The 57,671-nt window shown below is 59.3% G+C and carries 50 protein-coding genes and 5 tRNA genes (1 of these 55 running past the window's edge); 26 read left to right on the plus strand and 29 right to left on the minus strand.

Translation table 11 applies throughout. The features are described 5' to 3' along the window. Window positions 1-451 precede the first annotated feature (451 nt). From B3I26_RS01670 to B3I26_RS01695, 6 genes are all read right to left on the minus strand, one after another. Window positions 452-2,737 carry an Orn/Lys/Arg decarboxylase N-terminal domain-containing protein gene (locus B3I26_RS01670; protein ID WP_296254487.1) on the minus strand — a complete coding sequence of 762 codons (2,286 nt, stop codon included), beginning with the start codon at window positions 2,735-2,737 and terminating at the stop codon, window positions 452-454. Continuing rightward, window positions 2,734-4,143, minus strand: coding sequence for a putrescine-ornithine antiporter (gene potE, locus B3I26_RS01675; protein WP_296254488.1), 1,410 nt, complete (start codon window positions 4,141-4,143; stop codon window positions 2,734-2,736). Before potE ends, B3I26_RS01670 begins: the two co-directional genes overlap by 4 nt. A gap of 268 nt (window positions 4,144-4,411) precedes the next feature. Continuing rightward, window positions 4,412-5,185, minus strand: a complete 774-nt coding sequence (gene surE, locus B3I26_RS01680; protein ID WP_296254490.1) for a 5'/3'-nucleotidase SurE — start codon at window positions 5,183-5,185, stop codon at window positions 4,412-4,414. A 158-nt stretch (window positions 5,186-5,343) separates the two neighbouring features. Continuing rightward, window positions 5,344-6,180, minus strand: a complete 837-nt coding sequence (gene ampE, locus B3I26_RS01685) for a regulatory signaling modulator protein AmpE (protein ID WP_296254492.1) — start codon at window positions 6,178-6,180, stop codon at window positions 5,344-5,346. A gap of 15 nt (window positions 6,181-6,195) precedes the next feature. Beyond that, window positions 6,196-6,744 (minus strand): 1,6-anhydro-N-acetylmuramyl-L-alanine amidase AmpD, encoded by a 549-nt coding sequence (ampD, locus tag B3I26_RS01690; protein WP_296254493.1) that lies wholly within the window; start codon window positions 6,742-6,744, stop codon window positions 6,196-6,198. A gap of 177 nt (window positions 6,745-6,921) precedes the next feature. Then, entirely contained in the window at window positions 6,922-9,171 is a 2,250-nt protein-coding gene (locus tag B3I26_RS01695; RefSeq protein WP_296254495.1) for a DUF1631 domain-containing protein, read from the minus strand. Window positions 9,172-9,558: 387 nt separating this feature from the next. Between B3I26_RS01695 and nadC the strand changes: the two genes are divergently transcribed. Both nadC and B3I26_RS01705 read left to right on the plus strand, forming a co-directional pair. Next, complete coding sequence (nadC, locus tag B3I26_RS01700) at window positions 9,559-10,407, plus strand: carboxylating nicotinate-nucleotide diphosphorylase (protein WP_296254497.1); 849 nt, start codon at window positions 9,559-9,561, stop codon at window positions 10,405-10,407. A gap of 301 nt (window positions 10,408-10,708) precedes the next feature. Next, the gene (locus B3I26_RS01705; protein ID WP_296254498.1) at window positions 10,709-11,440 is read left to right on the plus strand and encodes an alpha/beta fold hydrolase; all 732 of its coding nucleotides are present in this window, start codon (window positions 10,709-10,711) and stop codon (window positions 11,438-11,440) included. A gap of 155 nt (window positions 11,441-11,595) precedes the next feature. On the opposite strand, the gene B3I26_RS01710 is transcribed toward B3I26_RS01705, so the two are convergent. Next, window positions 11,596-11,671 (minus strand) — tRNA-Thr (locus B3I26_RS01710). Window positions 11,672-11,679: 8 nt separating this feature from the next. Beyond that, complete coding sequence (locus B3I26_RS01715; protein ID WP_296254500.1) at window positions 11,680-12,117, minus strand: pilin; 438 nt, start codon at window positions 12,115-12,117, stop codon at window positions 11,680-11,682. A gap of 220 nt (window positions 12,118-12,337) precedes the next feature. On the opposite strand from B3I26_RS01715, the gene pilB reads away from it, so the two are divergent. Genes pilB through yacG form a run of 5 tightly spaced genes read left to right on the plus strand, consistent with a single transcriptional unit; the run spans window position 12,338 to window position 16,962 of the window. Beyond that, complete coding sequence (gene pilB / locus B3I26_RS01720; protein ID WP_296254502.1) at window positions 12,338-14,032, plus strand: type IV-A pilus assembly ATPase PilB; 1,695 nt, start codon at window positions 12,338-12,340, stop codon at window positions 14,030-14,032. Window positions 14,033-14,034: 2 nt separating this feature from the next. Continuing rightward, window positions 14,035-15,267 (plus strand): type II secretion system F family protein, encoded by a 1,233-nt coding sequence (locus B3I26_RS01725; RefSeq protein WP_296254504.1) that lies wholly within the window; start codon window positions 14,035-14,037, stop codon window positions 15,265-15,267. 2 nt (window positions 15,268-15,269) lie between these two features. Beyond that, window positions 15,270-16,142 (plus strand): prepilin peptidase, encoded by an 873-nt coding sequence (locus B3I26_RS01730; RefSeq protein WP_296254506.1) that lies wholly within the window; start codon window positions 15,270-15,272, stop codon window positions 16,140-16,142. Next, window positions 16,139-16,759, plus strand: coding sequence for a dephospho-CoA kinase (coaE, locus tag B3I26_RS01735; RefSeq protein ID WP_296254507.1), 621 nt, complete (start codon window positions 16,139-16,141; stop codon window positions 16,757-16,759). The genes B3I26_RS01730 and coaE overlap by 4 nt, the downstream gene beginning before the upstream one ends. Continuing rightward, window positions 16,759-16,962 carry a DNA gyrase inhibitor YacG gene (gene yacG / locus B3I26_RS01740; RefSeq protein ID WP_296254509.1) on the plus strand — a complete coding sequence of 68 codons (204 nt, stop codon included), beginning with the start codon at window positions 16,759-16,761 and terminating at the stop codon, window positions 16,960-16,962. Before coaE ends, yacG begins: the two co-directional genes overlap by 1 nt. Before the next feature lie 138 nt (window positions 16,963-17,100). On the opposite strand, the gene B3I26_RS01745 is transcribed toward yacG, so the two are convergent. The 4 genes from B3I26_RS01745 to B3I26_RS01760 all read right to left on the minus strand — a co-directional run bounded on the left by B3I26_RS01745 (window position 17,101) and on the right by B3I26_RS01760 (window position 21,114). Further along, window positions 17,101-18,054 carry a 2-hydroxyacid dehydrogenase gene (locus B3I26_RS01745; RefSeq protein ID WP_296254512.1) on the minus strand — a complete coding sequence of 318 codons (954 nt, stop codon included), beginning with the start codon at window positions 18,052-18,054 and terminating at the stop codon, window positions 17,101-17,103. A gap of 32 nt (window positions 18,055-18,086) precedes the next feature. Next, entirely contained in the window at window positions 18,087-18,851 is a 765-nt protein-coding gene (locus B3I26_RS01750; protein WP_296254514.1) for an SDR family oxidoreductase, read from the minus strand. A 30-nt stretch (window positions 18,852-18,881) separates the two neighbouring features. Next, window positions 18,882-19,598: a fumarylacetoacetate hydrolase family protein gene (locus tag B3I26_RS01755; RefSeq protein WP_296254605.1), complete on the minus strand. Its 717-nt coding sequence runs from the start codon at window positions 19,596-19,598 to the stop codon at window positions 18,882-18,884. Between the two features lie 172 nt (window positions 19,599-19,770). Continuing rightward, window positions 19,771-21,114: an MFS transporter gene (locus B3I26_RS01760; protein WP_409522056.1), complete on the minus strand. Its 1,344-nt coding sequence runs from the start codon at window positions 21,112-21,114 to the stop codon at window positions 19,771-19,773. A gap of 320 nt (window positions 21,115-21,434) precedes the next feature. Here B3I26_RS01760 and B3I26_RS01765 point away from each other — a divergent pair, with 320 nt between their 5' ends. From B3I26_RS01765 to B3I26_RS01775, 3 genes are all read left to right on the plus strand, one after another. Then, window positions 21,435-22,337 (plus strand): helix-turn-helix transcriptional regulator, encoded by a 903-nt coding sequence (locus tag B3I26_RS01765; RefSeq protein WP_296254516.1) that lies wholly within the window; start codon window positions 21,435-21,437, stop codon window positions 22,335-22,337. Between the two features lie 152 nt (window positions 22,338-22,489). After that, the gene (locus B3I26_RS01770; protein ID WP_296254518.1) at window positions 22,490-23,119 is read left to right on the plus strand and encodes a DUF1780 domain-containing protein; all 630 of its coding nucleotides are present in this window, start codon (window positions 22,490-22,492) and stop codon (window positions 23,117-23,119) included. Between the two features lie 394 nt (window positions 23,120-23,513). Next, on the plus strand, window positions 23,514-24,812 hold the full coding sequence (locus B3I26_RS01775) for an NAD(P)/FAD-dependent oxidoreductase (RefSeq protein WP_296254519.1): 1,299 nt from the start codon (window positions 23,514-23,516) through the stop codon (window positions 24,810-24,812). A gap of 52 nt (window positions 24,813-24,864) precedes the next feature. Here B3I26_RS01775 and B3I26_RS01780 read toward each other — a convergent pair whose 3' ends face one another. After that, on the minus strand, window positions 24,865-25,146 hold the full coding sequence (locus B3I26_RS01780; protein ID WP_296254521.1) for a hypothetical protein: 282 nt from the start codon (window positions 25,144-25,146) through the stop codon (window positions 24,865-24,867). A 501-nt stretch (window positions 25,147-25,647) separates the two neighbouring features. Here B3I26_RS01780 and B3I26_RS01785 point away from each other — a divergent pair. Genes B3I26_RS01785 through B3I26_RS01805 form a run of 5 tightly spaced genes read left to right on the plus strand, consistent with a single transcriptional unit; the run spans window position 25,648 to window position 31,960 of the window. Further along, complete coding sequence (locus B3I26_RS01785; protein ID WP_296254523.1) at window positions 25,648-27,063, plus strand: serralysin family metalloprotease; 1,416 nt, start codon at window positions 25,648-25,650, stop codon at window positions 27,061-27,063. 52 nt (window positions 27,064-27,115) lie between these two features. Continuing rightward, window positions 27,116-27,508: an AprI/Inh family metalloprotease inhibitor gene (locus tag B3I26_RS01790; RefSeq protein WP_296254525.1), complete on the plus strand. Its 393-nt coding sequence runs from the start codon at window positions 27,116-27,118 to the stop codon at window positions 27,506-27,508. Window positions 27,509-27,533: 25 nt separating this feature from the next. After that, window positions 27,534-29,303, plus strand: a complete 1,770-nt coding sequence (locus tag B3I26_RS01795; protein ID WP_296254527.1) for a type I secretion system permease/ATPase — start codon at window positions 27,534-27,536, stop codon at window positions 29,301-29,303. Beyond that, window positions 29,296-30,600: an HlyD family type I secretion periplasmic adaptor subunit gene (locus tag B3I26_RS01800; protein ID WP_296254529.1), complete on the plus strand. Its 1,305-nt coding sequence runs from the start codon at window positions 29,296-29,298 to the stop codon at window positions 30,598-30,600. Before B3I26_RS01795 ends, B3I26_RS01800 begins: the two co-directional genes overlap by 8 nt. A 13-nt stretch (window positions 30,601-30,613) precedes the next feature. Continuing rightward, window positions 30,614-31,960: a TolC family outer membrane protein gene (locus B3I26_RS01805; RefSeq protein ID WP_296254531.1), complete on the plus strand. Its 1,347-nt coding sequence runs from the start codon at window positions 30,614-30,616 to the stop codon at window positions 31,958-31,960. Window positions 31,961-32,181: 221 nt separating this feature from the next. On the opposite strand, the gene B3I26_RS01810 is transcribed toward B3I26_RS01805, so the two are convergent. From B3I26_RS01810 to rluD, 7 genes are all read right to left on the minus strand, one after another. Continuing rightward, a tRNA-Pro gene (locus B3I26_RS01810) sits at window positions 32,182-32,258 on the minus strand. 97 nt (window positions 32,259-32,355) lie between these two features. Next, a tRNA-Lys gene (locus B3I26_RS01815) sits at window positions 32,356-32,431 on the minus strand. A 5-nt stretch (window positions 32,432-32,436) separates the two neighbouring features. Continuing rightward, a tRNA-Pro gene (locus B3I26_RS01820) sits at window positions 32,437-32,513 on the minus strand. Window positions 32,514-32,533: 20 nt separating this feature from the next. Beyond that, window positions 32,534-32,609 (minus strand) — tRNA-Asn (locus B3I26_RS01825). 258 nt (window positions 32,610-32,867) lie between these two features. Continuing rightward, window positions 32,868-35,432, minus strand: coding sequence for an ATP-dependent chaperone ClpB (clpB, locus tag B3I26_RS01830; protein WP_296254533.1), 2,565 nt, complete (start codon window positions 35,430-35,432; stop codon window positions 32,868-32,870). 212 nt (window positions 35,433-35,644) lie between these two features. After that, entirely contained in the window at window positions 35,645-36,385 is a 741-nt protein-coding gene (gene pgeF, locus B3I26_RS01835) for a peptidoglycan editing factor PgeF (protein ID WP_409522057.1), read from the minus strand. After that, window positions 36,382-37,344, minus strand: coding sequence for a 23S rRNA pseudouridine(1911/1915/1917) synthase RluD (gene rluD, locus B3I26_RS01840; RefSeq protein ID WP_296254535.1), 963 nt, complete (start codon window positions 37,342-37,344; stop codon window positions 36,382-36,384). The genes pgeF and rluD overlap by 4 nt, the downstream gene beginning before the upstream one ends. Before the next feature lie 151 nt (window positions 37,345-37,495). Here rluD and B3I26_RS01845 point away from each other — a divergent pair, with 151 nt between their 5' ends. The 4 genes from B3I26_RS01845 (at window position 37,496) to B3I26_RS01860 (ending at window position 41,825) form a co-directional block, all read left to right on the plus strand. After that, window positions 37,496-38,518 (plus strand): outer membrane protein assembly factor BamD, encoded by a 1,023-nt coding sequence (locus tag B3I26_RS01845; RefSeq protein WP_296254536.1) that lies wholly within the window; start codon window positions 37,496-37,498, stop codon window positions 38,516-38,518. A 145-nt stretch (window positions 38,519-38,663) separates the two neighbouring features. Beyond that, window positions 38,664-38,903: a PP0621 family protein gene (locus tag B3I26_RS01850; protein ID WP_296254538.1), complete on the plus strand. Its 240-nt coding sequence runs from the start codon at window positions 38,664-38,666 to the stop codon at window positions 38,901-38,903. Further along, window positions 38,893-40,485 carry a sensor histidine kinase gene (locus B3I26_RS01855; protein ID WP_296254539.1) on the plus strand — a complete coding sequence of 531 codons (1,593 nt, stop codon included), beginning with the start codon at window positions 38,893-38,895 and terminating at the stop codon, window positions 40,483-40,485. Before B3I26_RS01850 ends, B3I26_RS01855 begins: the two co-directional genes overlap by 11 nt. Before the next feature lie 2 nt (window positions 40,486-40,487). Then, window positions 40,488-41,825: a sigma-54-dependent transcriptional regulator gene (locus B3I26_RS01860; protein WP_296254541.1), complete on the plus strand. Its 1,338-nt coding sequence runs from the start codon at window positions 40,488-40,490 to the stop codon at window positions 41,823-41,825. A gap of 176 nt (window positions 41,826-42,001) precedes the next feature. Here the strand turns inward: B3I26_RS01860 and thiO are convergent, their stop codons facing one another. Then, window positions 42,002-43,126 carry a glycine oxidase ThiO gene (thiO, locus tag B3I26_RS01865; RefSeq protein WP_296254543.1) on the minus strand — a complete coding sequence of 375 codons (1,125 nt, stop codon included), beginning with the start codon at window positions 43,124-43,126 and terminating at the stop codon, window positions 42,002-42,004. Between thiO and B3I26_RS01870 the strand changes: the two genes are divergently transcribed. The 6 genes from B3I26_RS01870 to B3I26_RS01895 are packed head-to-tail and all read left to right on the plus strand — an operon-like array spanning window position 43,125 to window position 50,619. Then, window positions 43,125-43,850, plus strand: coding sequence for a GspH/FimT family pseudopilin (locus B3I26_RS01870; RefSeq protein ID WP_296254545.1), 726 nt, complete (start codon window positions 43,125-43,127; stop codon window positions 43,848-43,850). The two genes, thiO and B3I26_RS01870, sit on opposite strands and share 2 nt — an antisense overlap. Beyond that, window positions 43,850-44,395: a type IV pilus modification protein PilV gene (gene pilV / locus B3I26_RS01875; protein WP_296254547.1), complete on the plus strand. Its 546-nt coding sequence runs from the start codon at window positions 43,850-43,852 to the stop codon at window positions 44,393-44,395. Before B3I26_RS01870 ends, pilV (B3I26_RS01875) begins: the two co-directional genes overlap by 1 nt. Continuing rightward, complete coding sequence (locus B3I26_RS01880) at window positions 44,392-45,195, plus strand: PilW family protein (protein WP_296254549.1); 804 nt, start codon at window positions 44,392-44,394, stop codon at window positions 45,193-45,195. Before pilV (B3I26_RS01875) ends, B3I26_RS01880 begins: the two co-directional genes overlap by 4 nt. Further along, window positions 45,192-45,755, plus strand: coding sequence for a pilus assembly PilX family protein (locus tag B3I26_RS01885; RefSeq protein ID WP_296254550.1), 564 nt, complete (start codon window positions 45,192-45,194; stop codon window positions 45,753-45,755). The genes B3I26_RS01880 and B3I26_RS01885 overlap by 4 nt, the downstream gene beginning before the upstream one ends. Then, window positions 45,755-50,173 carry a pilus assembly protein gene (locus B3I26_RS01890; RefSeq protein ID WP_296254552.1) on the plus strand — a complete coding sequence of 1,473 codons (4,419 nt, stop codon included), beginning with the start codon at window positions 45,755-45,757 and terminating at the stop codon, window positions 50,171-50,173. The genes B3I26_RS01885 and B3I26_RS01890 overlap by 1 nt, the downstream gene beginning before the upstream one ends. Then, window positions 50,170-50,619 carry a type IV pilin protein gene (locus B3I26_RS01895; RefSeq protein WP_296254554.1) on the plus strand — a complete coding sequence of 150 codons (450 nt, stop codon included), beginning with the start codon at window positions 50,170-50,172 and terminating at the stop codon, window positions 50,617-50,619. Before B3I26_RS01890 ends, B3I26_RS01895 begins: the two co-directional genes overlap by 4 nt. 7 nt (window positions 50,620-50,626) lie before the next feature. Here the strand turns inward: B3I26_RS01895 and B3I26_RS01900 are convergent, their stop codons facing one another. From B3I26_RS01900 to pilV (B3I26_RS01915), 4 genes are read right to left on the minus strand one after another with little or no spacing between them, the layout of a single operon-like run. Further along, entirely contained in the window at window positions 50,627-51,043 is a 417-nt protein-coding gene (locus B3I26_RS01900; RefSeq protein WP_296254556.1) for a type IV pilin protein, read from the minus strand. An 11-nt stretch (window positions 51,044-51,054) separates the two neighbouring features. Beyond that, window positions 51,055-51,543, minus strand: a complete 489-nt coding sequence (locus tag B3I26_RS01905; protein WP_296254557.1) for a pilus assembly PilX family protein — start codon at window positions 51,541-51,543, stop codon at window positions 51,055-51,057. Between the two features lie 10 nt (window positions 51,544-51,553). After that, entirely contained in the window at window positions 51,554-52,255 is a 702-nt protein-coding gene (locus B3I26_RS01910) for a PilW family protein (RefSeq protein ID WP_296254559.1), read from the minus strand. Continuing rightward, on the minus strand, window positions 52,252-52,707 hold the full coding sequence (gene pilV, locus B3I26_RS01915) for a type IV pilus modification protein PilV (protein WP_296254561.1): 456 nt from the start codon (window positions 52,705-52,707) through the stop codon (window positions 52,252-52,254). The genes B3I26_RS01910 and pilV (B3I26_RS01915) overlap by 4 nt, the downstream gene beginning before the upstream one ends. A 170-nt stretch (window positions 52,708-52,877) precedes the next feature. On the opposite strand from pilV (B3I26_RS01915), the gene B3I26_RS01920 reads away from it, so the two are divergent. Beyond that, window positions 52,878-53,381, plus strand: a complete 504-nt coding sequence (locus B3I26_RS01920; protein ID WP_296254563.1) for a GspH/FimT family pseudopilin — start codon at window positions 52,878-52,880, stop codon at window positions 53,379-53,381. 18 nt (window positions 53,382-53,399) lie between these two features. Here B3I26_RS01920 and ispH read toward each other — a convergent pair whose 3' ends face one another. The 4 genes from ispH to ileS all read right to left on the minus strand — a co-directional run. Further along, complete coding sequence (ispH, locus tag B3I26_RS01925; protein ID WP_296254565.1) at window positions 53,400-54,347, minus strand: 4-hydroxy-3-methylbut-2-enyl diphosphate reductase; 948 nt, start codon at window positions 54,345-54,347, stop codon at window positions 53,400-53,402. Between the two features lie 82 nt (window positions 54,348-54,429). Next, window positions 54,430-54,882 carry an FKBP-type peptidyl-prolyl cis-trans isomerase gene (locus tag B3I26_RS01930; RefSeq protein WP_296254567.1) on the minus strand — a complete coding sequence of 151 codons (453 nt, stop codon included), beginning with the start codon at window positions 54,880-54,882 and terminating at the stop codon, window positions 54,430-54,432. Beyond that, window positions 54,875-55,387, minus strand: coding sequence for a signal peptidase II (gene lspA / locus B3I26_RS01935; protein ID WP_296254569.1), 513 nt, complete (start codon window positions 55,385-55,387; stop codon window positions 54,875-54,877). Before lspA ends, B3I26_RS01930 begins: the two co-directional genes overlap by 8 nt. Continuing rightward, window positions 55,380-57,671 carry the 3' portion of an isoleucine--tRNA ligase gene (ileS, locus tag B3I26_RS01940; RefSeq protein ID WP_296254571.1) on the minus strand. 540 nt of this gene lie beyond the right edge of the window, so 2,292 of the gene's 2,832 nt are visible here — the last part of the coding sequence; its start codon lies beyond the right edge, outside the window; it ends in the stop codon at window positions 55,380-55,382. Before ileS ends, lspA begins: the two co-directional genes overlap by 8 nt.

Consider the following 57,671-nt stretch of genomic DNA (forward strand, 5'->3'; position numbering starts at 1 on the left):
CCGGCAGCAAAATCAGACCCCGCGGTGCAACAGGCAGATCGCGATCGCCGGGTTTGCTGCTGCTTCGCAGCAGATCGCTGGCAAGCCGAGCTCCTACGCCCTGCGGGCAGAATCAAACGCATGATCGTGGTAGACGCAAAATGGCGCGGCGGTCAGCGTTAAACGAAATGGCGCGGCGGGTCAGAACCAAACGAAATGGCGCGGCAGTTCGGCATCAAACAAAATGGCCCTCGTAGCTAACACCAGCGCACAGACAACCCCATCTCGCTTCTGGCCGAAAGGCCGTAGGAGCAAGCTTGCTCGCGATCTGCCGGGAACCGGCAGCAAAATCAGCCCCCGCGCTATAGCAGGCAGATCGCGATCGCCGGGTTTGCTGCTGCTGTGCAGCAGATCGCTGGCAAGCCAAGCTTCTACGCTTCGCAGGCCAGAAACCGTCCCCGCCTGATTCGGCTTACTTCAACACCAGTAACCGATAAACCCCTGCCTCGTTTTCGATCCCGTGGGTGTCATGGGTAAACCCCGGGAACGACTTATCGAAGCTCTCTAGCGCCTTGAGATACGCCAGTACGGCCCCATCGGCAGCCCCTACGTTTTCGCCCGGCATCAGCAGCGGGATGCCCGGTGGATACGGCACGATGCCCGTTGCGGCGATGCGTCCGGCGGCTTCCTCCAGGGTCACTTGCTCGACCTCGTTCCTGACCAGCTTCTCGTAGGCCTCCACCGGGCTGTACTCGGCTTCGGGCAGGGTACCGAACGCCTGGGCCATGGTCGCCGTGGTTCGGGTTTTCTTCATGGCCGCGAAGATTTCCTCGGCCAGATCCTTCAACCCCATACCTGCATAACGCTGCTGGTTGGCAGCCAGCAGGTCGGGCAGGCACAGCTCAAGCTCCAGGTTGGTGTCGTAGTCGCGCTTGAAGTCCAGCAGCGCGTTGACCAAGGTGCCCCATTTGCCTTTGGTGATGCCGATGGAGAACAGGAACAGGATGGTGAAATCGGTGGTTTTCTCGACCACGATCCCCTGCCGCCCCAAGTACGCGCTGAGCACGCAGGCCGGGATGCCAAAGTCGAGCAGGTTGCCGTCGTCGCCCATGCCGGGGCTGAGGATCGAGACCTTGATCGGGTCGAGCATGCAATAGCCGTCTTCGATGTCGCCGAAGCCGTGCCAGACCTCATTGGGGTGCAATACCCAGCAAGCTGGATCGGTCTTGAGCGTGAGCGGCTCGACTTCATGGAAAGCCACCCACGTCCCGCCAACGTGCACCGACGGCGGCTGCCAGCACGAGAAGAACCAATCGTCGTTCCTGAGCATGTCGCTCTGCATGCGCGAGATGACCTGACGAAACGCGATAGCCTCCTCGATGGATTCATTGGTCAGGATCTGTCCGCTAGGCGCCTCCATCATCGCCGAACTGACGTCGCACGAGGCCATGATCGCGTAATTGGGTGAGGTCGAGGCATGCATCATGTATGACTCGTTGAAGCGCCCGTGCGGGATCGGATTGCGCCCGTTGCGCACATGAATCATCGAGGCCTGGGACAGCGCCGCCAACAGTTTGTGGGTCGATTGCGTAGCGAACACGGTTGGCTTGGAAGGGTCGTGGTCCTCCGGCTTGCCGTGCATGGCGAAACGGTCCTTGTACAGCGGGTTGAATCGCGCGTAGCCGTACCAGGCCTCGTCGAAATGCAGACGGTCGACGCTTTGTCCCAGCAACTCTTCGACGCGGGTGACGTTATAGGTCAAGCCATCGTAGGTGGAGTTGGTAATGATGGCGTGCACCGGGGTCGGATCGACGTGGCTTTTGACCAGTGGGTTGTTGGCGATGGCCGCTTTAACGCTTTCGGCACTCAAGGTCTGTGGCAGGATCGGGCCGATGATGCCAAAGCGATTGCGCGTCGGTACCAGGTAGGTGGGGATCGCACCGGACAGTGTCATCGCGTGCTCGGCGGACTTGTGGCAATTGCGGTCGCACAGGGCAATCTGATCGCGGGTCACGCTGGCCATGAGGATGACACGGTTGGACATCGACGAGCCGTTGGTCACGTAGTACGTGCGATGAGCGCCGAACACCTTGGCCGCGTAGCGCTCACCCTGCCCTATCGGCCCGCTGTGATCGAGCAACGAACCCAGCTCGCCGACTGAAATCGACAAGTCCGAGCGCAACAGGTTTTCGCCAAAGAACTCGTAGAACGCGCGGCCCGCCGTGCTTTTCAGAAACGCCGTGCCACCTGCATGGCCCGGCGTGTGCCAGGAGTATTCGTAACTGCGGGCGAACTTGAGCAACGCACCGAACATCGGCGGCAACACGGCCTGCCGATAGCGCTCGATGGCGGCCATGATGCGCCCGCTCAAAAAGCGGCTGGTGTCTTCGGGCAGCCAGATGAAGTCATCGGCATGCTGCATGACGATTAACGGGACACTCGACGCCGTACTGCGATCGCTGATCAGGAACACCGGTACGCGGGTATTGCGTTCACGCAAGGTGGTAAGCAGGTCGATGCATTCCTGATGGTCCGGGCTGTCGTCCATTTCCCAACTGAGCAGCACGCACTGAATCGCCGGATCAGTGCTCAGAATCGACTTGGCGTCGCTCAGGCTTTCCGAGGTCAACACGCTGATGGCGCGCTCCTCAACATCGCTGATCAGCTGGATCAAGGCCCGACCGAATACCGTGCGTTTATCGGGCTGCTTGGTCACCAATAGCGCCAGCATGCCGAGTAGATTTTTGTCGTCCTTCATGGTCGGGTCCCCCGTTTGGTAAGATTCAGGTCGTTGACTGGGACCGCCTGACCAACGATGTGTTGCGCCGCTACAGTCTGAGTCGGAACGCTGTTATTGACCGCTTCGAGCCTGATCAGACGCGTATTGACGAAGCCGAACAGCGTGTAGCCAGCGATGGTCGCCACCCCGCCAAGCATCAGCGCCTGCGCACCGGAGCTGTACAACGCCAGGTAACTGTAGGCCGCCGCGATATAGGCGACGATGTTGGTGATCAGGGCCTTTCGTGCCGGCACGTTGGAGACCTTCTGCAGTGTCATCAACGTCGCCATCGACAGGATGTACGGCACCAGGTTGGTCACCACCGCAAGGTTGACCAGGGTGTCGAACTGCTTGGCAAGATCTGGGCTAATGGTCAGCAGTGCCATGGCCGTTTGCAGCGCCAACAGGATCAACATGCTGATGATTGGGACTCCGTGCTTATTGGCCTTTGCGAAGATCGGCAGGAAGTACCCGGTATCGGCCGAACTCTTGAACACCTGGGCCACGGTGAACTGCCAGCCCAGCAACGAGCCGATGCAAGCCAGCACCATGAAGCCCATGACGATATCGCCAATCATGGGGTTGAACATTCGGGCGAACACCAAGCCGAAGGGCGCCGTGGAAGACACCAGATCGGCATTTTCCACAATGCCGGCGATGACGTTGGTGGAGGCAATGTAGATCACCGCTGCACCCAGAGTCCCGCCCAGCACAGCGATGGGCACGTTCTTTTCGGGGTTCTCCACCGCGTCGCCGTTGGCGCACGCTGACTCAAGGCCCAGAAAGGCCCACAGCGTGATCGCCACCGAAGCGCCCGCCGCTTCGTACCATGTCTTGTCATGAGGGTTCCAGCCAGCGGCGTAGACACTGCTGTCGAACCAGAACCAGCCGATGGTCGAAACCAGCACCACTGGCGCGATCACACCCCATACGGTCACAGCGCCGATCTTACCGGTGATTCTCGCCCCGCCGAAGTTGGCGAACGTGGTAATCCACAACAGCGCGATAGTCGCCAGTCCCACCTGCAGGGAACCGAGTTTTATATCGAACAGGGTCTGGATATAACCCACCGCCGTGATGCTGATGGCCACGTTGGCAATCAATAACGACAGGCCGTAGGTGTAATTGGTGATGTAGTTGCCGGACTTGCCGAAAGTGTATTCGGCGTAACCGCCCATGCCCCCGGTCTTGCGGCTGAGCATGCCGCAACGGGCGAATGCATAGGCCAACGCCAGCGAGCCGGTGGCGGTAATCAGCCAGGAAAGAATCGAGATGCCGCCGACTTCGGCGAGTTTGGTAGGCAACAACACAATGCCGGATCCCAACATGTTGACAGCCGTCAACATGGTCAGTTGTCCCACACTCATTTTTTTTGCGACTGACATTCAGTGGCCTCTTTAGGAAGCGAGAAGGGTGTTAGCTATAGCAAAGGATTCTCAGCGGGCAAGAAAAGGATGGCCCTCGAGTGCCTGGCACGACGCCAGGCTTGAGCCATGGCAAGCAGGATTTGCCAGGGGCTGGAGGGGCCCGCATGGAAACCCGCAGCCTGCGAGCGGACGTGTGGATAACGCACGGCGCAAGGACATGACCAAAGGCTCGACCGCTGTAGATACGCGTCCACACAGATAAGAATAATCATGGGCGTGCGCGCGATTATTGACTCATCTGACTTCGCAGCTGGTTCATCACTTGCACATCGGTGCGCTCGAAACGCAGCGGGGTCGCCGACACGCCGCCGTGGGTAACAACGAAGGTTTCGCTGTCTTCGAAGTCGGGGCGCTCATGGCGGTCGATGTTCAGCCAGTAGTAGCCCTGCTCGCGCATGTCGGTACGCTGCGTGATGTTCAGACCATCCATACGACCGACGCCTTGCCGGGTGATCTGCAGCGGACCGGCCTGGTGCGGCGCTACGTCCGGGAAGTTGACGTTCAGGCAGACATCCGCGGCCCATTGCATGCCGAGCAGCCGACGTATTACCTCGGGTGCCAGCGCCCTGGCCGTGTCCCATTTCACCGCATCGCGGCGGCTGAAAAACTGGCTCAGGGCAATGGAAGGTACGCCCAGCAGCAGGCCGGTCATGGCCGCGCCAACTGTGCCGGAAAACAGGGTTTCGACGCCCAGATTAGCGCCCTTGTTGATGCCTGACAGCAGCAACTGCGGCGGCCTGTCCAGCAACTGGCGCAGGCCGATCGCCACGCAATCGGCCGGGGTACCCGACACCGAAAAGCGGCGCTCGCCGCGAGTCTTCACCCGCAATGGGTGGTGGATGCTCAAGGCGTGGGAAATTCCGCTCTGATCCTGTTCCGGCGCGACGACCCAGACTTCGTTCGCCAACTCCCGTGCCACCGCTTCAAGCACTTCAAGTCCCGGGGCGTCGATGCCATCGTCGTTGGTGATCAGGATGCTCTCGATACGCGGGTAAGGCATGTGATTCTCCTTGGCAGGTAACGCGTTTGCAGTGCGCAGTCCCCTGTAGCAGTCCGGCTTGCGACGGCAGCGGTGTCTGGAACATCACCGCTACCAAGCCGCATTGCTACAGAAGAACAAGGTGTACCGGTGGCATTGGCTGTCGGCAGGTTGATGCCTCAGACAAACAGCGTCCACAAGGCAAACCCGGCATACCAGACAATCGCTGCGCGGATCAGCAGTTCCCAGAGCACGTCCAGGCTGTTCACTCCCTCGGCACCCACGACCGGCGCCGGGACTTCACCCGCCACGCAGCCGGCTCGGGTGATCAAGGCCGAGGCACTGATGTTCCAGTTCAGCAATTCACCGAGCATCACCCGGCTGACCGCAACGAAGTTGCCTACCAGGGCGAAACTCGCTGCGAGCAAGCGCACTGGCACCCAATCGAAGGCATGGCGCAATTGCGTGGCGCGCTCGACCAGCGCCGGCGTCTTGCCGTGGTCGGACGCCAGCGCCAGCAGCCGATACGCCAGCGCCGCCACTGGGCCGAGCACGAAATACCAGAAGATCACCGCGAAGAAACTCTGATAGACCTGCCACAACAAATACGTCTGCACGCCGCCGAGCAACTGCTCCTCGTTCTCGGCCTTGACGCCCAGATCACGGTCGGCCACCAGCACCGCTGCCTCCTGGTCGCCACGACGGCAGGCATCGCGGAACGAGCCAAGATTGCCTTTCACGTTGCCGCGCCCAAGGCTGTAGATCAGCACCAGAAGATGAATCGGCAGCGCCAGCCAACCGTAGGCAACCGAGCCGACAATCACCAGAACCAGTGCCAACACCAACAGCGGCAACAACACCGTCAGCGTCAGAATCCACCACGGGCGCTTGGCCGTGCGCGGGTTGGACTCAAGCCGCGCCAGCTGATGCAGCCAAGGCGCATCACGCTGAACACGCTGACGCAGCGCGGAAAATTTCTCGATCCACACCGCCAGCAGCAACACCAGAAAACTCATTACCTACTCCTCAATTCAATCCTGCAAAGCCGAACGAAACCGAGCCCAGTCAAAACAGGGGCCCGGATCGGTCTTGCGTCCCGGGGCTATGTCGCTGTGCCCGCAGATTCGTGACGTGGTGATCGCAGGCCAAGCCAGCTGCAGTTGCCCGGTCAGAGCGATCAACGCCTGGTATTGTGCGTCGGTAAATGGCTGATCATCGGTGCCTTCCAATTCGATGCCAATGGAGAAGTCGTTGCACGTCTCCCGACCCTCGAACAGTGAAATACCAGCATGCCAGGCGCGATCCAGACAGGACACGAACTGCGTTAGCTCGCCATCACGCTCGATCAAGAAATGCGCGGAAACCCGCAATTCAGCGATGCTTTCAAAGTAAGGGTGCTCTGCGGCGTCCAGCCTGTTCTGAAAGAACTGCTGGACCTTGCCCGTCTTGAACTGCGCGGGCGGCAGGCTGATGTTATGGATCACCAGCAGCGAAATCTCCGCCTCGGGGCGGTCATTGAAATTGGGCGATGGGCAACGGTGCGCGCCGTGGCACCAGCCCGTGGCAGGGTCCAATTGCATGGAGGGATCCTTAAAGCGTAAACCGACAGCGCTCAGTATGCCCGCGATGGGAACGGATGTGGATGAATACGACAGATCCGAGCGTGCGAGTCCTTATGGCCCCCCGGCGAGTCGGCGCAGGCAACCGCGCAATCGACATCCCCGGCATGCTGTGCAGCCGCAGCGGTACGCGCAACTTCAGCCCTTGAGCTTGCGCAGGTTCCCCAGTACCGATTCCAGCGCCCGGTCGAACAACAGCGAGTCGTCCAGCACCCGGATCGCACCGCGACGGAACTCGACTGCCAGGCCCATGCGGGTCTTCTCCAGGACCTTCATCCCGGTACGGTTAACGAACACATAACGGCCGCTCGGCTCGACGATCGCCGCCAGTTTGCAGCGCAGCTTGTGCTCTTCGTCTTCCTGAATCTCGACCCAACTGCCCAAGCGCAGCTTGTCGACTTGCATCAGCCCTTCGTCATCCTCGGGCAGGTGCACCGCCGGCTCGCTCAGCACTTGCTCGCCCGGCGCGACCAACACGATCTCTTCCACCACTGCCATCATCGAAGGCCCTTCAGCGAACGCATCGCCAACTGCCTCGGACGCACCCTGCACACCCTCTTCCTGCGTTTGCGCAACATGGTTAAAGGCCTGCACATGCAGGGCTTCCAACTGGCTGAAGAATTCGCTGGTAGCGAACGGATCGAATGCTGCGCTGCTAAGACCGTCACGCAGGGACTTGAGCAGCCCCGGCACCAGCTCCAGCAACCGTTGGCGCGCATCCGGCTCATCATGGGGTTCGACGCTCCAGACCAGGTCGTCCATCGCCTGCAGCCCGGCCTTCCACTCGCTGGATTGCTCGCCATGCTTGAGGCACGTCAGCAGCAATACCTTGCTCCAGGCCTCCTGCAGCAGACGCACCACCACTTCGGGCAGCGTCTTGCCTAGCAGACGATCATTAAGCGCCTGCTGCACGCGCTGACGCGCCAGTTCCGCCAGCGCCCGGCCCTCTTCGGCATCGCGGGTCCGCTGTTCGAGCAACTCACTGCGACGACGCTCGTCGCTGGTGAACGCCAGGAAGTCCACCAGCAACTCGGTGAAGATCGCCGGGTCATCGACGAAATCGTGCAACAACCGCTGCACGATCTGATCGATGCGGGTGTACAGGGAGTCGCGCTGGCTATCGTCACGACCGCCCCAACCCAACGCCGCCGAAGCGATTTCGTTGAGCAGGCGCCGAGCCGGATGGCTGCCGCGACTGAAGAAGCTTTTGTCGATGACTGCGACCTTCAGCATCGGGATCTGCAAACGGCCGATCAACGCGCGCAGCGAACCCGGCAGGTTGCGGTCGTCAAGAATGAATTCGAAAAGCATCGAGATCAGATTGATCACGTCTTCGTCGACGGTCCCGACGGTACGGAATTTGCCGCTACGAGCACTGACGCGAGCGATCAACTGCTCCAGTTGTACGCGCAGATCGAAATCATCCGGCGTCTCGGCCCGTGGCACGTACTGCTGAAGGTGAGACAGCAGGCGCAGCAAATCCTGACTGGAGATTGGCCGGGCTTCGGCAACGCTGTCCGGGCGCGGCGTGATGTTGCCCCGCACGTAGACCAGTAACTCTTGCAGCGCCGAGAACACCTCTTGCACGCTCTGGTCGAGCTTCTCGGTGGCCTGGACCAACGCTACGCCCTCGGCGCGGTGCTTCTCGGAATGCGCGCCCCCAGCCGAGCGGTCGGTTGACCGACGCGACGGCAGCACCTTCAGGTCCGGCAGTACACCGGCCGCGATCAGCAACTGGTTGGCGGCCTCATACAATTGATCGGCGTCGGCCAGGGCGTATTTTTCGAACAGCTTGAGAATGATCAGCTTGACCTTGATCTCCACACCCAGGTTGCGACCGGACTGCAAGAAAAAATCACACAGCAGCGTAGGCCCGAGCGGATTAGTCTCGTCGGTCAAGGATTGCGGGATCAGCTGATTGAGGCGTGTGGTCAACTGGCTCAGGGCTACGCCATCGCGACTGACCACCTTGGTCACCATGGAATCGACGGCCACGGTGCGCTCAAGGTCGTCGTTGTGCACCAGCGCAAGCTTGTCGAAGGAAACAGGTTCGGCGAGGATCGGCTCAGCGATTTCATACTGACCGAGGCGCAGAAACGCGTCGAAAAACTTGTCGAGGAAATTGCGTTCGATACTTTTGCGCTTCAGGCGCAGGTCGCGCATGGCTTCGAAGAAGATGTTCTGCTCGGCGTTGTTGTGCGCGCGATCCGCCATCTCGAACAGCGTGTCATCGGCATTATCGAACAGGGTTTGCAGGCTTTCCTTGAGCTGCTGTGCGGCTCTGTCCCGGACCTGCAGCAGAACGACGGGCAGCCGAGCGACAGGCGAAGACCCGGCTTGATCCGGACCGTTCTTGCTCATAGGCACCACTTTACCGTCGTTTTGCATCAACCACCCCTCGTCACGCATCATTCAAACCAGCCACGGCAACAGCCACACAACAATCGCCAAGGGTGCATCAACTCCACTCGGACGGACGTCGAAACTTTTATTCACTGGGGTAAAAAGGCAGCACGTCAACGCGATGACGTCAAATACCGGGCGAGTATCTTTCAAAATCCGTCCGCCCGCCAGCAGACTCTACGCCCTGATTAGAATAATAGAAGCGAGCAGGGTGAAATGTGCTGGGATAGACACTGAAAACTCGATTCCATCGCATTAGCGGCGGAAAATCCGACCAAGTGCAGGTGAAGCCATCCGTTAAGGGATGGCAGAGTGATGGGTTGGTCCCGTCGGCTGCCTTATACTCCGATCAATTAGAAAGTGGAGTGCCATATGCCGAATCTACATCTCGCCTCACTGACCGCCGAAATCGAAGCCAATGTGCGTCGCGCATTGCTTGAAGACGTGGGCACCGGCGACATCACCGCGCAGCTGATCCCCGCCGAGCGCCTGGCCAAAGCGACCGTGATCTCCCGCGACGAGGCGGTAATCGCCGGAACGGCTTGGGTAGATGGCGTTTTCCGTCAATTGGACCCGCGCGTTGCGGTGCATTGGCAAGTTGCCGACGGCGAGCGGGTCAAACCCAATCAACCCCTGTTTCACCTCGAAGGCCCGGCGCGTTCACTGCTAACGGGTGAGCGCAGCGCACTCAACTTCCTGCAACTGCTCTCAGGCGTTGCTACCCGCTCCCAGCACTACGCCGACAGGGTCGCTGACACCCAGGTCAAACTGCTCGACACGCGTAAAACCCTGCCCGGCCTGCGGCTGGCTCAGAAATACGCCGTCACCTGCGGCGGCTGCCACAACCACCGCATCGGCCTGTTCGACGCCTTCTTGATCAAGGAAAACCACATCGCTGCTTGTGGCGGCATCGTCGAAGCCATTACCGCCGCCCACAAGATCGCCCCCGGCAAACCCGTGGAAATCGAAGTCGAAAACCTCGCCGAACTCAAACAGGCGCTCGGCGGCGGCGCCGACATCATCATGCTCGACGAACTCAGCCTCGACGACATGCGCCACGCCGTGCACCTCACCGCGGGCCGCGCCAAACTTGAGGCCAGCGGCGGCGTGACGGATGCAACCTTGCGCAGCATTGCCGAGACAGGGGTGGACTACATTTCGATTGGTACGCTGACCAAGGACGTGAAGGCGGTGGATTTGTCGATGCGGTTGAGTGTTTGACCCCACCTTCGGCCGGTAAGAAGTCGCCCGCCCGCCACCGTTAGCCATTTCACGCCAGCGGCTGCGCAGCACAGAAAGGGCCGCAGCCCTCACGGTGCAGCCAGGCCAGCCATTGCCGATTGCCGGTGCGCTCTGCAGTCGCACAGCGTGCTGACGGCGCTTGTTTGCACAGACGGGTCGCCAGTCGCAACGGGCTAAATCGAACAATCCGGGCCGTGCTGTCTGGTTTCCGCTTCCTACCCGGCGGCGGCGCTCATCTAAGCTGGTCGTTCACCACAATGCGCGCATGGGAGAAAACGAGATGGCAGACCTGATTTTGCTCCACGGCGGCAACCACGGCTCCTGGTGCTGGGCGCCGCTGCTGGACGAACTGGCCATGGACAAGGCGCGGTTTGAGCGCATCATCACCCTCGACATGCCAGGCTGCGGCAATAAACGTGGTCGCGACAATTCGCAACTAAACCTGGCGGCAGTGGCAAAAGAACTCAACGACGACCTGCGCAATGCAGGCGTCACGCAGAGCATTCTGCTGGGTCACTCGATTGCTGGCGTCCTCTTGCCAATGATGGCGGTCGAAGATCCGTCGCTCTATTCGCAACTGATCTATCTGGCGACCTCGCTACCCGCTGAGGGGCAGACCATCATGGAGATGCTGGGCACCGGCCTGCACGGCGAAGACCCCGAGCATGTTGGTTATCCCATTGACCCTGTTACGAACTCGCCGGAAGCACTCAGCACTGCTATGTTCGGCCAAGACCTGAACGAAACCCAATTGACCTGGTTGCTGAGCGAAGTGGCCCAAGACAGCACGCCGCCGGCAGTCGCACTGGAACCCGCCACTCGCACTGGTTACCAAGGCTTGGTGCCCGCAACCTACATCCTCACTCAGCGCGACAACATCCTCCCGCCGCTCTGGCAACGACGCTTTGCCGAACGGGCCGGGGCTGAACGCATTATTGAAATCGATACGCCACACGAGCCTTTCGTTTCGCATCCGGTGCTACTGGCCGAGGTGTTGCGGGGGTTGAGCTAGGGGCTGTTGCCCTCTGTCTTGCGGGTACGGTGCGAGCGTGTGTTGGGAGGAGGCCGGATGTCGGCTGCCGCGACAGGTTTGCGCCACCGCCCATGCTCACCCCAATCCTTCGAAACGAAAAAGCCCGGTCTTAAAGACCGGGCTTTTTGGTTTGCTGGTGCCGAAAATAGGAATCGAACCTACGACCTTCGCGTTACGAGTGCGCTGCTCTACCGACTGAGCTATTTCGGCGATATCACTTACGAGCCGGTGTTACCACTAGTAGTGCCTGCGGTACAGCCTTTGGGCAGATAGTCAGCCCCAACCGTGGAGGAACAGCTCCAACCACCTTCGGCCGCCCGCGTGAGAGTGATAGTGGTCCCCGATAGGGCTGGCGGTACGTTTTGCAAGGTGCAAACTATTGTGCCGGTGCCTGCGGTAGCTGTTCCACTGACAGCCAGCTTACAGTTGGCGGTCGTATCATTTGTGATGCCGGAAAGAGCAAGCGTCGGAGTGGTACCTTGGTTGATGGCATCTTCATAGCCTGGCTTAAGCGCCGTTACCTCAGCAAGCCCAGCGGTTACTTTTGCCTTCGCTTGATATTTCGAATATGCCGGGATGGCGACTGCTGCCAAGATACCGATAATCGCAACAACGATCATCAGTTCAATCAGTGTGAAACCCTTTTGTGCTTTCATTGTTCGCTCCAAAATCACGAATATAGTGTGAGGCCGTGCCGCCTGATGCATCCTCTATGCCAACTCCTTCATCACATTTGCCTACTCGCCAGAGCTTTCTTGACGCGGTCCCTTCCATAGCCAAGCAGAAAGTGACATTTAATGTCACCTCCGGCTCCTCCGATTGGCAGCACAGCCCGACTACGCTATAAACCACACACTGTGTGCGTCTGGTGGTTTTATGACTGATGTTGTCCTCTCCGGTTTGGCCAAACAACTTGTTGTGGCCAACCTGCTTGATCAAAAAGTAGCCAAACATGCCTACCAGCAGGCTAGACGTGACAAAGTTTCTTTGGTCAGCTACCTCGTACAAAACAAGCTGGTTAACAGCCTGGCGCTAGCCGAATTAGCGTCCGACCAGTTTGGTCTGGCCTTTCTTGACCTGAGCACTTTAGACAAGGACAGCCAACCAAAAGGGTTAGTGAGTGAAAAACTGGTCCGTCAGCACGCTGCACTGCCGTTGTGGCGTCGCGGCAATAAACTGTTCGTAGGTATCTCGGACCCGACCAATCATCAGGCAATTACGGATATACAGTTCAGCACTGGCTTGAATACCGAGGCCATTTTGGTCGAAGACGACAAGCTGAGTGTGGCCATTGACAGAATGTTCGATACCCACGGCGGGCTCAGCGAGATGGCTGATGTCGACCTCAGTCTTGAGATCGAAGCCGTAACCGCAAATCACGAAGCGACACTGGATGAGGTCGATTCCGAAGACGCTCCGGTGGTCCGCTTTGTTAACAAAATGCTGATGGATGCCATTCGCCTTGGCTCCTCCGACCTGCACTTCGAACCCTATGAAAAAACCTTTCGGGTTCGCCTGCGTACGGACGGCATTCTCCACGAAGTTGCCAAACCGCCTACTCAACTGGCGGGGCGTATCGCTGCGCGGCTCAAGGTCATGGCAGGGCTGGATATCTCTGAACGACGCAAACCTCAGGACGGCCGGATCAAGCTGCGTATTTCCAAGACGCGCGCGATTGATTTCCGCGTCAATACGCTCCCTACGTTATGGGGCGAAAAAATTGTCATGCGGATCCTTGATCCCGCCAGTGCACAGATGGGTATTGATGCTTTGGGTTATGAGCCTGAACAGAAAGAACTTTACCTGCAGGCGCTGCGTCAGCCGCAAGGCATGATTCTGGTTACAGGTCCTACCGGCTCCGGGAAAACGGTCTCCCTCTACACCGGTTTGAACATCCTGAATACCGTAGATATCAACATCTCAACCGCCGAAGATCCGGTGGAAATCAACCTCGAAGGCATTAACCAAGTTAACGTTAACCCGCGTCAAGGTATGGATTTCTCTCAGGCACTGAGGGCATTCCTGCGCCAAGACCCGGATGTCATTATGGTGGGTGAGATTCGCGACCTGGAGACGGCTGAGATCGCTATCAAGGCTTCTCAGACCGGGCACATGGTTTTGTCGACGTTGCACACCAACAGTGCGGCCGAAACACTGACCCGGCTGCACCACATGGGCGTAGCGGCTTTCAACATTGCGACAGCAATCAACCTGATCATTGCCCAGCGTCTGGCACGTAAACTTTGCTCCAATTGCAAGAAGGAAATTGACATTCCTCGCGAAACTCTAATTGCAGAAGGGTTCCCGGCGGAGAAAATCGGCACCTTCAGACTGTACTCACCGGTAGGTTGTGATCAGTGCAATGCTGGCTATAAAGGCAGAACCGGAATTTACGAAGTTGTGAAGACCACGCCTGAACTTGAACGCATCATCATGGAAGAAGGCAACTCCATTGAGATTTCTGCGCAGATGCGCAAAGACGGCTTTAATGACCTGCGCACTTCAGGGCTCATGAAAGCCATGCAAGGCGTGACCAGTCTTGAGGAAGTCAACCGGGTGACCAAGGACTAGGCATGGCAACCAAAGCAAAAAAAACCAAGGTGGCCAAACCTGTTGTATACGCTTGGGAAGGTGTAGACAAAAAAGGCGCCAAAGTGACCGGCGAGTTACCCGGACACAATCCTGCCTTGATCAAAGCACAGTTGCGTAAGCAAGGCATCAACCCGCTCAAGATCCGCAAAAAGTCGGTGTCCATTTTCAGCGCGGGCAAAAAAATAAAGCCGCTGGATATCGCTTTTTTCTCGCGGCAGATGGCGACCATGATGAAAGCAGGGGTTCCACTGCTGCAATCCTTCGACATTATTAGCGAAGGCTCCGCCAATCCGAACATGCGCAAGCTCGTCGACGACATAAAGCACGAGGTGGCTGCCGGGCACAGCTTCGCGACTGCCCTGCGACAAAAGCCTCAGTATTTTGATGACTTGTTTTGCAATCTGGTCGACGCTGGCGAACAAGCCGGGGCGCTGGAATCCCTCTTGGACAGGGTCGCTACCTACAAGGAAAAAACCGAGTCGCTGAAAGCGAAAATCAAGAAAGCGATGACATATCCAATCGCCGTAGTGATCGTTGCGTTCATTGTGAGCGGTATTTTGCTGATCAAGGTGGTTCCTCAGTTCCAGCAGCTCTTTGCCGGATTTGGCGCAGATTTACCGGCTTTCACTGTCATGGTTATCGGCCTTTCTCAAGTGCTGCAGGATTACTGGCTCATTTTGTTGATTGTGGTTTTCTTGATCGTTGTGGGGTTCAGGCATGCACGTAAGACGTCCGAAAAGTTCAGAAATGGGCTTGATCGTACGCTGCTTAAACTCCCGATCATCGGGCAATTACTCTATAAGTCAGCCGTTGCTCGATATGCCCGCACATTGGCAACGACGTTCGCTGCAGGGGTGCCTTTGGTGGAGGCTCTGGATTCCGTTTCAGGAGCCACGGGGAATATTGTTTTCAGGAATGCGGTAAATAAGGTAAAGCAGGATGTCTCCACGGGCATGCAGCTGAATTTCTCTATGCGCAGTACGGGCGTCTTCCCCACACTTGCTGTGCAGATGACTGCCATCGGTGAAGAGTCCGGGGCTCTGGACTCCATGCTCGACAAAGTGGCGACGTATTACGAGGAAGAGGTCGACAACATGGTAGACAGCCTCACCAGCCTCATGGAACCTATGATCATGGCGGTATTGGGCGTCATCGTCGGTGGCCTCGTCATTGCCATGTACCTCCCCATCTTCCAGCTCGGAAACGTCGTCTAACCATGTCCCTCCTCGACCTCCTGGCCAGCTCCCCGCTGGCCTTCGTTTTATGCACCTTCGTTTTGGGCCTTCTCGTCGGCAGCTTTCTCAACGTCGTTATCTATCGCCTCCCGAAAATGATGTTCCGTGACTGGAAAATCCAGGCGCGGGAAGTGCTGGGACTGCCGTCAGAACCGGAAAGCGAAACCTTCAACCTGATTCTCCCCCACTCGCGCTGTCCACATTGCTCGCACAAGATTCGCCCATGGGAAAACCTGCCAGTGATCAGTTACCTGTTCCTGGGCGGTAAGTGCTCCAGTTGCAAGGCTCCCATCAGCAAGCGCTACCCACTGGTGGAGCTGGCGTGTGGGGTGTTGTCTGGCTTCGTGGCCTGGCATTTTGGCTTTGGTTGGGAAGCGGCGGCGGTGTTGGTGTTGAGTTGGGGGTTGTTGTCGATGAGCTTGATTGATGCCGACCACCAACTGTTGCCGGATGCGATTGTGTTGCCGTTGTTGTGGCTGGGCTTGATCGTTAATTCGTTCGGGTTGTTCGCTTCGTTGACTGACGCGTTGTGGGGTGCAGTGTCAGGGTATCTGGTGCTGTGGGCGGTGTTTTGGCTGTTCAAGCTGGTGACCGGCAAGGAAGGCATGGGCTATGGCGATTTCAAGTTGCTGGCGATGCTCGGCGCGTGGGGTGGCTGGCAGATTTTGCCGTTGACGATTTTGCTGTCGTCGATTGTCGGCGCGGTGTTGGGCCTGATTCTGTTGCGCTTGCGCAACGTCCAGACGAGTACGCCCATACCGTTCGGGCCTTATCTGGCCATTGCGGGGTGGATCGCATTGCTTTGGGGTGATCAAATAACCACTTCGTATTTGCAGATCGCCGGTTTCAGATGATTTTGTCCGCAGCAACACCCTGGATCCTTGGCCTGACTGGCGGCATTGGCAGTGGCAAAAGCGCGGCGGCGCAGTGCTTTGTCGAGCTGGGCGTGCATCTGGTGGACGCCGATAATGCTGCGCGCTGGGTGGTCGAGCCAGGACGTCCAGCCTTGGCGCAGATTGCCGAACACTTCGGTGCGCAGGTGCTGCAGGCAGACGGCACGCTGGACCGCGCAGCGCTGCGTGAGCTGATTTTCAAGGATCCCTCACAGCGCACCTGGCTTGAAGCTTTGTTGCATCCACTGATTCGCGAGGAAATTCGCCAGTATCTGGCGCGCGCGGAGTCTTCTTACGCGATTCTGGTGTCGCCGTTATTGCTGGAGACTTCGCAGCACCAGACCGTGCAGCGGGTGCTGGTGATCGATGTGCCTGAAGCGGTACAGATCGAGCGCACGGTGCTGCGCGACAAGACCAACGAGGAGCAGGTTCGCGCAATCCTCAAGGTGCAGGCCAGTCGTGCAGAACGTCTGAGCCGCGCTGATGACGTGATCGTCAATGATCGCGACCCGGCCTGGCTGAAAAGCGAAGTCGAACGACTGCATCACTTTTATCTAACTTTGCGTGGAGGCCAATGATGAGCCAACCAATGACCGTCGATTGCCCAACCTGCGGAGCGCCGGTGGAATGGACGCCGGAGAGCAAATTCCGGCCGTTTTGTTCGGACCGCTGCAAGCTGATCGACCTCGGCGCCTGGGCGTCGGAGGAGCATGCGATTCCGGTGGCGCCGGACGCAGAAGACGAACTGTTTTCGGGCGAGTTCGATCCGCGGCAGCATTGATTCAAACCCATCAAACAGCACTGCGGAACAGCCTTCCCCCAAACGCTCCCTTTGCAGCAGCGCGGCTTGCCGGCTATCGCGATCTCAAGGACGCCGAGCTGCTACAGGGTCATGCTCAGAACCTCACACCTCATAATCTCAGGCCACGGCCCCGACCGGCTCCTTGCCTTCGAAAACGGCCGCCAGACTCGCCAGCACCATCTCGCCCATCCGCGTGCGGGTTTGCACGGTGGCGCTGGCGCGGTGGGGTTGCAGGGTGACGGTTTCCAGGTCAAACAACACTGGCGGCACATTCGGTTCATCGACGAATACGTCCAGTCCTGCTCCCGCAATCGCACCTGACTGTAACGCAGCGATCAAGTCGGGTTCGTTGACCAGGCTGCCGCGTGCCACGTTGATCAGATACCCGTGCGCACCCAACGCTTCCAGCACCTTGGCATCGATGATGCCTTTGGCTTTGTCCGCGGCAGCAGCGACGATCAGCGCGTCGCTCTGACGCGCCAGCTCCAGCAACTCACCAACAAAGGTGTACGGCACGTCGCTCATGGGGTTGAGGTCGGTGTAGCTGATCGGGCAACCGAAAGCAGCCGCGCGGGTGGCGACAGCCCGCCCTACCCGGCCCAGCCCGACGATGCCGACACGCATGCCACTGAACTGACGCGCCAGTGGCAACGGCACCAAAGGTGTCGCGGTCTTAGCCCAGGCGCCGGAGCGCACGTAGCGATCACCGGTGCCCAGCCCGCGACAGGCCGAAATCAGCAGGCCGATGGCAAGGTCGGCGACGTCTTCGGTCAGTGCACCAATGGTGGCGGTGACGCGAATGCCACGGTCGCGCGCATAGGCCAGATCCACGGCATCGGTGCCGACACCGTTAACCGCGATGACTTTCACATTCGGCAGTTGCTCCATCACTGCGCGGGTAATGCCGGTGTGCCCACCGGTGATCACGCCCCGGATATTGGCGCCGTGCTCAGCCAGGTACGCAGCCTTGTCGCTCTGCTGGAAATAGGGCCGCACGGTGTACAGCGCGTTAAGTTGCGCGTTGATTTCAGGGATCAGGATGGGGCTCAGTTGCAGGATTTCAGCTTTCATTGGCGTCTCGCTCGCGTCGAATTCGGTGAGTATCAACCACGGCCCACGAAAGGCATATTGGTCGCCATGACAGTCATGTTCAGCACGTTGGCCGACAGCGGCAGCGCCGAGATGTAGCGTACGGCGTCGGCGATGTGTTTGACGTCGATCATCGGCTCGACCGCAATCGAACCATTGGCCTGGCGCACGCCCTTGGTCATGCGCACCGATAATTCGGTGAGCGCGTTACCGATGTCGATCTGGCTGCAAGCGATATTGAACTCGCGCCCGTCCAGCGCCAGGCTTTTGGTCAGGCCCAATACTGCGTGTTTGCTGGCGGTGTAAGGGCCGGTGAACGGGCGTGGCACGTGAGCGGAAATCGAGCCGTTGTTGATGATCCGGCCGCCTTGTGGCGACTGCTTGCGCATCAGGCCGAACGCGCCTCGGCTGCACAGGAAAACCCCTGTGACGTTGGTGTCGATCACGCTCAGCCATTTCTCGATGGGCAATTCATCCATCGGCACGGCGGGGGCGTTGACGCCTGCGTTGTTGAACACCACATCGAGTCGGCCATAGACTTCTTCGATGGTCGCGAACAGTTTGTCGACGCTCGCCGGATCTCGCACATCGGTGGACACCGCCAATGCTTCGCCACCTTGCTCGCGCGCCAGGCAGGCCAATTCTTCCAGCGGCTCGATGCGCCGCCCGGTGACCACCACCTTGTAACCGTCTTCCAGCAGGCCCAGCGCGACGGCGCGACCGATACCGCTGCCGGCGCCGGTCACCAGGGCAATTTTCGAGTTCGATTGTTCAGTCATTGTTGTTCTCCTGTTGCGTGTCTGAATACTTCAGTTCTGAGTGGCACGAGGAGCGCGTCGGCTGCCGACCCGCACTTCGAATTCGCCGATACCGCTGATGCCACCTTTGATCACGTCGCCCGCTTCCAAGGCCGCCACGCCGGGCGGTGTGCCGGTCATGATCAGATCGCCCGCGCGCAGGCCAACCGAGTGGGAAAGCTGGCTGATGATTTCGCTCACTGACCAGATCTGGCATTCAAGATCCGAACGCTGGCGCTCGATGCCGTTGACGCTGAGCCAGATGGCGCCTTGTGTCGGGTGATGCCCCAGGGTGGCGGGCTGAATCGGGGTGATCGGTGCCGAGCCGTCGAACGCCTTGGCCGGCTCCCAGGGATTGCCCACGGCCTTGGCCGCCATTTGCAGGTCGCGGCGGGTCAGATCGAGTCCTGCGGCGTAGCCCCAAACGTGATCCAGCGCCTGCTCTTCGCTGATTTCGAAGCCGTCCTTGCCGATGGCGATCACCAGTTCGATTTCATGGCAGAACTGTTCGGTCTGGGTCGGAAAAGCCAGCTCGCCGGTGGCGTCGATGACCGAAGTCGCAGGCTTCATGAAAAACGCCGGCACTTGGCGCACGGCATTCAATGAGTCGCCCCAGTGGTAATTGCGCCCCAGGCAGAATACGCGGGCGATGGGGAACCGGGCTGCGCTGTCGTAGACCGGCAGGCTGGGGATGGGCGCGGGTTCGAATACAAAGTTGCTCATGAAAATTCCTCATGGCCGGCGGCCGTTTCATCCAGAGACTACGGGATGGAACTGCCCGAAAGTTGGACAAAACCGTGTTCGCGCTGGACTAAAAAACTCAATGTCCGGGGCATAAAAAAGGCGTACTCACGTACGCCCTTGCCTAGTTCGGCAGAAGGTCACACACATTCGTAATGCTTCACTGCGCCTTGAGCTGAATGCGGTAGATACGCCCCAGCAGCAGCGAATAAGACAAGGTGCCGATGCAGGCCACGCCACCGATGAACCAGAAGGCCCAGGCGAAGTTGCCGGTCAAGTGCAGGATCTGGCCGATGACGATCGGCGTGACGATGCCGCCAATATTCGCCGCCAGACTGGTGATGCCACCGGTCAGGCCAATCAGCTCTTTGGGGGCGATTTCCGACACCGCTGCCCAGGAAGCCGATGCGATGCCTTGTGCGAAGAAGGCGACGGTCAGCAGGGCGATGCAGACCTCGTTGGAGTCGGTGAAGTTGACCAGCATGATCGACATACCCAGCGCCGATCCCACCACCAGCGGCAGTTTGCGGGCCAAGGACAGCGATACACCGCGGCGGATCATCCAGTCGGAAATAAACCCCGCCAGCAATACGCCTACCGTTGCGCCGATGAAGGGCAGCACTGCGAAAATGCCGACTTTGACCATCGTCAGGTGACGCTCTTCAATCAGGTAAGTGGGGAACCAGGTCAGGAAGAAATACAGGGCCGAAGTGCTGGCGAATTTGCCGATGCATATTGCCCACACCTGGCGATATTTGAGCAGTTCGGCGATTTGCGCCCACTTGAATGTGTTCTTGTCCTGGCTGCTTTTGACCAACCCGCCGCCCGCCTCGATATATTCCAGTTCTTCCTTGCTGACCTTCTTGCAGTTCAGCGGGTCGCGATACAGGTAAAGCCAGGCAACCCCGAACAGAATGCCGACGATGCCGGTGCTGTAGAACACGTGACGCCAATCGTAGGTAGTTGCCAGCCACAACAGCAAACCGGTAAACAGCGCCGTGCCCAGGTATTGCCCGCAGACGTAGATGCTGCTGGCCATGCCACGTTCCCGAGCCGGGAACCAAACAGTCACCGCTCGGCTGTTGGCCGGAAATGCCGGGGCCTCCATGGCGCCGATGGCAAGGCGCAATCCAAACAGCGAGGAAAAACCGCCGACCAGGCCTTGGCAAACGGTGACTGCCGACCAGGAGATCAAGGAGGCGCCGTAGGTCAGCCGCGAGCCGAAGCGGTCAGCGATAAACCCGGCAGGCACCAGCGCGAATGCATAGGTCCAGGCGAACGCGGAGAAGATCAGGCCCATCTGGACCTTATCCAATCCCAGGTCCTTGGCCATGAAGGGTGCGGCGATGGAAATGTTGACCCGGTCCACGTAGTTGATGATCGTGGCGATCAACAACAGCGAGAGCATGAACCAGCGGCGATGGGACACGGGGCGTGCAGGCGCTGCAGCCCTGGGAACGGCCACGACAGCATCGATCGCCTGAGAATCAGGATGGCTCGACATGAAAATTCCTCGTTGTTTTTATTGGAATCGAGTAATGAAGCGCACCCTTAACTTATCGTACGACTGAGTTTAAACAAGCGATCGCTTAGACCGTTTTTGGATTTCAGCCATGTCTCGTCAGTATTTGTCCAAAAATTCTTGCGCGCGCGCCGAATCCAATACCAGCTAGTTTTTCGTCCGAAAACGTTGTGGTAGAGCGGTTTCTGCATTCAGCAACAAAGCAATCTTTTTGGACAGCAGAATTGAAGGCTGAGAACAGAAAGGTTTTGAATATAGTCATAGGACAACTGACAATACATCAGCACCTCGAGGAACCCACGATGGACTCTGCCAACCGCGTACCTACCTACGGCATGCAGCAACGCAGTGAGCGGCCAGATTTCTACATTCGCGGCAAGACCGAGGGCAAGCCCGAAACCGCGCCCCACCGCCACGAATATTTTCAGATCCAGATCAATTTGGGCGGTGACACTGTGCAGCACATTGGCGGCGTGGTGCGGCCCTTTCCCCGCAACACCCTGGCGTTCATCCTGCCGCACAAACTGCATCTGATTCCGCACCCGGCAGAGGGCAACTTTCTGCTGATCAATTTCGCCCAGACCTTCCTGCTGCCGCAGTTGCAATGCGATCCCCTGGATCTGGAGGATGTCGCGATTGCGCTCGCGCCGGAACTGTCGCCGTTCCGCTTTCAGGAGCACCTGGATTTCACGCTGAACGCGCAGGATTTCGCCGAGGTTCAGCGCCTGCTGGACCGCATGCGCGCACTGGACCAGCATCGCCGGTTCGGCACTCGGGAAATTCTCAAGGGCTGCCTGTTGCAACTGATCGGCACGGTCTGCGAGCTTTACGCCGAGCCGATCAAACGGCTGGCTGACGACAACGCCGCTGAGCGCAGCCGCCGTGATGCCCTGGCGCGCATGTCCGAATACGTACGTCAAAACCTCAGCGACCCGGATCTGAGCCTGAAGAAAGCAGCCTCTGCGGCTTTTCTCTCGCCGAACTACCTGACCCACTGGCTGCGCAAGGAAGTCGGCAAGACGTTCAGTGAACTGGTGCTCGAACGCCGCATGCACCTGGCCCGCGCTCTGCTGCTCAATGGCAGCAAACCGGTGGGCGAAGTGGCGCGCCTGTGCGGGTTCGCCGACGAAGCCTACTTCTCCCGCCGCTTCCGCCACGCCCACGGCATGCCGCCTGGACAGTTTCGCAAGCAGCGGGATTTGTAGTGCCACGGCCTAGTCGCAATCCGTAGCAGCCCGGCCTGCCAGCGGCGGCGGCCTGGTAATCGCTACCGCCAACCCTGGTGCTTGGTAGCGGCCCGTTAATTTATGTCCATGCACTGGTTTCATCTTCCCGCCAGGCCGCTAAGCTTGCCCTCATGGATGACTCCGACTACCTACGTCTGTTGACGATCCAGGCCGAGCAAGCCAATGCGTTTTTGTCCAACGCGCGCAAGTGGGAGCGTGAGCGTTGGGTGTGCCAGCGTTTGCTGCAAGGCCTGAACATTGCCCATCGCACCGACGACTTCCTGCCCGCCGGGCAAGAGCCGCCGGACGTACTGTTTCGCGATGCGTGTTTTGAAGTGTTCTTCGTGCTCGACGAAGGCCGGCGGCTCAATGATGAATGGCGTGAAGAGCTGCAACGGCGGCGCAGTGCGTTTTCCCTGAGTCAATTGGTGCGGCGTGAGGCCAAGCCCAAGCGCATTCCCGCCTCCGAATTGCTTCGTCGCCTGGCGCCGACCTTGCGCAAGAAAGCGCACAACTACCAGGAACGCGGGTTGGATCTGAGCGAACTGGACATCATTGCCTTCGCCAGCCTCAAGCGCGAGGTACTGGATCTGAACAGCCACTTCCCACCGCCCACCGAGTATCTGCGCCAGGGTTGGCGCTCGCTATCGCTGGTGGGCCCGACCTTTGCCCGCGTGCTGTTTGCACACCCCGAGGCGCCGGACTTTCTGCGCACGAACCTGGGGCGCAGCGTGGTCTTCGATGTGGGGATCAGCCTGTGATGGCGCAATTTGCGCGCCAATGATACAAAGCGGCATTGCTCGTTGATATCCGGTGTAACCCACGGCCGGAGTCGGTCGTCAACGAGGTTAACCGATTGCAGACCGTCGCTCGCTGACGCCGGTCAATGTCCATGACGAGGCTTTATGACCTGTCGCCTGAACCCCGACGCCCGGAACCGGGTCGAAGGGTATCTTCATGCGCCACAGCCCAGTGCCAGAGCATCGAGTCGAGCGCTCGCAGTTTCGATCCTGCCCGCTCCTTATGCCGGTGCCTGTCGTGGTGGTCGGGTTGAGCCCGTTGAGCCATTTATTGAAGTATCCGAAGCTTTGAGCTGCCTGGCGCTCGCTCGGATAGAGCCATCCAAGAATTCCTTAAGCCTTATGAGATATCCCCATGACTCATCGTATCGTGATCGTCGGCGGAGGCGCCGGTGGTCTGGAGCTGGCTACCCGTCTGGGTAAAACCCTTGGCAAGAAAGGCACCGCCAGCGTCACGCTGGTGGACGCTAACCTGACCCACATCTGGAAACCTCTGCTGCACGAAGTGGCCGCCGGTTCGCTGAACTCCTACGAGGACGAGTTGAACTATGTGGCACAAGGCAAGTGGAACCATTTCCAGTTTCAGTTGGGGCGGATGGTCGGCCTGGACCGCGAGAAGAAGCAGATTCATCTGGCGGCCACGCCGGACGAGGACGGCGACGAACTGGTTCCGGCACGCAGCCTGGATTATGACTCGCTGGTGATTTCGGTCGGCAGCACCACCAACGACTTCGGCACCAAAGGTGCTGCAGAGCACTGCCTGTTCCTCGATACCCGCAAGCAGGCCGAGCGCTTCCATCAGCAGTTGCTCAACCGCTACCTGCGCGCCCACGCCAGCCAGTCGCCTGCCTGCGAAGAGATCAACATTGCCATCGTTGGCGCAGGCGCTACGGGTGTCGAACTGGCAGCCGAGTTGCACAACGCCGCTCAAGAACTGGCGGCCTACGGCTTGGGCCAGATCAAACCGGAGAATTTGCGAATCACCGTCATCGAGGCCGGGCCGCGGGTGCTCCCGGCCCTGCCCGAGCGCATTGGCGGGCCGGTGCACAAGACACTGGAGAAGCTGGGCGTGACGGTAATGACCAACTCGGCGGTCAGCGAAGTGACGGCAGAGGGCTTGGTGACGGCGAGTGGTCAGGTGATTGCGGCAACCCTGAAAGTCTGGGCGGCGGGTATTCGCGCTCCGGCATTCCTGGAAGGCATCGCCGGGCTTGAAACCAATCGCATCAATCAACTGCAGGTGCGCCCGACCCTGCAGACCACTCGCGATGACAATATCTTCGCGTTTGGTGACTGCGCGGCCTGCCCGCAAAAAGGCACCGATCGCAATGTTCCGCCTCGCGCACAGGCCGCGCATCAGCAAGCGTCGATGCTGGTGAAGTCGCTCAAGCAGCGCATCGAAGGCGGCGAGTTGCCGGAGTACCGCTACAAGGACTACGGCTCGCTGATTTCGCTGTCGAAATTCTCGGCAGTGGGCAACCTGATGGGCAACCTGACCGGGAGCGTGATGCTCGAAGGCTGGCTGGCGCGGATGTTCTACATCTCGTTGTACCGCATGCACCAAATGGCGCTGTACGGCATGTTCCGTACGCTGATGCTGGTGCTCGGCAGCCGGATCGGGCGCGGCACCGAGCCGCGGATGAAGTTGCACTGATTCAACAATGAAAGAGCCCGCCGCACATCATGTGGCGGGTTTCATCCTGCACTCAGCGTCCCGACATCCGGTCCAGCAGCGCGCTTTTTTCCTCCAGCACAGCCGCCCTTCTGGCGATCTCGGCACGCGCAGCGTCAATGCGCATCCGGCCAGCACTCACTGCAGCCGCGTGGGAGTGGAAGAGCGTATCCGGCGCATACCACTTGCCCTTGGCAGAACGTTCGTTCAGGCCGTCTGCGGTGGGCCCAATCAGCTCGACTTCCAATACGACGAAGCTACGGGTCAGCACCCACGCAGTGTAGGGATAGGTGCGGGCTTTCAAATTCGGCCTCATGGCGGTGTCTCTTCGAAAAAGTGTCTGCACTGAACAGAGTGATCTGAGCAGTTTCAGGTCATCGACGGGCCGCTTCATGACCGCTAAGCGCGCCGACTGGCTGCCCATGATAACTATCGCTGTATAAATTTTCATATAGCGAAAGCCCTCAAGTTGCCTGCATCTTCAATGCGCAGCTATCGCTTGGCGTTTTTTGAGGTGTTGGGCAGACCGATTTGCAGAAGTAGTGTCGCAAATGATGAATGCACTTCATATGAAACACTCTAGCCGGGCAGTCTAGACGCGTTCGTAAGGTGTAACGCCACCCTGCCACTTGCATACAAATGTTTGTCGCATTTGTTACAAATCTGAAAAATCCTGATACATTTTTCACAAAATCGCTGGACGATCGTCCCAGGTGTGTGCCAATTTTTCCCCGCTTCACGCATCAAGCGAGTGATTGGATGACCTCGCCATTGAGGTCATTCGATCTTTTTTCAACGCAGACAAGGATGTGTCTGAATGTCGAAACTTAAACTTAATGCTCTCAGCGTAACGCCGCAGGGCCCAAGCTCTGCCTACAACCAACTCAACTCGTTCAGCCACCAATACGATCGAGGCGGCAGCACGATCAACGGAAAACCGTCGTACACGGTGGACAAAGCGGCCGACTACATCTTGCGCGACAAGGCGGCATGGGTAGACAACAACGGCAACGGCACCATTGAGTTGACCTACACCTTCCTGACCAGCCGACCCGCCGATTTCGATCGCACCCTGGGCACGTTCAGCGCTTTTTCGGCGTTGCAGCAATCCCAGGCCAAGCTGTCGATGCAATCCTGGGCCGATGTAGCGAAAGTCACCTTCACCCAAGCCAACTCCGGCGGTGACGGGCACCTGACGTTCGGCAACTACAGCGGTGACAACGGCGGTGCGGCGTTTGCCTATCTCCCTGATGGCAGCTCGTATGCAGGTCAGTCCTGGTACATGATCAACAACAGCTACCAGGTCAACGCCAACCCTGGCACCAACAACTACGGGCGCCAGACCCTTACCCACGAAATCGGCCATACCCTGGGCCTGTCGCACCCTGGCGATTACAACGCCGGGAACGGCAACCCGACCTACGCCGATGCCACCTACGCCCAGGACACTCGCGGCTACAGCGTGATGAGCTACTGGAGCGAAACCAACACCGGGCAAAACGACAAAGGCGCCTACTCCTCGGCACCTTTGCTCGACGATATTGCCGCCGTACAAAAGCTGTACGGCGCCAATCTCGCGACACGTGCCGGCGACACCACCTACGGGTTCAACTCCACAGCCGATCGTGACTACTACTCGGCGACGTCTTCGTCGTCCAAGCTGGTATTCGCGGTATGGGACGGCGGTGGCAAGGACACCCTGGACTTCTCCGGCTACTCCAACAACCAGAAAATCAACCTCAACGAGGCTTCGTTTTCGGATGTCGGCGGCTTGGTGGGTAACGTGTCCATTGCCAAAGGTGTGGTCATCGAGAACGCCATTGGCGGCTCGGGCAATGACCTGATCATTGGCAATAGCGCTGCCAACGAACTCCGGGGTGGTGCCGGCAACGACATCATCTTCGGTGGTGGCGGTGCCGATAAACTGTGGGGCGGTACGGGCGCGGATACGTTTGTATTCGCAGCCAGCAGCGACTCACGGCCGTCGGCCCCGGACCAGATCATGGATTTCGTCAGCGGTCAGGACAAAATCGATCTGTCAGGTATGCCGGAGTTTGCGACAAGCCACATACCGCTGGTTTTCGTCAACGCTTTCAGTGGGACGGCTGGCCAAGCCGTGCTCTCCCAGGTCAGCACTGGAAGCACCTTGTCGATCGACCTCACGGGTGACCGTACGGCCGATTTCGTGGTTAACACCATAGGTCAGGCTGCCACGACTGACATCGTGGTCTAAGCCTGAGGGGGCGGCGTGCAAGCGCCGCCTCTGCCTGATCTGGAGCAGATCGATGAATTTCAAGACTGCGGCGTGCCTGTTCACGACGCTTTTTACCCTCAGCGGAGCTCACCTCATGGCCAGCAGCCTACGCCTCGCAAGCCCCGCCGAACTGGCCGGCCCCTGGCAGCTTTACCCCGAAGACCAGGCGCAGAAACCCTGTGCATTGATTCTGCAGGAACAGGACGAGCGCCTGGCAGGCGATCTGGCCTGTGCCGGTCACTGGCTGGGCGGCACACCGGCGACCTGGTATCCGACGCCTGATGGCATTGCCTTGGTGGACAACCATGACGAACTGCTGGTGCACATGGGTCGCCAGCGCGATGGGTTCTACATGGCTCATCTGCCCGATGGACGCACCCTTTTCCTGCAACGCGACGCGGTAAACGCAACCCCACGCTCCTGACGCTTTTTTTTCAAGGATGAAACCCATGACCCAAGGCCGGCCAAGCCCTCTGCCGCGTGCTCCTATGTGGGCGACGCTCAAGGCGTATAAAGGCGTTCTGCTGAGCATCGGCGCCTTTACCGCGCTGATTAACGTGCTGATGCTGGTGCCCTCGGTTTACATGCTACAGGTGTACGACCGCGTACTGTCGTCGCAAAACGAAACCACGCTGGCGATGCTCACCGTGATGGTGATTGCCTTTTTTCTGTTCATCGGGCTGATGGAGGCCGTGCGCAGCTTTGTGGTGATTCGCATCGGCAGCGACATGGAGCGGCGCCTGAATCTGCAGGTCTACCAGGCGGCTTTCGAACGCAACCTCAGGCAAGGCGAAGGCAATGCTTCCCAGGCGCTGGCCGATCTGACGCTGGTCCGGCAGTTCGCCACAGGCCCCGCGCTGTTCGCTTTTTTCGATGCACCGTGGTTCCCCATTTACCTGGCGGTGATCTTTCTGTTCAATCCCTGGTTGGGTTTGTTCGCCAGCGTTGGAGCGTTAGCGCTGATCGCCCTGGCCTGGCTGAACGAAGCGCTGACCCGCAAGCCGCTGGCTCAGGCGGGGCATTTTTCCGTGGTATCGAGCCAGTTATCCGGGAGTCACCTGAATAACGCCGAGGCTATCCAGGCGATGGGCATGCTGGTGCCTTTGCGCCAGCGCTGGTTCGCCCTGCACAGCCGGTTTCTGGAGCGGCAAAACCGCGCCAGTGATATCGGCGCGCTGATCGGCTCGCTTAGCAAATGCCTGCGTTTGTGCCTGCAATCGCTGGTGCTGGGGCTGGGTGCACTGCTGGTGATAGAGGGCCAGATGAGCGGGGGCATGATGATCGCCGGCTCCATCCTGATGGGTCGTGCGCTGGCACCCATTGATCAACTGATCGCCGTCTGGAAACAGTGGAGTTCGGCCCGGCTGGCGTGGCAGCGGCTCGACGCGCTGCTGATCGCCCACCCCGAGCGTCCAACGCCCATGCCCCTGCCCGCTCCCACCGGGCATCTCAGCGTCGAGCACATCAGCGCCGCACCGCCGGGGCGTGACACAGTTACCCTGCAGCAACTGAGTTTTGCCGTGAAGGCAGGCGAAATATTGGGCGTATTGGGGGCTTCGGGGTCAGGCAAGTCCACCCTGGCCCGGGTGCTGATTGGCATCTGGCAGCCGCTGGCCGGGGTGGTCCGGCTAGACGGCGCCGAGCTGCACCGCTGGGACCGCGACGCCCTGGGCACACACGTCGGTTACCTGCCCCAGGACATCGAACTGTTCAGCGGCAGCATCGCCGACAACATTGCCCGCTTTACCGCCGCCGACCCGCATAAAGTGGTGACCGCAGCGCGCCTGGCTGGCGTGCACGAGATGATCCTGCGTCTGCCCCACGGGTATGACACGCAACTGGGCGACGGCGGCTCGGGACTGTCCGGCGGGCAAAAACAGCGAGTGGCCCTCGCTCGCGCGTTGTATGGAGAGCCGCAGCTGGTGGTGCTCGACGAGCCCAACTCCAACCTCGACAGTAACGGCGAAACCGCGCTGGCCGCCGCCATCGCACAACTCAAGGCTCGCCGTTGCACGGTGATTCTGATCACCCATCGCTCAGCCGTGCTGAATCAGACCGACCGCCTGCTGGTGCTCAATGAAGGTCGCCTACAACTGTTCGGCCCCACAGTCGATGTCCTCAAGGCTCTGTCGGGCGCTCCGCCAGCGCCTGAACGGGCGCAGGGGGTGAGTTTCAGTCGCCAGCTTGGCGCGCAGCAAGGAGGCCAGCGCCATGAATGAACAGATCGTCAAACCCGAGCGCAGTGCGCAGTTTTTCGTCAGGGTGGGTTGGTGGCTGGCGTTGCTCGGTGCCGGCAGTTTTTTCCTCTGGGCTGCACTTGCCCCGCTCGACCAAGGCATCGCGGTGCCTGGCACGGTGGTGGTTTCAGGCAAGCGCAAGGCCGTGCAGTCGGTGGACAGCGGCGTGGTCAGTCGCATCATGGTGCGCGAGGGCCAGGTGGTGCGTCAGGGCCAGCCGCTGTTCCAGCTTGACCACACACAGGTCCAGGCCGACGTGCAATCGTTGCGCGCCCAGTACGAGCTGGCACAGGCCAGCATCGCCAGGCTCCAGGCCGAACGCGATGGCAGTGTGCAGGTGCGTTTTCCCGAGTCCCTGTTGCAGGGAGCATCTCCACAGTTGCTCGGCGTGCTGGAAGGCCAGCGGCAACTGTTCAGCAGCCGTCACCAGGCATTCCAACGCTCCCAGGCAGGCATTCGGGCCACCATCGAAGGTGGCGTTGCCCAGCTTGCGGGCATGCGCCAGGCGCGCAATGACCTTCAGGCACAGGCCGAGTCATTGCGCCAACAACTGGACAACCTGCGACCGCTGGCCGAGCGCGGCTATATCGCCCGCAACCGCTTGATGGACTACGACCGGCAGCTGTCTCAGGTGCAACGTGACCTGGCGCAGAACACCGGTGACACAGGGCGCGTCGCCCAGCAAATCGAGCAATCACGGCTGAGCCTGCAGCAGGGTGTCGAGGAATATCAGAAGGAGGTACGCGGGCAATTGGCGGACGCCGAACTCAAAAGCATCACCTTGAGCCAGCAATTGGCCTCGGCGCAATTCAGTCTGACCCACAGTGAAATCGATGCGCCGGCCGACGGAATCGCCGTCAACCTTTCGGTGCATACCGAGGGCGCGGTGGTGCACGCCGGTGAATCACTACTGGAAATCGTGCCACAGGGCGAAGGCCTTGAGATCGAAGGCCACCTGCCGGTGCACATGGTCGACAAGGTGGCCGAGCAGTTGCCGGTGGAGGTGCTCTTCACTGCGTTCAATCAGAGCCGTACGCCGCGCGTAGATGCCACGGTCAGCCTGATTTCTGCCGACCAACTGCTCGATGAGCGTAGCGGCCAGCCTTACTACATCGTGCGCAGCAGCGTCACCGACCAAGCGTTGGCCAAGCTGCAGGGCCTGGTGATCAAACCTGGCATGCCAGCGCAGATGTTCGTGCGCACCGGCGAGCGCTCTCTTCTCAACTACCTGTTCAAGCCTTTGATGGACCGCGCAGGACTGGCACTGACCGAGGAATAGGATGTTTCGGTACATGAAAATCTGGCTAACCGCGGTGCTATGGATCAGCGCCAACATGCACGCCCAGGCAATGGGTTTATTTGACGTTTATGAGCAAGCCTTGCGTAACGATCCGGTATTCCTCGGCGCCATGAAGGAGCGCGACGCAGGACTGGAAAATCGCAATATCGGCCGTGCCGGACTCTTGCCTCGCGTCGCCTGGAACTACAACAAAGGCCGCAACGACTCCCAGGCTACGTACAAAAGCGACTCGCGGCCCAACACCCGCGAGGACCGTCACTACAACAGTTTCGGTTCGACATTAAGCCTGCAGCAGCCAATCATCGATTACGAAGCCTATGCCAATTACCGCAAGGGTGTGGCGCAGGCCCTGTTTGCCGACCAGGCCTTTCGAGCTAAAAGTCAGGAATTGCTGGTGCGGGTGTTGTCCGCTTACAGCCAGGCGCTGTTCAGCCGCGACCAGATCGAGATTGCCGAGGCCAAGAAAAAAGCATTCGAGCGGCAGTTCGAGCAAAACCGGCAGATGTTCGATCAGGGTGAAGGCACCAACACCGACATCCTGGAAGCAGAGTCACGTTATGAACTGGCCGGCGCCGAGGAAATCGAAGCGCAGAATGAACAGGACGCTGCGCTGCGGGAACTGGGCGCCTTGATCGGCACGCCCGAAGTGCGTATCGAAGACCTGGCGCCCCTGCGCACACCCTTCAATTTTCTGGCCCTGACGCCAGCCACTTACGAGGCGTGGAATGCCATCGCCTTGAGCGAAAACGCCGACCTCGCCTCGCAGCGCCAACTGCTGGAAGTCGCGCACCAAGAGGTGAAACGCAACGTGGCCGGGCATCTGCCCAAGCTCAACGCCTACGCCACTGTACGCAGCATGGAATCCGACAGCGGCAATACCTACAACCAGCGTTACGACACCAATACCATCGGCCTGGAAATCAGTCTGCCGCTGTACGCAGGCGGTAGCGTCAGCGCTTCCAGTCGCCAGGCCAGTCGTAGCCTGGAACAAGCAGAATATGACCTCGAGGGGAAAACCCGTGAGACCCTGATCCAGTTGCGTCGCCAGTTCAACGCCTGCGCCACGGGGGTGCAGAAAATCCGCGCTTATGACAAGGCGTTGGCCTCGGCGGAGGCATTAGTGGTGTCCACTCAATACAGCATCAAGGGTGGCGAGCGGGTCAACCTGGACGAACTGAATGCGCAACAACAGCTTTACAGCACTCGTCAGGACCTGGCCAAGACTCGATATGAGTACTTGATGGCCTGGATCAAGTTGCATTATTACGCAGGCACCCTGACCGGCGAGCAATTGGCGCGGGTCGATGAAGCCTTTGGTACGGGAAACTCGTATCGCTGAAACCAAGCAGTCGCCTCAGCAACCCTACGAGAATGCCCAGTGCGCGAATGCGTTGCTGGGCTCTTTGCCTGTGAAGGTGATGTTCAGCAGTTCGCAGGGCTAATGGATGGAAGGCGCCAAGGATGTCGTCATCACTCACCTAGCAGCTGTCCCGGTATTTACGACAGACGAAAAAATGCCCGGACTCAAAGACACTGTCTTCAATCCAGGCATATTCAAAATGGTCGGGGTAAGGGGATTCGAACTCCTGACATCCTGCTCCCAAAGCAGGCGCGCTACCGGACTGCGCTATACCCCGTTTAAATTCAAGACACCTCAACAAGCTGCCTGCGATGTGATGCGAATGGCATCAGATCTTTAAGATTCGGCTCCAAGGTTACCCTTGAAGCCAAAAATGGTGGGTCGTGTGGGATTCGAACCTACGACCAATTGGTTAAAAGCCAACTGCTCTACCAACTGAGCTAACGACCCAAAAATGGTCGGGGTAAGGGGATTCGAACTCCTGACATCCTGCTCCCAAAGCAGGCGCGCTACCGGACTGCGCTATACCCCGACGGTATTACCTTCTGAAATTGGCTCCGTGACCAGGACTCGAACCTGGGACCCAATGATTAACAGTCATTTGCTCTACCGACTGAGCTATCACGGAACTGAATAACTTCACAATTTCAGCCTCTTCGACCTGTCTGCATCGCTGCGTTCACGTCTCTGAGGCGCGCTATTCTACATTCCCAGAAATAGCTGTCAACCCTCCAAATTGCTTTTAAGACAATGATTTGCGACTTTTTTTCGAGATCGCCTGCAAGCCTCGAAAATCCGGCGCCTGGCAGCAATCACCCGCTCAGAAAAAAAGGGCGCCCACCGGGGGCGCCCTCTCATTCTTCTATATAGATAGACAGACGATGCATCAGGCGAAAGCGATTTCGTCGTTCACCACAGTGCCCCTGATACTGGTGCCTGGCATGAAGCCGCCGGACAGAATCATCTGCGCCAGCGGGTTCTCGATCCAGCGCTGAATCGCACGCTTGAGTGGACGCGCACCATATACCGGGTCGTAGCCCACCGCGATCAACTTCTCCAGGGCTTCAGGGCTCAGTTCCAGACTCAGCTCTCGCTCGGCCAGACGCTGGCGCAGCCGTCCCAGTTGAATCTCCGCGATGCCAGCAATCTGGTCATGGCCCAGCGGTTCGAAGATCACCACTTCGTCGACCCGGTTGATGAACTCCGGACGGAAGTGCGTTCCTACCGCGTCCATCACCGCAGCACGCTGCGCTTCGCGATCACCGACCAACTCCTGAATACGGGCCGAACCCAAGTTGGAGGTCATGACGATCACCGTGTTGCGGAAATCGACGGTACGACCATGACTGTCGGTCAGTCGGCCATCTTCGAGCACCTGCAGCAGAATGTTAAAAACGTCCGGATGCGCCTTTTCCACCTCGTCCAGCAGGATCACCGAGTAAGGCTTGCGCCGCACGGCTTCGGTCAGGTAGCCGCCCTCCTCGTAACCGACATATCCTGGTGGTGCACCGATCAGACGAGCCACGGAATGTTTCTCCATGAACTCGGACATGTCGATGCGCACCATGGCCTCTTCGGTGTCGAACAGGAACTCGGCCAGCGCCTTGCACAGCTCGGTCTTACCCACGCCGGTCGGGCCGAGAAACATGAACGAACCGCTTGGCCGATTCGGGTCGGACAACCCGGCTCGCGAGCGGCGCACCGCGTTGGCCACGGCCACTACTGCCTCGTTCTGCCCGATCACACGTTGATGCAGCAGGCTTTCCATCTTCAGCAGCTTGTCGCGCTCGCCTTCGAGCATCTTGGACACCGGAATCCCGGTCCACTTCGACACCACCTCGGCGATTTCTTCCTCGGTCACCTTGTTGCGCAGCAGCTGGTTTTCCGGTTTGCCGTGCTGATCGACCATCTGCAGGCTGCGCTCCAGGTCGGGAATGACCCCATACTGCAGTTCGGCCATGCGATTAAGGTCGCCGCGACGACGAGCGGCCTCCAGTTCCTGACGCGACTGCTCGATCTTCTGCTGAATCTGCGCGGAACCGGTTACTTCAGCTTTCTCCGACGTCCAGACTTCTTCCAGATCGGCGTATTCGCGTTCCAGCCGCTGGATTTCCTCCTGAAGTTTGTCCAGGCGCTTGATCGCGGCCTCGTCGTCTTCTTTCTTCAATGCCTGGGATTCGACCTTCAACTGAATCAGACGGCGCTCCAGGCGATCAAGCACTTCCGGCTTGGAGTCGATTTCCATGCGGATACGGCTGGCCGCTTCGTCGATCAGGTCAATGGCCTTGTCCGGCAGTTGACGGTCGGTGATGTAACGATGGCTGAGCTTGGCTGCGGCAATGATTGCGCCGTCAGTGATCGCCACCTTGTGGTGAACCTCATATCGCTCCTTGAGGCCACGCAAGATCGCAATGGTGTCTTCTTCACTCGGCTCGTCCACCAGCACTTTCTGGAAGCGCCGTTCGAGGGCCGCATCCTTTTCTATATATTGGCGGTACTCGTTGAGTGTCGTGGCACCGACGCAGTGCAATTCGCCTCGGGCCAGCGCAGGCTTGAGCATGTTGCCTGCATCCATCGAGCCTTCTGCCTTGCCCGCCCCGACCATGGTGTGCAGTTCGTCGATGAATAGGATTACCTGGCCTTCCTGCTTGGAAAGCTCATTGAGCACGGCTTTCAGGCGCTCCTCGAACTCACCACGGAACTTGGCGCCCGCGATCAGCGAACCCATGTCCAGCGACAGCAGCCGCTTGCCGCGCAGACCATCCGGCACTTCGCCATTGATGATGCGTTGTGCCAAACCTTCGGCGATCGCGGTTTTACCCACGCCAGGCTCGCCGATCAGCACCGGGTTGTTCTTGGTACGGCGCTGCAGCACCTGGATGGTCCGGCGAATTTCGTCGTCACGGCCAATCACCGGATCAAGCTTGCCCTCTTCGGCGCGCTTGGTCAGGTCGACGGTGTACTTGTCCAGCGCCTGGCGCGATTCTTCAGCGTTCGGGTCGTTGACCGCATCGCCGCCGCGCAGGTTGCTGATGGCGTTTTCCAGCGCCTTCTTGCTGACGCCCTGGCCGAGCAGCAGCTTGCCCAGCTTGCTGTTCTCATCCATCGCCGCGAGCAATACCAGCTCGCTGGAGATGAACTGGTCGCCCTTCTGTTGGGCCAGGCGATCGGCCTGGTTGAGCAGGCGCGCCAGATCCTGCGACATATTCACGTCGCCGGTGGGGTTTTGAATCTTGGGCAGTTGGTCAAGCTCCTTGCTCAACGCCTTGCGCAGGCTGTTGATGTCGAAGCCGACTTGCAGCAGCAGGGGTTTGATCGAACCGCCCTGTTGCTCGAGCAGCGCCTGCATCAGGTGCGCTGGCTCGATGGCGGGATGGTCCATACCCACGGCTAAAGATTGGGAGTCAGATAAAGCGAGCTGTAACTTGCTGGTTAAACGGTCAATACGCATTGGTCACCTTCCTAATGGGCAGGCCGGAGCAATGAACACACCTTAATAACGAAAACCTGCCAGATAGCCCTTTAGATGTGGCCGATTGCACAGGATTCAAGCGCTGGGTGGCTGACCCAGATCAACATTAGCTTGCTGCAGCAGGTTTTGATGGCGGCGACGGACCTGAAATCGTTACCACCGACCACCCGTGCCGCTACGGCTTGCCCGGCTTAGACGTCGGCGATCCACACCAAAGACGCAAACCGTCCAGTCCGCGCACCCCGGCGATAGGAGAAGAAGCGCTCGTCGTCATAAGTCGACAACCCGCCGCCGTATACCGCCCTGACGCCATGAGCCGCCAGGCGCAAGCGCGCCAGCTGGTAGATATCAGCCATGAACTTGCCTGGATTGGCGCTCGGCACAAACGCCTCGGCAGCCTCCGGATGGGTCGCTATAAAAGCTTCCCGCACCTCTGGCCCGACTTCGAATGCTTGCGGGCCAATAGCAGGCCCGAGCCAGACGAGAATCTCGGAAGGCGCGGCGGTGAAGCTGTCCACCGTGGCTTCCAGCACGCCCGCCGCCAAACCACGCCAACCGGCATGAGCCGCCGCGACCTGATCGCCCTGGCGGTTGCAGAACAGCGCGGGGAGGCAGTCAGCGGTCATGATGGTACACGCCACGCCCGGTTTCCTGCTCCAGCTGGCGTCGGCCTGCATCACCTGGGCAGGTAACGCCTCAACTACATTAGTGCCATGCACTTGCTTCAACCACGCAGGCTGGACATGCAGGTCAGAGGTGAGTTTCCAGCGGTTCTGCGCGACCGCTGCCGGGTCATCATCGACGTGATCGCCCAGATTGAAGGTGTCGAAAGGGGCAGCGCTCACGCCACCCGCACGCGTGGTGACGCAGGCCTTGATACCCACCGGCGCGGGCCAGTCGGGGATCAGCCAGTGCGCCACAGGCTCGCTCATCCGATGAATGCCTCGCGATCCTGCTTGAGCAACGACAGCAGCCAGACGAAATCGTCCGGCAATGGCGATTCCCAGCTCATGCGCTCCCCGGTCGTCGGATGATCCAGCTCAAGGAAGCGCGCGTGCAGAGCCTGACGCGGGAAATGTTTCAACGATTCGACCATCGTCACACTGGCTGCCGGTGGGATGCGGAAACGACCGCCGTAGGCAGGATCGCCCACTAATGGGAAGTTAATGTGGGCCATGTGTACGCGAATCTGGTGCGTACGACCGGTTTCAAGCTTGACCCGCACATGGGTGTGGGACCGGAAGCGCTCCAGCACCCGGTAATGACTGACCGCAGGCTTGCCGCCTTCCATCACTGCCATGCGCTGACGCTGCTGACCATGACGACCGATCGGTGCATTGATCTTGCCACCTGCGGTCACCACGCCGATCACGATGCACTCGTAGATCCGGCTGACGCTGCGATTCTGCAATTGGGTGACCAGTTGGGTCTGCGCCTGAATGGTCTTGGCGACCACCATCAGACCGGTGGTGTCCTTGTCCAGACGATGCACGATGCCGGCGCGCGGCACGTTGATAATGTCAGGCACATGGTGCAGCAAGGCGTTGAGCAGGGTGCCGTCGGCGTGACCGGCGGCCGGATGAACGACCAGACCGGCCGGCTTGTTGATCACCAGAATCTGGTCGTCCTCATAGACGATATCCAGCTCGATGTCCTGGGCAACCCACTCGCCCTGGGCTTCCTGCTCGGCTTTGAGGACCAGTTCGGCGCCGCCGTGCACGATGTCACGCGGGCGCAATACGCCTCCGTCCACAGTCAGGCGGCCGTCTTTGATCCAGGCGGAAAGGCGCGAGCGAGAGTGCTCGGCGAAGAGTTGGGCGGCGACCTGGTCGAGGCGTTGACCGCCCAATTCGGACGGCACCTCTGCGCGAAGTTCAATGATCTCAGACATGCTCAAACTAGGAGGTGGCACTGGCCTTTGGTTTCGGCTGTGCGCTTGTGGTTAAATACGGCGTCTTTTGTCCCGGGGGTTCCACGGGGCGCCCATCATAACAGGACGGTCCTGCGCAAGACAGCAGACCGTTATAGGGACGCAAGCCGCCATGCAAGTGAAACACCTGCTGCTGATAGCCATCCTCGGACTTACTGTTGCCTGTTCTTCGAAGAAAGAAGTCATCGACGAAAACCTCAGTGAAGTCGAGCTGTACCAGCAGGCGCAGGCCGACCTGGACAACAACAGCTACAACAGCGCAACCGAGAAACTCAAGGCGCTGGAATCCCGCTACCCGTTCGGCCGCTACGCCGACCAGGCCCAGTTGGAGCTGATCTACGCCAACTACAAGAATGGCGAGCCTGAAGCCGCGAAATCCGCAGCCGAGCGCTTCATCCGCCTGCACCCACAGCACCCGAACGTCGACTACGCCTATTACCTCAAGGGCCTGACCTCGTTCGACCAGGACGTGGGCATCATCGCGCGCTTCCTGCCGCTGGATCAGACCAAGCGTGACCCGGGCGCTGCCCGTGACTCGTACAACGAGTTCGCCCAACTGACCAGCCGCTACCCGAACAGCCGCTACGCGCCGGACGCCAAGCAGCGCATGATCTACCTGCGCAACCTGCTGGCAGCGTACGAAATCCACGTGGCCGACTACTACCTCACACGTCAGGCCTACGTCGCGGCTGTCAATCGTGGTCGTTATGTGGTGGAAAACTTTCAGGAGACCCCATCGGTCGGCGACGGTCTGGCGGTCATGGTCGAAGGCTACCAGCGCCTGCATCTGGACGATCTGGCCGACACCAGCCTGCAAGTCCTCAAGGCCAACTACCCGGATCACCCGCAACTGGCCGACGGCAAGTTCGAGGCCCGCACCCCCGATCCGGACAACCGTTCGTGGCTGTCGAAGGCGACGCTGGGCCTGATCGAAAGCCGTCCGCCACTGCCGCCGGGAGAAACCCGCGCCAACCAGGACGTGATCAAGCAGTACCAGGACGCCAAGGAAGCCATCCCGGCCGAACTGTTGCCTGAGAACCAGCCGACAGAAGACGAGAAGAAAAACGAAGACCAGGACGGCGCGCCGAAAAGCCGTTCGATCTTCAGCTACATGACGTTCGGCCTGTTCGACTGATTGCAGGCACGGTTCACGCGTCATGCATAGAGGGGTCCTACGGGACCTCTTTTTCATTTCCGACATCACGGCGGGGCGCAGATCACTGTGCGCCCGTCTGCGCGTTGGCTACACTGCGGCATCCTCACTCACTAAGCTGGTAAACATGATTCGCTTGATTATGTGGGCCGCCTTGATCGCGGCGGCGATCTGGTTCTTCAAACGGCTGACCAACGGCCCTGTCCGGAAAGCGAAACCCGCAGCGCCGGAAATCGACGCGGCGCCGATGGTACGTTGCGCCCAATGCGGTGTTCATGTCCCCCGCGATCGGGCCTTGAGTCAGGGTCAGCATTGGTATTGCACCGAAGCCCACCGCCTGCAGGGCCCCGCCGCACGTGACCGCTGAAGCATTGTCGCTGGCGACACCTCAAGCCCAGCGCATTCTGCGGCTGTATCACCTGTACCGCCTGAGCATCGGCATCCTGCTGGTGCTGTTGATTTCCAGCAGCCTGGACGCCGAACTGCTGGAACTGGCAGACATCGAGCTGTTTCGCACTGGCTGCTGGCTGTATCTAGTAGTCAATATTCTGGTGGTCGTGCTGCTTGAGCGACCGGCCCGCCATGGGCAGCTGTTCACCCTCGCGATGGCCGACGCCATCATGCTCTGCGCGCTGTTCTACGCCGGTGGCGGCCCACCCAGCGGGATCGGCAACCTGATCGTCGCCTCCGTCGCGATCAGCAATGTGCTACTGCGCAAACGCGTCGGGCTGTTGATCGCTGCGGTGTCGGCGATTGGCATCATCTACCTGACCTTCTATATCAGCTACCACAAGCCCGCTGCCGCCAACCACTTTGTCCAGGCCGGCTCCCTCGGCGCATTGTGCTTCGCAGCAGCGCTGCTGGTGCAGGCCCTGGCACGCCGGTTACAGGTTAGCGAAGGTATCGCCGAACAGCGCGCCGCCGATGTCGACAATCTGGAAGAGCTCAACGCATTGATCCTGCAGCGCATGCGCACCGGGATTCTTGTGCTCGACGCCAACCACAAAGTGCTGCTCGCCAACCACAGCGCCCAGACGCTGCTCGGCCACGACGATTTGCTCGGGGAAGCCATCGATCCCTATTCGCCGCAACTGGTGGAGCGGCTCAGGCAGTGGCAGATCAACTCGTCCATGACGCCGCGCAGCATGACCACGTCTGCCATCGGCCCGGTGCTGCGTCCCGGTTTCATTGCGTTGACCCGAGGCAATCAACGGCACACGCTGGTGTTCCTCGACGACCTCTCGCAAATCTCCCAGCAGGCCCAGCAGCTCAAACTCGTCGCGCTCGGCCGGCTGACCGCCGGCATCGCCCATGAGATCCGCAACCCGCTGGGCGCCATAAGCCATGCTGCTCAGTTGCTGCATGAATCCGAGGAACTGACCGGAGCGGACCGCCGCTTGAGCCAAATCATCCAGGACCAATCGGGCCGGATGAATCTGGTGATCGAGAACGTCCTGCAGCTGTCCCGCCGACGCCAGACCGAACCTCACCTGATTGATCTCAGGCAGTGGCTCGAGCGTTTCGTTGGCGACCTTCGCAGCAGGCTGCCGGTCAACCAGTCCGTGCATCTGGATATTGGTTTCGGCACACTGACCACCCGCATGGACGCCGAACAGCTGCAGCAAGTCATGACCAACCTGGTGCAAAACGGCCTACGCTATAGCGGCCAGGTACACGAACAGGCGCAAGTGTGGCTGCGGCTGTTTCATGATGCGCAAAGCGATCTGCCGAGCATGGAAGTGCTGGACGATGGCCCGGGTGTCGCCACCGAGCACCTGACAAAAATTTTCGAGCCTTTCTTCACCACTGAAAGCAAAGGAACCGGGCTTGGCCTGTACCTTTCTCGCGAGTTATGCGAAAGCAATCAGGCGAACCTGGATTACACACCCCGGGAAGGTGGCGGCAGTTGCATGCGGATCACCTTCGCCCATCCGTTCAAACTGAGCTGAACATGAGCCAACAGCAAAAAATCCTGATCGTCGATGATGAACCCGACATTCGCGAGCTGCTGGAGATCACTCTGGGGCGGATGAAGCTGGACACGCGCAGCGCGCGCAACGTCAAGGAGGCCCAGGATTGGCTGGCTCGCGAGCCGTTTGACCTGTGTCTGACCGACATGCGCCTGCCCGACGGCAACGGCCTGGAACTGGTGCAGTACATCCAGAAGCGGCACCCCCAGGTGCCGGTGGCGATGATCACAGCTTATGGCAACCTCGACACGGCCATCCATGCCCTGAAAGCAGGTGCGTTCGACTTCCTCACCAAACCGGTGGACCTGGCGCGACTGCGCGAACTGGTAAGCAGCGCCTTGCGCCTGCCGATGTCGCCGCGCAACGAAAACAGCATTGACCAACGCCTGCTGGGTAATTCCCCGCCTATGCAGGCCCTGCGCAAGCAGATCGGCAAGCTGGCGCGCAGTCAGGCGCCGATCTATATCAGCGGTGAGTCCGGCAGCGGCAAGGAGCTGGTCGCCCGATTGATTCACGAACAAGGCCCGCGCGTCGACAAGCCGTTCGTGCCCGTCAACTGTGGCGCGATCCCTTCCGAGCTGATGGAGAGCGAGTTCTTTGGCCACCGCAAAGGCAGCTTCACCGGAGCCCATGAAGACAAGCCCGGGCTGTTTCAGGCTGCCAACGGCGGCACGTTGTTTCTCGACGAAGTGGCCGACCTGCCGTTGGCCATGCAGGTGAAACTGCTGCGCGCCATCCAGGAAAAATCCGTGCGTGCCGTCGGAGGGCAGCAGGAGCAGGTCGTGGACGTGCGCATCCTCTGCGCCACCCACAAGGACCTCGGCGTCGAAGTCGCCGCCGAACGCTTCCGTCAGGATCTCTACTACCGGCTTAATGTCATCGAGTTGCGCGTACCGCCATTGCGCGAACGTCGGGAAGACATCGAGGAGATCGCCAACAACGTCCTGCGCCGCCTGGCAGAAAACATGCAACCGCCAGCACGCCTGACGTCCCAGGCCCTGACGGCGCTCAAGGGCTACCGCTTTCCCGGTAACGTGCGCGAGCTGGAAAACATGCTCGAACGCGCGCACACCCTTTGCGAAAACGATCAGATCAACGCCGACGACCTGCGCCTCGCCGAACCTGCGAGCACCCTGGACCAGGACGGCCCGAGCCTGGCCGACATCGACAATCTGGAAGACTACCTGGAAAGCATCGAACGCAAGCTGATCCTCCAGGCCCTGGAAGAAACCCGCTGGAACCGCACCGCCGCGGCCCAACGGCTGAACCTGACGTTCCGCTCGATGCGTTATCGATTGAAGAAACTGGGACTTGAGTGATCCGCAAAGTCCCTATCCGGGCCTCTCATACGTATTCGCGCCTTCCGTTATCGCAAAGCTCACTCCGGGTTTCCGACACACCGCAAACCTGTAGGAGACGTCGCAGATTACACCGGCAGTGAATGCGGTTCGTCAGCGGCAAAGCCCCTTTCTGACACCCCCGCACTGGCCAGCACCTACGATGAACTGCCGTTAGTATCGAGGCCGATCCTGACATCTGGCGCATACGGCGCAGGGTCAATAATCGGCGCGTCCCCCATCAGCAGATCCGTCAGAAGCTGACACGAGGCCGGGGCCAGTACCAGGCCGTTGCGGAAATGCCCGCAGTTCAACCACAACCCCTCATGCTTGAGCACCGGCCCAATGAACGGGACTCCATCGGGCGAACCCGGACGCAACCCGGCCCAGTGCCCCACTACTTCGGCTTCGGCCAGCGCTGGAATCAACGCTTGCGCCGAGGCCTTCAGGCTTTCCAGCGCATTCCCGGTCGGGGTCTTGTCGTAGCCTTCATATTCCAGCGTGCTGCCGACCAGGATATGGCCATCACGGCGCGGAATCGCGTAGCGGCCTTTGGCGAGGATCATGCTCGGCAGAAAATCCGCTGCGCATTTGTACAGAATCATTTGCCCCTTGACAGGCTCAACCGGCAGTTCCAGGCCCAGCTTGCCGAGCAGATCACCACTCCAGGCCCCGGCCGCCAACACCACGCTGTCACCCAGAATGTCGCCGGCCGATGTCGTCACGCCGATGACCCGTTCTTCGTCACGCACGAAATTACTGACTTCACACCCCTCGTGAAGGGTGACATTAGGCATCGCCAGCAAAGCTGCCTTGAGCGACTTGACCAGCCGCGGGTTGCGCACGTTGGCGATATCGGCCATATGAACGGCGCGCGTATACCCACTGCCCATTACCGGCACGGCGTCATACACCGCTGAAATATCCACCGAGCGCAATGGTCGACCGAGCCGCGCCGCCCATTCAAGCGCCTCTTTTTCGTCATCCAGATCCAGCCAATACAAGCCGGTCTGATGAACCTGCGGATCGATACCCGTAGCGTCCAGCAGACGCTCGGCCAACTGTGGATAAAAGTCCTGCGACCAATGCGCCAGCGCCGTCACAGCAGGGCTATAGCGCCACGGATAAAGCGGCGAAACAATGCCACCACCGGCCCATGAAGACTCCTGCCCGACGCCCGAGCGATCGAGCAACACCACGCTCTGGACTCGTGCTGCGAGATTGAAGGCAGTCAACAGACCGATGACGCCTCCACCGACGATTACCACGTGTTGCCTGGACATGCAGATCCCGATCATCAATAGAAAATCAACGCCGGTTTGCGCCCCGCAGGTTGCAGATAAACCGACTCCACAGCGGCTCGAAAACCTCGCCGTGCCACTGGTCCGGAGAATATCCCCGAACATCCACTACATAGCGACTTCGAACCTGAGTAGTATCACCATATTTCTAACGAAAAATGGAATTTCCTCAATGGGTTTCAGCTCTGGCATTACGCGTTCGACATCGCGTCGCAGCTGGCAAGGTTCTTTTGGGGGCAATAGCGGCGGGTTTACGTTGATCGAATTGATCGTGGTGGTAGTCATCATGGGGATTTTTGCGGCGATCGCCATGCCCAGCTTTACCAGCATGATTCACCGCAACAGTGTTCGTGCCGCAGCAAACGAATTCTACGATCTGCTTCAGTATGCGCGCGCCGAGGCTGTGACACGGGGCACCACCGTCAATATCAACGCGCCTGTCAACACCACTAATATCGTGGTGACTCTGGGTGAGAACGGAAACGGCACTCAACTGAGACAAGTCGGTGCCGGCGGCCTGCAGGCCGGGGTCAGGATCAACTCTGCAGTTAACAACGTGAACTTCACACCCACCGGCACCGCTTCGACCAGTGCCTGTTTCGAGATCCTCTTTCCAACCGACACGTCCATCGCTGCGCAGTATGTGTCTTTGCTCAGCAGCGGCCGGGTCTCCCCGCCTACCGCAGCCGCACCGGATGGCTGCTGATGAATACCTTCAGTCCTCAGCGCCAAGCTGGCTTCAGCATGATTGAAGTGCTGGTCAGCCTACTCATTACTGTGATTGGCGTGCTGGGCATGGTCGCATTGCAGAGCAAAGCCATTCCGTACACACAGGATTCGGTGCAGCGTAATACGGCCATGATGCTTGCTGATGATCTGGTGGAGATGATCCGCACCGCGGGCAGTTGCACAGCATCCAATAATTGCCTCAAACCACCGGGTACTCCTTTTGCAGACGCCACGACCAGCTGCGTTCCTACGCCCACTGTCCTTGCTCAGCAAATCGGCTGCTGGAAAGCTCAGGCGGGCAAGGCGCTGCCTGGCGCGACTGATCTTTTGACCGGTTTGTTTTATATCTGCCGCAGCGTCAAACCAGGCGACGTGGGCACCTCCGCTTGCGGTACAGAAAACACACTTGATACCGAAATAGAGATACAGGTTGCCTGGTCCGTGAAGAACAATGCGGACTGCATGGACGCCAACGCCAAAAATTCGATATGCACTTACCGAATCAGGACACGCCTGCCATGAAAGCCGCTGCAATGAGGTACCGGTCTGCAGCCCGACAACGCGGTCTTTCACTGATCGAGCTCATGGTGGCCATGGTCATCGGCTGCTTCCTGATTCTGGGCGTCACTCAGATTTTCATTAGCAATCAGAAAAGTTACCTGTTCCAGCAAGGGCAGGTGGGCAACCAGGAAAATGGCCGCTTCGCGTTGGCAATTCTGAGTCAGGAACTCTCCAAGGCAGGTTATCGCAGCAACCCTTATCAAGCATTTGCCAAAGGGTCGGGGCAGAGTTGCACCTTTCCTGAGGGTTCGTCCGTCATCGCGAATTCGGCGACCTCTGTCTGCATTCGCTATCAGGCACGCAATCGACTGGACGTGTCATGCCAAGGTACGGCCTTGTCGGAAACGGACCAAGCGAGCATTGACACCCCGTATGACAGGCTCAAGGAAAATCCGGTCATCGTTGAGAAAATTTACTTCGATGCCGATACCAGCTCGATCATGTGTGCGTCCGGAACCGGGTCGCAGCAATTGGTCACCGGCGTTGCGGCTTTGCGCTTCGACTATGGCTCGGGTTCCGGCGACCTTAAAACGGTGACAGCTTACGGCACCAGCACCAAAAACGTCATTGGTGCCGTCCGCTACGCCGTCCTCATGAAAAGCCCTGGCTCAGCGTCGCTTCAGGACACAACCGAAGTTACATCCCCGGCTCTGGCCGAGTGGGACAATCGGTATGGCACCAAATTGGCGGAAAATGACATGTCTGCACAGCTGTATCAACTGGTACAGGGCACAATCATGATCAGGAATCAGATGCAATGATGCCGGTCCACTTTCCGTTTGTCCGGGCAGCCAGACAGCAACAAGGGGCGACACTGCTTGTCGCACTCGTGATGCTGCTGGTCATCACGCTGCTGGCGTTGTCCAGCCTGAGAGGCGTTTCGCTCGAGTCGAGGATTACCGGCAACCTGCGCTTGCAGAAGATTCTGACCAATGCTGCAGAAGGCGGGCTGCGGGTCGGCGAGCAAAGTATTAGCACTTCCGTGGCCCCCGACAAAATCACGCCCTGCACATCGACAGCGTGCATGCCCTGGAGCCTTCTGAGCAGCGACCTCAAAGCGACAGCCACCATCGACACACCGATACGTTTCGGCGCTGCAGACGCTAATAACGTTGCCACCCTGAACACCAATTACGACGCCAAAGTCCAGTGGTACGTGGTCGAGCTTCCGCTTCCACGCATCAGCCAGGGCAACTGCGCGCTCACCGGCTGTGGTCGCAGGTATTACGAGGTCAATGCCTGCGCATCGACCGTCCTCTGCACCAGCGACACGACGACTGCGCGAGTGATCTTGCGCTCTGTCATTGCACGGTCTTACTAATGAACAATTACCCGCAGCGCGCCACTATGAATAAGCCCCACGCATTTACACGGGGAGCAGCGCTGCTGACTGCCTTGATCCTGTCGACACCGCTGGCGCACGCGGCGGTAAGTCAAGAGCCCGCGCAGGCCCCCCTGTTCGTCAACAACTCGGTGCCTCCGCTGAATATGCTGGTGGTCGGGCGTGATCACAAATTGTTCTTCCCAGCGTACAACGATGCCTCGGACCTGGATGGCGACGGGGCGATCGAGATTCGCTACAAACCTTCGATCGATTACCTGGGTTATTTCGACTCGCTGACGTGCTACACCTACAACACCAGCGGATACTTCACCGCCTCCTCGAAAACCACTGAGGCCAACCTGAAAAAATGCCCTGGCACTTGGAGTGGTGACTACCTCAACTACCTGACGACTTCCCGCGCCGACGCATTGCGTAAAGTTCTCTACGGGGGATACCGGAGCACAGATACCACCTCGCAAACCATTCTGGAGCGGGCTTACATTCCTACTGACGCACATACTTGGGGTAAGGAATACACCAGTTACGATTTCGACGGATACAACCTGTCCGACTACACGCCGTATGCCAACCCCAGTTCCGGCAATCGCACGCTGTTCGCCAACAACACGCCATCTTCGGCGTCATCTTCGGCGCCGTTGCTGAGGGTGCTGTCCAACATTGCCAACATCCGTATATTCGGCTGGGTTTCCCGCGAGACAACCCAAGGCGGAACAACGGCCACGAACACCTCGTTCAAGGACGTAACGGTCAAGCCCGTCGACCTCAACGTACGGGTCGAGGTATGCAAAAGCGGCTACATCGAGAGCAATTGCAAGCTCTATCCCAACGGCACTTACAAACCCACCGGTATCCTTCACGACTACGGCGAAGGCAACCAGATGTACTTCGGCCTGATGACCGGCACCTATCAGAACAACCTTCAAGGTGGGGTCGTGCGCAAGGCTATCAGCAGCTTTGCCAATGAAGTCGACACCTCGACCGGGATATTCGGCACTAAATCCGGCAGTACCTATACCAAGGGCGGCATCATCGGCACCCTCGACGGATTGAAACTCAGCAGCAGTGGCGGCTGCACATCCACGGCGCAGACAGGTAATACCATCACCAATGCTACCTGCCAGAACTGGGGCAACCCGCTGGCGGAGATGATGTTTGAAACGATGCGTTACTACAGCGGATCCGATGCCAAGCCAACCGCCGCTTATGCATCCGGTACAGCCGATACGAATCTGGGCCTCAGCGGCCTGACTTCGTGGTCCGACCCCTACGCTAGCAAGCCCAATGCAGAGGGCTCGCCACCGACCTTTCCCAGTTGCTCCAAACCCTTTGAAACACTGTTCAGTGACGTGAACCCCACCTACGACTCAGACGTGCCGAGTGCTGCGTTCTCGCCCACCAACCTTCCCAGCGTGCCAACGGTCTTGAATAAGTTTGACCCGCAGGCATTGGGCCTAACGATCTGGAACGCCGACGTGGGCGGCGGCAACAAGAACATCAACATCGGCCAGACGACGAGTGTCAGCGACTCGGCACCAACCGCCAAAGTCGCCTCCAGCCTGGGCAATATCCGTGGCCTGCCCGAGGAGCCGACCAAGGAAGGTACGTATAACGCCGCAGCCGTGGCCTACTATGCCAATACCCGTCCCATCACATCGCTGGGCTCGCAAAAGGTCCAGACATTCTCTATTGCACTGTCCTCGACATTGCCACGCATTCAGATGCCGGTGGGAAGCAGCACCATCACCCTGCTGCCCTTCGGCAAGGTCACCAGTGGCGTAACCGAACAGATCACCGGCTTTTATATCGACTCGCTGTACAACATGCCGGGACAGTTGAAAGATACTTCAGTCAACGGTGGCCGCGCGCAAGCGGTGTTCCGTGTTGTCTACGACGATTGCGGTCAAGGCTGCGACTACGACATGGACGCCATTGTGTTGTACACCGTCTCGGTCGTCGGGACCGGCGCCGACGCAACGCTCGACGTGCGACTGGAGACGGTCTACTCGCAAGCGGGCAACGAATCGCACATGGGGTACACCATTTCCGGTACGACCCACGACGGCATCTATCTGGAAGTGACCGGCGGTGGCAGCGGCAACCAACACTACGTACTCGATACACCCGGCACCCAGTATCCCGGATCGTGCTCTTCGGGCTGTAACACCTCCGCCACGCTGTTGCCAGGCATGAGGTCGGGAAGTACGCAGGTGAACGGCGCCACCTACCACACGCGTAACTTCAAGCCTTCATCCGCCACATCGGTGACCAACCTTGAAAACCCGCTGTGGTACGCGGCCAAATGGGGAGGTTTCGGTGACTCGACCAACACTGCTTCGAGCTCGCCGGTAGCCGGCAAATGGGACTCGAACGTCTCAGGGACGCCTGACAACTACTTCCTGGTAAGCAGCGCGTCGACGCTCAAGGCGCAGCTTCAGGCGGCCTTTAGCCAGATTGCACAAAAAAATACATCCGTGGCGGCGCCAGCAGCCGTCCCCTCGCCATTGAAAGCGGACGCCTCAACTTCGACCTACACCAATAGCTTCAACATTGCACAGTGGAGCGGTGATTTGACCAAAACCACCAGCAGCACCAACAGCACCACCCGCACGACCACGAAGACCCTTAATTGGACAGCGGCGGCGGTGATGCCAGAGGCTTCCAAGAGAAACATTCAGATGGCTAACGCTGCTGGAACCGGACTGCAGGCCTTCACATACAGCAATTTGGGCACTCTTACCTATGCCAGCGTCAAATTGCAGACAACCCTGACTTCCGATCAAGTGTCATTTATCAGGGGGGTGCGCACGCTGGAAGGTACGACCTTCCGTCGGCGCGCTTCCACACTGGGCGACATCGTCAACTCGCAACCGGTCTTCGTTCAAGGCGGCACGTTCACAAATACGCTGGCGGACTCGCTGAACGGAACCAGCGGCGACTATGCGAAATTCAAGACCACTGCCAATGCGCGTCGCTCGCAGGTGTATGTCGGGGCCAACGACGGCATGCTTCACGCATTCGATGCCACTACCGGCGTGGAGCAGTTCGCCTTCGTCCCCACTGCAATCATTTCCAAGCTCAGCGCCCTGTCGGGGACGACCTATAACACTGACTCTTCCTTGCACCGATTTTATGTCGATGGCTCGCCGGTGGTTTCCGATGCTTATTTCAACTCCGCCTGGCATACGGTGCTGGTGGGAACGCTGGGGGCTGGCGGCAAGGAGATCTTTGCGCTGGACATCACCGAGCCCGACAACATCAAGCTGTTGTGGGAGTTCACGTCACAAAACGACACCGATCTGGGCGCCACATTTTCTACTCCCTACATTTCCAAACTGCACTCTGGAGAGTGGGGCGTCATCTTCGGCAGTGGCTACAATGGCGATAACGGCAATGCCAGCCTGTTCATTCTCAACATTGCGACGGGTGCGAAAATCGCCAAGCTGACGACGCCTGCCAGCACGCCCAAAGTGGATAACGGGCTGTCTTCGCCAGTGATTCTTGATACCAACTCCGACGGCATCGCTGACTACGCCTACGCGGGTGACCTGCTGGGCAACCTTTGGCGCTTCGACTTGATCAGCCCTGGCTCGCTAACCGACACCACCACCGCTAGCAGCTACAAAGTGGCGTTCAATGGCACCCCGCTATTCACCGCCTCGGCTGGCACTACAGGCGCCGCGGCGCAATCGATTACTACCGCTCCCGTCCTTTATCCACATCCCGGCGGCACAGGAAACCTGGTCATATTCGGCACCGGCCGTTACTTCGCCTCGGCGGATAAGGCCAGTACTGACTTGCAGAGCCTCTACGGGGTTTGGGACCTGCAAACAGATGGGCAGATAGCGACTACACCTACAGGGACGTCCACCAGCAGCCCGGCAGGACGTAGCAATCTTCAGGCCCAGCTCCTGTCTTCGGCCAGCGGCACACTTGGCACCAGTACCGGGCTACGAACGCTCACCACCCGCTCGGTGGACTGGACCACCCAATATGGTTGGTATCTGGACTTGCAGACCGACGGAAAATCGAGCGGCGAGCGTATGGTCGATTTGATGACAATCAAGGGCCAAGTGCTGTTCGTCGCCACCCGCACCCCCATCACTGGCGTGTGTGAAGCAGGTATTCAGGGTAAGCAGTTGGAGCTTGACCCTAACACGGGGGGTGCGAATCCCTTCTCGGTGTTCGACTTCAACGGTGATGGTGTAATTGACAGCAGCGATACCTTGTCCGGGGTAATCATCAGCGGTTACGACTCATCAGGAGTGGGGTTCACCGTCGTTTCTGGCGATGGTCCATCGGGACTGTCCACCGTTTATTCCAGCGGTGGCAACAGCATGAGTGCGTTTACCGGTCTGCAGTACAACGGCCGCCAGACCTGGCGGGTGATTCCATGACCTTGAGAGATCGGCAGAAGATGCGACATTTAAAAACAGACGAGCACGGCTTCACCCTCATCGAGCTGATGATCACCGTAGCGATCGTCGCGATTCTTGCAGCCATCGCTTATCCGTCCTACACCACATATGTGCAGCGAGGGTATCGATCCGAAGGGATCGCCATGCTCAATGATGCGGTGGCCAGAATCGAAAGGTTTTATGCACAGAACAACACGTATGTGGGTGCTACGTTGTCGACACTCGGCCTTAGCACTGACAGCAAAGTCACAACGCTTAACTCTGCTAACAGCAAATACACGTTGAGTTTTTCAGGGACACCTGGCGCCACCACCTACACGCTACAAGTCGTTCCGCAAGACAGTCAGGCCAAAGATACCTGCGGCACCATGACGATCAATCAGGCCGGCGCTAAAACGCCTACCACAGCGGAATGCTGGAGATAGGGATCAGTCAGCGCCCCCAACACCCTTGCACACTGGCACTGCCCGACATCCCCAGGTTATCGCGCCTGCCAGTGTTCTGCAGCAGGAACGCGCCGCATTTGTCCCCGCTCATCAAGGTGCCACCAATCGGCATCGCCGTCAGCACAAACGCCTGCTCTGAACGCTCGGCATCAATTGCATAGAACTCGGTGCCCGTAGAGACTTCATGCTCCCGAGCAGGTGGCCCTGGGGCGTCCGAGTACTGCCCGGTCCGAGAATAAAACCGCTCCAGTTTATGGGCCTCTTCGACCAGCATCGCCGCGATTTCCGCGCGGCGGGTTTTGCGGGAGTGCTCGGTGTAGTTCGGGTAGGCGACGGCGGCAAGGATTGCGATGATGGCGACGGCAACCAGCAGCTCAACCAATGTGAAGGCTCGTTCTATCATCGGCCCTGTCTTCATTGCCGCTGCCGCCACATGATCCGGCGCTCGTCGGTGTGAATGCTTTCAAGCACCGTACGCGCGGTGCCGTGAAGGCCGATGGCAGTGACTCGATACAGCCTTTGTGGCTGCATGGGTGGGCCGCCCCCTGCTGCGTCCTCGGTCTCACCGAGATGCTGGATACCGAAGAAACCACCATTGCTCGCTACCCAGTTCACCCCTGACGCCTTACCCGCACCGCTGGCGGACAGGGTCAACGCTTCGGGGGGTGGCAAGCATGTCAGGGGCGTTGAACATTCCGGCGGTGCATAGGCTGGAGTGCGTACGCGGGCTTCGGCCGTTCGCAGCACGGCTTCGGCCAGCTGAAACGAGACATCGCGCAGTGCCAGGCCGCCGGCCGCTTTCTCCTGAAGCGTGGCGTTCTGCATGGATGAGGTTGCCAGCAGCGTCAGGAGCATGAGCAATATCAGGCTGACGATCAGTACCGCACCGCGTTGAGTCTTCATCTGCTGCTCCTTAGCCAAGGCGATTACGAAGGGTGGCGACGACGCTGAAGGTCTGCTCCCGCGCGCGGTCTGCAGGGTCGAACAGGGTCAATGTCAGACGGACGCTACGAATCAGCGGGGGCTCTGGTTGTCCGGTGTAGCGCGCTATACCTGACGCATCGGGTGAATCCGCTACCCCGAACAACACGTTGAAGTCGCGAACATTGCTCAGCAATGGCTGACCGTCCAGCGTCAGCTCATCTCGCTGCGCGTTTAGCCGGTAGACTAGCTGCTGGACAGGCAGCGCGATTTCCCCGGCTTCCATTTTGGGTGCGCGCCCACGAGACCATGCCGTGGCCGACGATGCGCAATCAGTGTGTATCACCCAGTCGTGCCAGGATTGATCGGTGCCTGCGGGAGCGGTTACCAGGGTCAAGGATCTCTGCCGTGCATCCCATTGCACCGGCGTCTGATGAGCATTGGAAAACCCTCCCCCCAGGCTGGCGTCACGTACGCTGGCAAGACAACCGAACATGCCTACCAGGCGGGTTTCCTGGAGCATCTTGGCCAGCACGAAGCGCGCATCCTCCTGCAAGCTGGCGGACGATGTCTGACTCAACCAGGTGCTTTTGGAAGTGATGAATATCTGCGTCAGCGCCAACGACATCATCAGGCCGAGAACCAGCGCCAGCATGATCTCGATCAGGCTAAAACCCCTGTTACACGTGATCACGGCGGCGTTCCTTGTACGGACTTCGTCAGGCTGCTCAGGGTCATTGTCTGTCGCGCCGCGCCATCGCCTTGTGCTCGTGCGTCACTCCAGTCCAGCGAGATAACCACCCTCGCGCCGGAGACGGTCACGGACGCCTTCGCGTCCTCCCCCACCATTTGCCGCAGTTGATCGGCAAAGTCGAAAAGGTCCTGATCACGGGGTACGTCAGGGTTGCCTGAGGTCGGTGCCTGGCTGAGGGAGGCCAGGGTGTAGTTCGCATCGGGATTGGCGCGGATACGCTCCAGCAGGTCATGCGCGATAAAACTGGCATGGGTGCTGCGCAGGGCACTGTCGGTGTGCCTCAAGGCACTGAGCTGCAGCGTCGCCACGCCCAGGATGCCGATGGAAAACATCAACAACGCCACCAGCACTTCGATCAATGTCACCCCGGTCTGCGCTGATCCCACGCTCATCGAACACCCCTCGCTGATCCTATTCAGGAGACAGTGAAGCTGATCAGCAGCAGCTCGCCGGACAGGTGTGTAACCACAGCTTACCGACATATCGGCTGACAATCGACGGCCTTGTCAGCACCGCCGGATGCGCGTTTGCTAAGTCGCGCTGAGGTCAGGGGGTGACAGAAGTGAGGCAGACGGGACTGACATTGATAGAACTGCTGGTCGGGCTGACGCTGATCAGTGTCGTTGCTACGTTGGCGATTCCCGCCTACGCGGCGCTGGTCGAATCACAACGACGTCAGGACACCGCTCAACAATTGGCCAGCAGCCTGCGTCTGGCGCGGGTCGAGGCCATCCTGCGCAGCCAGCCGGTGATCGTACAGGCGCAGGAAGGCAACTGGAGTCGGGGCTGGCACGTATTCGTCGATATCAATCGCAACCAGCTCCGGGACGACGATGAACCGATACTGGCCGAGCGCGGCGGCCAGCAGAACGTGAGGGTGGTCGGCAATGGCCGGGTGGCGATGCGCATCGGCTTCGATAACACCGGCAGGCTGCTCAATAATGCCAACGGCACCCTCGCAGTCTGCCTGAAAGACTCACCCGCCAGTCACTACCAGATAGCGGTTGCCGTGACAGGGCGGGTGACGCTTCGCAGCAGCGGTTTCACAACCGAGCCTTGTTCATGAGGCAGATGCCAGAAGCGCTTACAGGATCGACTTGACCCGCAGTTCCTTGGGCATCGAGAAGGTAATATTTTCCTCGCGACCCGCCAGTTCGTCCGCGCCGGTTGCGCCCCAGGCCTGCAACTGCTCGATGACGCCACGCACCAGCACTTCGGGCGCCGATGCACCTGCGGTGATGCCGATACGCTGCACGCCGTCGAACCAGTTGCGCTGCATGTCTTCTGCGCCGTCGATCAGATAGGCCGGAGTGGCCATACGCTCGGCCAACTCGCGCAAGCGATTGGAGTTGGAGCTGTTGGGGCTGCCGACCACCAACACCACGTCGCACTCATCGGCCAGTTGCTTGACCGCATCCTGTCGGTTTTGCGTGGCGTAGCAGATGTCGTCCTTTCGCGGGCCGCCAATAGCCGGGAAGCGCGAGCGCAAGGCATCGATCACGCGGCTGGTGTCGTCCATGGACAGCGTCGTCTGCGTCACGAAAGCCAGCTTTTCAGGATTGTGCACCTGCAGATTGGCGACGTCTTCTTCGTCCTCGACCAGATAGATGGCGCCGCCATTGCTGGCATCGTACTGCCCCATCGTGCCTTCGACTTCCGGGTGCCCCTCGTGGCCAATGAGAATGCACTCGCGACCGTCGCGGCTGTAGCGGGCGACTTCGATGTGGACCTTGGTCACCAGCGGGCAGGTCGCGTCGAACACTTTCAGCCCACGACCGGCCGCCTCGGTACGCACCGCTTGGGATACGCCGTGCGCACTGAAGATGACGATGACGTCGTCGGGCACCTGATCCAGTTCTTCGACGAAGATCGCGCCACGGCTGCGCAGGTCTTCGACGACGAATTTGTTATGAACCACTTCATGGCGCACGTAGATCGGCGGGCCAAACACTTCCAGCGCGCGATTGACGATTTCGATCGCACGGTCCACTCCGGCGCAGAAGCCTCGTGGGTTGGCGAGTTTGATTTGCATGATGTGCCTCGTGTCTACGCGCAATGAAACATAAAAACGAAAAGGCCCCGAGCGATGCCGGGGCCGATCAGACGCCAGACAATCAGAGCGCCTTCACCTCGAAGATTTCCACTTCGAAGGTCAACGTTTTACCGGCAAGCGGATGGTTGAAGTCGACGGTCACCTGATCGTCGTCGAATGCCTTCACCACACCCGGCAGCTCGGTATTGGCCGCATCGTTGAAGATCACCAGCAGCCCCTCGGCCAGTTCCATGTTATGAAACTGCGAACGCGGCATGATCTGCACATTTTGCGGATTGGGCTGGCCGAAGGCGTTTTCCGGCGGCACTTCGACCCTGCGCTTGTCGCCGGCCTTGAAGCCGAAAATCAGCGCTTCGAAGCCAGGCAGGAGACTGCCATCGCCGACCTTGAACGTGGCCGGGGCCTTGTCGAAGGTGCTGTCGACGGTGTCGCCATTTTCCAGGTACAGGGCGAAATGCAGGGTAACTTCCGTGTTCTGACCGATGCGTGTTTCTTGGGCAGCGTGTTCAGTCATGAACGGGCTCTCCGGTTTTCTTGCTCTTGAACATGTCCAGAGCCAGCATGATCGCACCTACAGTGATCGCACTGTCGGCAAAGTTGAAGGCCGGGAATCCATGTTCTTTCCAATGAACGAATATGAAGTCGATAACATGGCCGATGGCCATTCGGTCATACAGATTCCCCAACGCTCCTCCCAACACCAGAGCCAAGGCAATGGCTAGCCAGGTTTCGTCACGACCCAGACGTTTCAGCCAGACGATCAGCACTGCACTGACAACGATCGCGATCAGAGCAAATAGCCAGCGCTGCCACCCGGACCCATCGGCCAGAAAGCTGAAAGCAGCTCCTGTGTTGTAGGCCAACACCCAGCTAAAGTAGTCCGGGATGACCACTATCTGCTCATACAGGTCAAGACGATGCTCGAAGTAGAACTTGCTGGCCTGGTCAATGACCAGAACCAGCACGCTCAACCACAGCCAGCTTAGACGACCCATACGGCCAGCCGACGCATTACGCATAGTGACGAACCTCGCCTGCGCCGCTGATGTTGTCCACACAGCGACCGCAGATTTCCGGATGCTCAGGGCTTACGCCCACGTCATCACGGAAGTGCCAGCAACGGGCGCACTTGGTGTAACCGGACTTGACCACTTTGAGCTTCAGGCCGGCGACTTCAGTGACAACGGCATCGGCAGGGGCGCTGACGAACGGCGCGACGCTGGCCTTGGAGGTGATAAGCACGAAGCGCAACTCATCACCCAGCTTGTTCAGGTCAACGGTCAGGTCGTCCTCGGCGTAGAGCGTCACTTCGGCCTGCAGGTTACCGCCGATGGCTTTCGCCGCACGCTGGTTCTCCAGTTCCTTGTTGACCGCTGTCTTGACCGCCATGACCCGCTCCCAATAGGCACGGTCCAGCTCGAAGCCTTCAGGCAACTCGCTCAGGCCTTCATACCAGGTGTTGAGCATGACCGACTCGTTACGCTCGCCCGGCATGTACTGCCACAGCTCGTCGGCGGTGAATGCCAGGATCGGAGCGATCCAGCGCACCAGCGCCTCGCAGATGTGGAACAGCGCGGTCTGGCAGGAGCGGCGAGCCTTGCTGTTGGCACCGGTGGTGTACTGCCGGTCCTTGATGATGTCCAGATAGAAACCGCCCAGCTCCTGCACGCAGAAGTTATGCACCTTCGAATAGACGTTCCAGAAACGGTATTCGCTGTAGTGCTCTTCCAGCTCGCGTTGTAGCAGCAGCGCGCGATCAACGGCCCAACGGTCCAGTGCCAGCATTTCATCGGCAGGCAGGATGTCGGTGGCCGGGTTGAAGCCGGTCAGGTTGGAAAGCAGGAAGCGCGCGGTGTTGCGGATACGACGGTAAGCGTCGGCACTGCGCTGCAGGATGGTTTCAGAAACCGCCATCTCGCCCGAGTAGTCAGTGGCAGCAACCCACAGGCGCATGATGTCCGCGCCCAAAGTGTCGTTAACCTTCTGCGGCGCAATCACGTTGCCCAGCGATTTGGACATCTTGCGGCCGTTCTCGTCCACGGTAAAACCGTGGGTCAGCAGCTGGCGATACGGTGCGTGATTGTCGATGGCGCAACCGGTCAGCAGCGATGAGTGAAACCAGCCACGGTGCTGATCCGAACCTTCTAGGTACAGGTCGGCGCGTGGACCGTTTTCGTGGCCCATAGGGTGCGAGCCGCGCAAAACGTGCCAGTGAGTGGTGCCCGAATCGAACCAGACGTCCAGCGTGTCGGAAATCTTATCGTACTGCGACGCTTCATCGCCCAGCAACTCGGCAGCGTCCATTTTGAACCAGGCCTCGATGCCTGCGTGCTCGACGCGCTTGGCTACCTGCTCCATCAACTCGACCGTGCGTGGGTGCAGTTCGCCGCTTTCCTTGTTCAGGAAGAACGGGATCGGCACGCCCCAGTTGCGCTGACGGGAAATGCACCAGTCAGGACGGGTGGCGATCATCGAATGCAGACGCGCCTGCCCCCAGGCCGGTACGAACTTTGTTTCTTCGATGGCTTTGATTGCGCGGGTGCGCAGGGTGTCGCCCGACACGGGCTGCTTGTCCATGCCAACGAACCACTGCGCGGTGGCGCGGTAGATCAGCGGCGTCTTGTGGCGCCAGCAATGCATGTAGCTGTGGGTGATGACTTCGGTGTGCAGCAGCGCACCGACTTCGGTCAGCTTGTCGATGATCGGCTGGTTGACCTTGAAGATGAACTGGCCACCAAAGAACTCCAGCGACGGCACGTACACGCCGTTACTTTGCACCGGACTGATGATGTCGTCGTTGGTCAGGCCATAGCTTTTGCAGATCACGAAGTCATCGACGCCATAGGCTGGCGAGCAATGGACGACACCGGTACCCGCGCCCAACTCGACATACTCAGCCAGATAAATCGGCGACAGCCGATCGTAGAACGGATGGCGGAAGTTGATCAGTTCCAGCGCCGCACCGGGGGCAGTTGCCAGCACTGAACCTTCCAGGTTCCAGCGCTTGAGGCAGCCTTCGACCAGTTCTTCGGCCAGCACCAACAATCTGTCGCCGGTATCGACCAGCGCGTAGTTGAATTCCGGGTGAACGTTGAGCGCCTGGTTGGCCGGGATGGTCCACGGGGTGGTGGTCCAGATCACGATGGCAGCAGGTTTGTCCAGGCTCGACAGGCCGAAGGCAGCGGCGAGCTTGTCGGCATCGGCAACCGGGAAGGCCACATCGATGGTCGAAGACTTCTTGTCCTGGTATTCGACTTCTGCCTCGGCAAGTGCCGAGCCGCAATCGAAACACCAGTTGACCGG

This window comes from Pseudomonas sp. UBA5706, assembly GCF_002419965.1.
Taxonomy (GTDB): Bacteria; Pseudomonadota; Gammaproteobacteria; order Pseudomonadales; family Pseudomonadaceae; genus Aquipseudomonas.

Coding starts and splice junctions, on each gene's coding strand:
- yacG (WP_296254509.1), top strand. CDS start 16,759: ATGAGCCAACCAATGACCGTCGATTGCCCAACCTGCGGAGCGCCGGTG.
- B3I26_RS01670 (WP_296254487.1), bottom strand. CDS start 2,737: ATGAAGGACGACAAAAATCTACTCGGCATGCTGGCGCTATTGGTGACC.
- B3I26_RS01760 (WP_409522056.1), bottom strand. CDS start 21,114: ATGTCGAGCCATCCTGATTCTCAGGCGATCGATGCTGTCGTGGCCGTT.
- coaE (WP_296254507.1), top strand. CDS start 16,139: ATGATTTTGTCCGCAGCAACACCCTGGATCCTTGGCCTGACTGGCGGC.
- B3I26_RS01850 (WP_296254538.1), top strand. CDS start 38,664: ATGATTCGCTTGATTATGTGGGCCGCCTTGATCGCGGCGGCGATCTGG.
- clpB (WP_296254533.1), bottom strand. CDS start 35,432: ATGCGTATTGACCGTTTAACCAGCAAGTTACAGCTCGCTTTATCTGAC.
- pgeF (WP_409522057.1), bottom strand. CDS start 36,385: ATGAGCGAGCCTGTGGCGCACTGGCTGATCCCCGACTGGCCCGCGCCG.
- B3I26_RS01845 (WP_296254536.1), top strand. CDS start 37,496: ATGCAAGTGAAACACCTGCTGCTGATAGCCATCCTCGGACTTACTGTT.
- B3I26_RS01750 (WP_296254514.1), bottom strand. CDS start 18,851: ATGACTGAACAATCGAACTCGAAAATTGCCCTGGTGACCGGCGCCGGC.
- B3I26_RS01695 (WP_296254495.1), bottom strand. CDS start 9,171: ATGCAAAACGACGGTAAAGTGGTGCCTATGAGCAAGAACGGTCCGGAT.
- potE (WP_296254488.1), bottom strand. CDS start 4,143: ATGTCAGTCGCAAAAAAAATGAGTGTGGGACAACTGACCATGTTGACG.
- B3I26_RS01775 (WP_296254519.1), top strand. CDS start 23,514: ATGACTCATCGTATCGTGATCGTCGGCGGAGGCGCCGGTGGTCTGGAG.
- B3I26_RS01745 (WP_296254512.1), bottom strand. CDS start 18,054: ATGAAAGCTGAAATCCTGCAACTGAGCCCCATCCTGATCCCTGAAATC.
- ampD (WP_296254493.1), bottom strand. CDS start 6,744: ATGCAATTGGACCCTGCCACGGGCTGGTGCCACGGCGCGCACCGTTGC.
- B3I26_RS01885 (WP_296254550.1), top strand. CDS start 45,192: ATGATGCCGGTCCACTTTCCGTTTGTCCGGGCAGCCAGACAGCAACAA.
- B3I26_RS01790 (WP_296254525.1), top strand. CDS start 27,116: ATGAATTTCAAGACTGCGGCGTGCCTGTTCACGACGCTTTTTACCCTC.
- pilV (WP_296254561.1), bottom strand. CDS start 52,707: ATGAGCGTGGGATCAGCGCAGACCGGGGTGACATTGATCGAAGTGCTG.
- B3I26_RS01795 (WP_296254527.1), top strand. CDS start 27,534: ATGACCCAAGGCCGGCCAAGCCCTCTGCCGCGTGCTCCTATGTGGGCG.
- nadC (WP_296254497.1), top strand. CDS start 9,559: ATGCCGAATCTACATCTCGCCTCACTGACCGCCGAAATCGAAGCCAAT.
- pilB (WP_296254502.1), top strand. CDS start 12,338: ATGACTGATGTTGTCCTCTCCGGTTTGGCCAAACAACTTGTTGTGGCC.
- ampE (WP_296254492.1), bottom strand. CDS start 6,180: ATGAGTTTTCTGGTGTTGCTGCTGGCGGTGTGGATCGAGAAATTTTCC.
- thiO (WP_296254543.1), bottom strand. CDS start 43,126: ATGTCCAGGCAACACGTGGTAATCGTCGGTGGAGGCGTCATCGGTCTG.
- B3I26_RS01770 (WP_296254518.1), top strand. CDS start 22,490: ATGGATGACTCCGACTACCTACGTCTGTTGACGATCCAGGCCGAGCAA.
- B3I26_RS01905 (WP_296254557.1), bottom strand. CDS start 51,543: ATGAAGACTCAACGCGGTGCGGTACTGATCGTCAGCCTGATATTGCTC.
- B3I26_RS01705 (WP_296254498.1), top strand. CDS start 10,709: ATGGCAGACCTGATTTTGCTCCACGGCGGCAACCACGGCTCCTGGTGC.
- B3I26_RS01800 (WP_296254529.1), top strand. CDS start 29,296: ATGAATGAACAGATCGTCAAACCCGAGCGCAGTGCGCAGTTTTTCGTC.
- rluD (WP_296254535.1), bottom strand. CDS start 37,344: ATGTCTGAGATCATTGAACTTCGCGCAGAGGTGCCGTCCGAATTGGGC.
- B3I26_RS01785 (WP_296254523.1), top strand. CDS start 25,648: ATGTCGAAACTTAAACTTAATGCTCTCAGCGTAACGCCGCAGGGCCCA.
- B3I26_RS01805 (WP_296254531.1), top strand. CDS start 30,614: ATGAAAATCTGGCTAACCGCGGTGCTATGGATCAGCGCCAACATGCAC.
- B3I26_RS01895 (WP_296254554.1), top strand. CDS start 50,170: ATGACCTTGAGAGATCGGCAGAAGATGCGACATTTAAAAACAGACGAG.
- B3I26_RS01730 (WP_296254506.1), top strand. CDS start 15,270: ATGTCCCTCCTCGACCTCCTGGCCAGCTCCCCGCTGGCCTTCGTTTTA.
- B3I26_RS01725 (WP_296254504.1), top strand. CDS start 14,035: ATGGCAACCAAAGCAAAAAAAACCAAGGTGGCCAAACCTGTTGTATAC.
- B3I26_RS01880 (WP_296254549.1), top strand. CDS start 44,392: ATGAAAGCCGCTGCAATGAGGTACCGGTCTGCAGCCCGACAACGCGGT.
- B3I26_RS01870 (WP_296254545.1), top strand. CDS start 43,125: ATGCAGATCCCGATCATCAATAGAAAATCAACGCCGGTTTGCGCCCCG.
- surE (WP_296254490.1), bottom strand. CDS start 5,185: ATGCCTTACCCGCGTATCGAGAGCATCCTGATCACCAACGACGATGGC.
- B3I26_RS01900 (WP_296254556.1), bottom strand. CDS start 51,043: ATGATAGAACGAGCCTTCACATTGGTTGAGCTGCTGGTTGCCGTCGCC.
- lspA (WP_296254569.1), bottom strand. CDS start 55,387: ATGCGTAATGCGTCGGCTGGCCGTATGGGTCGTCTAAGCTGGCTGTGG.
- B3I26_RS01715 (WP_296254500.1), bottom strand. CDS start 12,117: ATGAAAGCACAAAAGGGTTTCACACTGATTGAACTGATGATCGTTGTT.
- pilV (WP_296254547.1), top strand. CDS start 43,850: ATGAATACCTTCAGTCCTCAGCGCCAAGCTGGCTTCAGCATGATTGAA.
- B3I26_RS01780 (WP_296254521.1), bottom strand. CDS start 25,146: ATGAGGCCGAATTTGAAAGCCCGCACCTATCCCTACACTGCGTGGGTG.
- B3I26_RS01765 (WP_296254516.1), top strand. CDS start 21,435: ATGGACTCTGCCAACCGCGTACCTACCTACGGCATGCAGCAACGCAGT.
- ispH (WP_296254565.1), bottom strand. CDS start 54,347: ATGCAAATCAAACTCGCCAACCCACGAGGCTTCTGCGCCGGAGTGGAC.
- B3I26_RS01930 (WP_296254567.1), bottom strand. CDS start 54,882: ATGACTGAACACGCTGCCCAAGAAACACGCATCGGTCAGAACACGGAA.
- B3I26_RS01860 (WP_296254541.1), top strand. CDS start 40,488: ATGAGCCAACAGCAAAAAATCCTGATCGTCGATGATGAACCCGACATT.
- B3I26_RS01890 (WP_296254552.1), top strand. CDS start 45,755: ATGAACAATTACCCGCAGCGCGCCACTATGAATAAGCCCCACGCATTT.